Origin of the sequence: Cellulomonas sp. FA1 (genome assembly GCF_000986825.1) — a bacterium.
GTDB lineage: Bacteria > Actinomycetota > Actinomycetes > Actinomycetales > Cellulomonadaceae > Cellulomonas > Cellulomonas iranensis.
The window spans coordinates 3,853,097-3,910,767 of the sequence record NZ_LBMY01000001.1; the positions used below are offsets into that span (position 1 = coordinate 3,853,097).

At 75.9% G+C, this 57,671-nt stretch carries 51 protein-coding genes and 1 tRNA gene (2 of these 52 running past the window's edge); 29 read left to right on the forward strand and 23 right to left on the reverse strand.

Annotated features, from left to right (window positions below; translation table 11 throughout):
• On the forward strand, positions 1-392 hold the 3' portion of the coding sequence (locus tag GY42_RS17345) for an endo-1,4-beta-xylanase (RefSeq protein ID WP_082131637.1). The gene continues 1,732 nt to the left of window position 1, outside the view; only the last 392 of its 2,124 coding nucleotides appear in the window; its start codon lies beyond the left edge, outside the window; the stop codon is at positions 390-392.
• Positions 393-488: 96 nt separating this feature from the next.
• On the opposite strand, the gene GY42_RS17350 is transcribed toward GY42_RS17345, so the two are convergent.
• Positions 489-1,310, reverse strand: a complete 822-nt coding sequence (locus tag GY42_RS17350; RefSeq protein WP_046531200.1) for a putative protein N(5)-glutamine methyltransferase — start codon at positions 1,308-1,310, stop codon at positions 489-491.
• Between the two features lie 202 nt (positions 1,311-1,512).
• On the opposite strand from GY42_RS17350, the gene eno reads away from it, so the two are divergent.
• The 11 genes from eno (at position 1,513) to GY42_RS17405 (ending at position 12,183) form a co-directional block, all read left to right on the forward strand.
• The gene (eno, locus tag GY42_RS17355; RefSeq protein ID WP_046530262.1) at positions 1,513-2,793 is read left to right on the forward strand and encodes a phosphopyruvate hydratase; all 1,281 of its coding nucleotides are present in this window, start codon (positions 1,513-1,515) and stop codon (positions 2,791-2,793) included.
• A 466-nt stretch (positions 2,794-3,259) separates the two neighbouring features.
• Positions 3,260-3,751, forward strand: a complete 492-nt coding sequence (locus GY42_RS17360) for an FtsB family cell division protein (RefSeq protein WP_226236755.1) — start codon at positions 3,260-3,262, stop codon at positions 3,749-3,751.
• 132 nt (positions 3,752-3,883) lie between these two features.
• Positions 3,884-4,387 carry a DUF501 domain-containing protein gene (locus tag GY42_RS17365; protein ID WP_046531202.1) on the forward strand — a complete coding sequence of 168 codons (504 nt, stop codon included), beginning with the start codon at positions 3,884-3,886 and terminating at the stop codon, positions 4,385-4,387.
• Positions 4,388-4,446: 59 nt separating this feature from the next.
• A complete protein-coding gene (locus tag GY42_RS17370) occupies positions 4,447-5,400 on the forward strand; it encodes a Ppx/GppA phosphatase family protein (protein WP_046530263.1) in 954 nt (317 codons plus the stop codon).
• A 255-nt stretch (positions 5,401-5,655) separates the two neighbouring features.
• Positions 5,656-5,985 carry a PadR family transcriptional regulator gene (locus tag GY42_RS17375; RefSeq protein WP_046530264.1) on the forward strand — a complete coding sequence of 110 codons (330 nt, stop codon included), beginning with the start codon at positions 5,656-5,658 and terminating at the stop codon, positions 5,983-5,985.
• A complete protein-coding gene (locus GY42_RS17380; RefSeq protein WP_046530265.1) occupies positions 5,982-7,220 on the forward strand; it encodes a hypothetical protein in 1,239 nt (412 codons plus the stop codon). Before GY42_RS17375 ends, GY42_RS17380 begins: the two co-directional genes overlap by 4 nt.
• 91 nt (positions 7,221-7,311) lie before the next feature.
• Positions 7,312-8,766 carry a hemolysin family protein gene (locus tag GY42_RS17385; protein ID WP_046531203.1) on the forward strand — a complete coding sequence of 485 codons (1,455 nt, stop codon included), beginning with the start codon at positions 7,312-7,314 and terminating at the stop codon, positions 8,764-8,766.
• Between the two features lie 95 nt (positions 8,767-8,861).
• Positions 8,862-10,385, forward strand: coding sequence for an NAD(P)/FAD-dependent oxidoreductase (locus tag GY42_RS17390; protein ID WP_046530266.1), 1,524 nt, complete (start codon positions 8,862-8,864; stop codon positions 10,383-10,385).
• Positions 10,386-10,494: 109 nt separating this feature from the next.
• A tRNA-Leu gene (locus GY42_RS17395) sits at positions 10,495-10,568 on the forward strand.
• Between the two features lie 197 nt (positions 10,569-10,765).
• Positions 10,766-11,278, forward strand: a complete 513-nt coding sequence (locus GY42_RS17400) for an ArsR/SmtB family transcription factor (protein ID WP_046530267.1) — start codon at positions 10,766-10,768, stop codon at positions 11,276-11,278.
• Positions 11,275-12,183, forward strand: a complete 909-nt coding sequence (locus GY42_RS17405; protein WP_052748489.1) for a M23 family metallopeptidase — start codon at positions 11,275-11,277, stop codon at positions 12,181-12,183. The genes GY42_RS17400 and GY42_RS17405 overlap by 4 nt, the downstream gene beginning before the upstream one ends.
• Positions 12,184-12,293: 110 nt before the next feature.
• Here the strand turns inward: GY42_RS17405 and GY42_RS17410 are convergent, their stop codons facing one another.
• Positions 12,294-12,755: a PLD nuclease N-terminal domain-containing protein gene (locus tag GY42_RS17410; RefSeq protein ID WP_082131640.1), complete on the reverse strand. Its 462-nt coding sequence runs from the start codon at positions 12,753-12,755 to the stop codon at positions 12,294-12,296.
• 260 nt (positions 12,756-13,015) lie between these two features.
• The gene (locus tag GY42_RS17415; RefSeq protein ID WP_082131641.1) at positions 13,016-13,903 is read right to left on the reverse strand and encodes a siderophore-interacting protein; all 888 of its coding nucleotides are present in this window, start codon (positions 13,901-13,903) and stop codon (positions 13,016-13,018) included.
• Positions 13,904-14,103: 200 nt separating this feature from the next.
• Between GY42_RS17415 and GY42_RS17420 the strand changes: the two genes are divergently transcribed.
• Entirely contained in the window at positions 14,104-17,253 is a 3,150-nt protein-coding gene (locus tag GY42_RS17420) for an efflux RND transporter permease subunit (RefSeq protein ID WP_046530268.1), read from the forward strand.
• Positions 17,254-17,467: 214 nt separating this feature from the next.
• Here the strand turns inward: GY42_RS17420 and GY42_RS17425 are convergent, their stop codons facing one another.
• The 3 genes from GY42_RS17425 to GY42_RS17435 form a co-directional block, all read right to left on the reverse strand.
• Positions 17,468-18,280 (reverse strand): hypothetical protein, encoded by an 813-nt coding sequence (locus tag GY42_RS17425; RefSeq protein WP_152667370.1) that lies wholly within the window; start codon positions 18,278-18,280, stop codon positions 17,468-17,470.
• Between the two features lie 499 nt (positions 18,281-18,779).
• Positions 18,780-19,637, reverse strand: coding sequence for an ABC transporter permease (locus GY42_RS17430; RefSeq protein ID WP_046530270.1), 858 nt, complete (start codon positions 19,635-19,637; stop codon positions 18,780-18,782).
• Positions 19,634-20,599 (reverse strand): ABC transporter ATP-binding protein, encoded by a 966-nt coding sequence (locus GY42_RS17435; protein ID WP_046530271.1) that lies wholly within the window; start codon positions 20,597-20,599, stop codon positions 19,634-19,636. Before GY42_RS17435 ends, GY42_RS17430 begins: the two co-directional genes overlap by 4 nt.
• 248 nt (positions 20,600-20,847) lie before the next feature.
• Here GY42_RS17435 and GY42_RS17440 point away from each other — a divergent pair, with 248 nt between their 5' ends.
• Complete coding sequence (locus tag GY42_RS17440) at positions 20,848-21,678, forward strand: Bax inhibitor-1/YccA family protein (protein WP_046530272.1); 831 nt, start codon at positions 20,848-20,850, stop codon at positions 21,676-21,678.
• A gap of 109 nt (positions 21,679-21,787) precedes the next feature.
• Here GY42_RS17440 and GY42_RS17445 read toward each other — a convergent pair whose 3' ends face one another.
• On the reverse strand, positions 21,788-22,429 hold the full coding sequence (locus tag GY42_RS17445) for a zinc ribbon domain-containing protein (RefSeq protein ID WP_201775288.1): 642 nt from the start codon (positions 22,427-22,429) through the stop codon (positions 21,788-21,790).
• Between the two features lie 122 nt (positions 22,430-22,551).
• Between GY42_RS17445 and GY42_RS17450 the strand changes: the two genes are divergently transcribed.
• The 3 genes from GY42_RS17450 to GY42_RS17460 all read left to right on the forward strand — a co-directional run bounded on the left by GY42_RS17450 (position 22,552) and on the right by GY42_RS17460 (position 25,979).
• Positions 22,552-23,385 carry a hypothetical protein gene (locus tag GY42_RS17450; protein WP_046530273.1) on the forward strand — a complete coding sequence of 278 codons (834 nt, stop codon included), beginning with the start codon at positions 22,552-22,554 and terminating at the stop codon, positions 23,383-23,385.
• Between the two features lie 13 nt (positions 23,386-23,398).
• Positions 23,399-24,805 carry a cystathionine beta-synthase gene (locus GY42_RS17455; protein WP_046530274.1) on the forward strand — a complete coding sequence of 469 codons (1,407 nt, stop codon included), beginning with the start codon at positions 23,399-23,401 and terminating at the stop codon, positions 24,803-24,805.
• 175 nt (positions 24,806-24,980) lie between these two features.
• Entirely contained in the window at positions 24,981-25,979 is a 999-nt protein-coding gene (locus tag GY42_RS17460) for an acetylxylan esterase (RefSeq protein ID WP_046530275.1), read from the forward strand.
• A 22-nt stretch (positions 25,980-26,001) separates the two neighbouring features.
• Here GY42_RS17460 and GY42_RS17465 read toward each other — a convergent pair whose 3' ends face one another.
• Together GY42_RS17465 and GY42_RS17470 are read right to left on the reverse strand one after the other, a co-directional pair.
• Entirely contained in the window at positions 26,002-26,595 is a 594-nt protein-coding gene (locus tag GY42_RS17465) for a TetR-like C-terminal domain-containing protein (RefSeq protein WP_052748491.1), read from the reverse strand.
• Positions 26,592-27,452 carry an alpha/beta fold hydrolase gene (locus GY42_RS17470; RefSeq protein WP_046530276.1) on the reverse strand — a complete coding sequence of 287 codons (861 nt, stop codon included), beginning with the start codon at positions 27,450-27,452 and terminating at the stop codon, positions 26,592-26,594. The genes GY42_RS17465 and GY42_RS17470 overlap by 4 nt, the downstream gene beginning before the upstream one ends.
• Positions 27,453-27,574: 122 nt before the next feature.
• On the opposite strand from GY42_RS17470, the gene GY42_RS17475 reads away from it, so the two are divergent.
• Both GY42_RS17475 and GY42_RS17480 read left to right on the forward strand, forming a co-directional pair.
• Positions 27,575-27,979, forward strand: a complete 405-nt coding sequence (locus GY42_RS17475; protein WP_046530277.1) for an FKBP-type peptidyl-prolyl cis-trans isomerase — start codon at positions 27,575-27,577, stop codon at positions 27,977-27,979.
• A 148-nt stretch (positions 27,980-28,127) separates the two neighbouring features.
• Complete coding sequence (locus GY42_RS17480; RefSeq protein WP_046531209.1) at positions 28,128-29,063, forward strand: transglutaminase-like domain-containing protein; 936 nt, start codon at positions 28,128-28,130, stop codon at positions 29,061-29,063.
• A 10-nt stretch (positions 29,064-29,073) separates the two neighbouring features.
• On the opposite strand, the gene GY42_RS17485 is transcribed toward GY42_RS17480, so the two are convergent.
• From GY42_RS17485 to msrA, 7 genes are all read right to left on the reverse strand, one after another.
• Positions 29,074-29,949, reverse strand: coding sequence for an FAD:protein FMN transferase (locus GY42_RS17485; RefSeq protein WP_152667371.1), 876 nt, complete (start codon positions 29,947-29,949; stop codon positions 29,074-29,076).
• A gap of 5 nt (positions 29,950-29,954) precedes the next feature.
• Entirely contained in the window at positions 29,955-30,500 is a 546-nt protein-coding gene (locus tag GY42_RS17490) for an FMN-binding protein (protein WP_046530278.1), read from the reverse strand.
• A 6-nt stretch (positions 30,501-30,506) separates the two neighbouring features.
• Positions 30,507-31,853, reverse strand: a complete 1,347-nt coding sequence (locus GY42_RS17495) for a ferredoxin reductase family protein (protein ID WP_236686835.1) — start codon at positions 31,851-31,853, stop codon at positions 30,507-30,509.
• 253 nt (positions 31,854-32,106) lie between these two features.
• Entirely contained in the window at positions 32,107-33,369 is a 1,263-nt protein-coding gene (locus tag GY42_RS17500; protein ID WP_046530280.1) for an FAD-binding protein, read from the reverse strand.
• 36 nt (positions 33,370-33,405) lie between these two features.
• The gene (locus tag GY42_RS17505) at positions 33,406-34,281 is read right to left on the reverse strand and encodes a CPBP family intramembrane glutamic endopeptidase (protein WP_052748570.1); all 876 of its coding nucleotides are present in this window, start codon (positions 34,279-34,281) and stop codon (positions 33,406-33,408) included.
• 26 nt (positions 34,282-34,307) lie between these two features.
• Positions 34,308-35,879: an ATP-dependent DNA ligase gene (locus tag GY42_RS17510; RefSeq protein WP_046530281.1), complete on the reverse strand. Its 1,572-nt coding sequence runs from the start codon at positions 35,877-35,879 to the stop codon at positions 34,308-34,310.
• A gap of 375 nt (positions 35,880-36,254) precedes the next feature.
• A complete protein-coding gene (gene msrA, locus GY42_RS17515; protein WP_046530282.1) occupies positions 36,255-36,932 on the reverse strand; it encodes a peptide-methionine (S)-S-oxide reductase MsrA in 678 nt (225 codons plus the stop codon).
• A 127-nt stretch (positions 36,933-37,059) separates the two neighbouring features.
• Between msrA and GY42_RS17520 the strand changes: the two genes are divergently transcribed.
• Genes GY42_RS17520 through ilvA form a run of 3 tightly spaced genes read left to right on the forward strand, consistent with a single transcriptional unit; the run spans position 37,060 to position 40,840 of the window.
• Positions 37,060-38,295 (forward strand): cystathionine gamma-synthase, encoded by a 1,236-nt coding sequence (locus tag GY42_RS17520; protein ID WP_046530283.1) that lies wholly within the window; start codon positions 37,060-37,062, stop codon positions 38,293-38,295.
• On the forward strand, positions 38,292-39,632 hold the full coding sequence (locus GY42_RS17525; protein WP_082131642.1) for an AI-2E family transporter: 1,341 nt from the start codon (positions 38,292-38,294) through the stop codon (positions 39,630-39,632). The genes GY42_RS17520 and GY42_RS17525 overlap by 4 nt, the downstream gene beginning before the upstream one ends.
• Positions 39,629-40,840, forward strand: coding sequence for a threonine ammonia-lyase (gene ilvA, locus GY42_RS17530; protein ID WP_046530284.1), 1,212 nt, complete (start codon positions 39,629-39,631; stop codon positions 40,838-40,840). Before GY42_RS17525 ends, ilvA begins: the two co-directional genes overlap by 4 nt.
• Before the next feature lie 61 nt (positions 40,841-40,901).
• On the opposite strand, the gene greA is transcribed toward ilvA, so the two are convergent.
• Positions 40,902-41,387 carry a transcription elongation factor GreA gene (gene greA, locus GY42_RS17535; protein ID WP_046530285.1) on the reverse strand — a complete coding sequence of 162 codons (486 nt, stop codon included), beginning with the start codon at positions 41,385-41,387 and terminating at the stop codon, positions 40,902-40,904.
• Between the two features lie 216 nt (positions 41,388-41,603).
• A complete protein-coding gene (locus tag GY42_RS17540; RefSeq protein WP_046530286.1) occupies positions 41,604-42,008 on the reverse strand; it encodes a DUF4307 domain-containing protein in 405 nt (134 codons plus the stop codon).
• A gap of 129 nt (positions 42,009-42,137) precedes the next feature.
• Between GY42_RS17540 and mca the strand changes: the two genes are divergently transcribed.
• The 3 genes from mca to GY42_RS17555 are packed head-to-tail and all read left to right on the forward strand — an operon-like array spanning position 42,138 to position 44,190.
• Positions 42,138-43,025, forward strand: a complete 888-nt coding sequence (gene mca / locus GY42_RS17545; protein WP_046530287.1) for a mycothiol conjugate amidase Mca — start codon at positions 42,138-42,140, stop codon at positions 43,023-43,025.
• Positions 43,022-43,348: a hypothetical protein gene (locus tag GY42_RS17550; protein ID WP_052748493.1), complete on the forward strand. Its 327-nt coding sequence runs from the start codon at positions 43,022-43,024 to the stop codon at positions 43,346-43,348. The genes mca and GY42_RS17550 overlap by 4 nt, the downstream gene beginning before the upstream one ends.
• Positions 43,345-44,190: a carbon-nitrogen hydrolase family protein gene (locus GY42_RS17555; RefSeq protein WP_052748494.1), complete on the forward strand. Its 846-nt coding sequence runs from the start codon at positions 43,345-43,347 to the stop codon at positions 44,188-44,190. The genes GY42_RS17550 and GY42_RS17555 overlap by 4 nt, the downstream gene beginning before the upstream one ends.
• A 28-nt stretch (positions 44,191-44,218) precedes the next feature.
• Here the strand turns inward: GY42_RS17555 and trhA are convergent, their stop codons facing one another.
• Complete coding sequence (gene trhA / locus GY42_RS17560; protein ID WP_082131643.1) at positions 44,219-44,989, reverse strand: PAQR family membrane homeostasis protein TrhA; 771 nt, start codon at positions 44,987-44,989, stop codon at positions 44,219-44,221.
• Between the two features lie 148 nt (positions 44,990-45,137).
• Here trhA and GY42_RS17565 point away from each other — a divergent pair, with 148 nt between their 5' ends.
• The 4 genes from GY42_RS17565 (at position 45,138) to GY42_RS17580 (ending at position 50,056) form a co-directional block, all read left to right on the forward strand.
• Complete coding sequence (locus GY42_RS17565) at positions 45,138-45,899, forward strand: isoprenyl transferase (RefSeq protein ID WP_046530288.1); 762 nt, start codon at positions 45,138-45,140, stop codon at positions 45,897-45,899.
• 333 nt (positions 45,900-46,232) lie between these two features.
• Positions 46,233-47,621 (forward strand): PhoH family protein, encoded by a 1,389-nt coding sequence (locus GY42_RS17570; protein ID WP_046531216.1) that lies wholly within the window; start codon positions 46,233-46,235, stop codon positions 47,619-47,621.
• A 174-nt stretch (positions 47,622-47,795) separates the two neighbouring features.
• Positions 47,796-48,428 carry a PadR family transcriptional regulator gene (locus GY42_RS17575; protein ID WP_046530289.1) on the forward strand — a complete coding sequence of 211 codons (633 nt, stop codon included), beginning with the start codon at positions 47,796-47,798 and terminating at the stop codon, positions 48,426-48,428.
• A complete protein-coding gene (locus tag GY42_RS17580; RefSeq protein ID WP_046530290.1) occupies positions 48,425-50,056 on the forward strand; it encodes an MDR family MFS transporter in 1,632 nt (543 codons plus the stop codon). Before GY42_RS17575 ends, GY42_RS17580 begins: the two co-directional genes overlap by 4 nt.
• A gap of 43 nt (positions 50,057-50,099) precedes the next feature.
• Here the strand turns inward: GY42_RS17580 and GY42_RS17585 are convergent, their stop codons facing one another.
• The 4 genes in view from GY42_RS17585 to GY42_RS17600 are tightly spaced (at most 20 nt apart) and all read right to left on the reverse strand, a layout consistent with a single transcriptional unit that may run on beyond the window.
• Positions 50,100-50,816, reverse strand: coding sequence for an ABC transporter ATP-binding protein (locus tag GY42_RS17585; RefSeq protein ID WP_046530291.1), 717 nt, complete (start codon positions 50,814-50,816; stop codon positions 50,100-50,102).
• The gene (locus GY42_RS17590; protein WP_201775289.1) at positions 50,813-51,781 is read right to left on the reverse strand and encodes an ABC transporter ATP-binding protein; all 969 of its coding nucleotides are present in this window, start codon (positions 51,779-51,781) and stop codon (positions 50,813-50,815) included. Before GY42_RS17590 ends, GY42_RS17585 begins: the two co-directional genes overlap by 4 nt.
• 20 nt (positions 51,782-51,801) lie before the next feature.
• Complete coding sequence (locus GY42_RS17595; RefSeq protein ID WP_046530292.1) at positions 51,802-54,567, reverse strand: FtsX-like permease family protein; 2,766 nt, start codon at positions 54,565-54,567, stop codon at positions 51,802-51,804.
• On the reverse strand, positions 54,564-57,671 hold the 3' portion of the coding sequence (locus tag GY42_RS17600) for an ABC transporter permease (RefSeq protein WP_152667372.1). Its footprint extends 216 nt past the window's final position; only the last 3,108 of its 3,324 coding nucleotides appear in the window; the start codon falls outside the window, past its right edge — the gene reads right to left on this strand; the stop codon is at positions 54,564-54,566. Before GY42_RS17600 ends, GY42_RS17595 begins: the two co-directional genes overlap by 4 nt.

Sequence of the window (57,671 nt, forward strand, 5' to 3'; positions counted from 1 at the left end):
CGACGGTCACGCCCACCCCGACGGTCACGCCCACCCCGACGGTCACGCCCACACCCACGCCGACCTCCGGCCCGGCGACGTGCCGCGTGCAGTACACGACGCACGACTGGGGCACGGGCTTCACGGCGAACGTCCGCGTGACGAACACGGGCGCGACCGCGCTCACGTCCTGGGCGCTGACGTTCGCGCTCACCGGCGGGCAGCAGGTCACGCAGGGCTGGAGCGCGACGTGGGCGCAGCAGGGCACCGCGGTCACCGCGACCAACGCCGCGTGGAACGGCACGCTCGCGCCCGGCGGCTCGGTGGACGTCGGGTTCAACGGCAGCCACCCGGGCAGCAACCCGCGCCCGGCGTCGTTCGCGCTGAACGGCGCGACCTGCGCGGTCTCCTGACGTCCGCCCACCGGGACGCGGCCGCCGCGAGACCGGGCGGCGGGCACGCCAGGGTCGGCTGCCGCACGCCCGCCCCGGTCTCGTGGAGCGGCGGTCTCAGCCCGTGGGCGGCGGGCGGTGCGCGACGACGACGGTCCCGTCGACGTCGTCGTCGCGCAGCACCTCCACGGGCCATCCGGCCGGGCACGCGGCGCGCGTGAGCGTGACCTGCGCGCGGCTCGTCTCGACCAGCACGTGCCCGCCGGGTCGCACCCAGGCCGGTGCGGCGGCCAGCAGGCGACGCTGCACGTCGACGCCGTCCGGGCCGCCGTCGAGGGCGACGTGCGGCTCGTGCTCGCGCGCCTCGGGCGGCATGGTCGCGACCGCGTCGTGCGGCACGTAGGGCGCGTTGGCGACGAGCACGGCCACGCGCCCGCGCAGGTCGGCCGGCACCGGGTCGAGCAGGTCGCCGGTCCACGCGGCGCCGCGCCCGGCGAGGTTGCGGGCGGCCCACCCGACGGCCACGGGGTCGAGGTCCGCCGCGTGCAGCACCGCACCGGGGACGTCCCGCGCCACGACCGACGCCACCGGTGCGACGCCGCAGCACGCCTCGACGACCACCGGCGCCGGACCGGCCGCGCGCGCGAGCGCGACCGCCGTGCGGGCCAGCAGCTCGGTGCGGCGCCGCGGCACGAACACGCCCGGACCCACGTGCAGTCGCAGGCCGTCGAACGCGACCCACCCCAGCACGGTCTCGAGCGGCTCGCCCGCGACGCGGCGCGCGACCAGGCGCTCGAGGTCGTCGCCCGTGGCCGCCCCGGTCAGCAGCGCCGCCTCGTCCTCGGCGAACACGCAGCCCGCGGCCCGCAGCCGCAGCACGAGCGCGTCGGGTGCGCCGGCCGCGCCGGGCGCGTCGGGCGCGTGCGGCGGGACCGGCAGCGGCCCGCGCGGCGGGGTCGCGCCCTCGGCGGAGGTCACGTCGCATGCTCGCACGCGCGGCCGCCGCGGGGCGACCCTGCGCGGCACGGACGCGTCGTCGCAGGTCAGCGCGTCGCCGTCCAGCAGCCGAAGGTCCCTCCGTCACCGCTGACCAGCGGCACTAGGCTGGGTGCGCAAACCCACCGTCTGTCGAAGGAGCACCATGGCCAGCATCGAGGCCGTCGGCGCCCGCGAGATCCTGGACTCGCGCGGCAACCCCACTGTCGAGGTCGAGGTCGCCCTCGACGACGGCACCATCGCGCGTGCCGCCGTCCCGTCGGGTGCGTCCACCGGCGCGTTCGAGGCCGTCGAGCGCCGTGACGGCGACGACCCCCGCTACGGCGGCAAGGGCGTCCAGGGTGCCGTCAACGCCGTGATCGACGACATCGCCCCCGAGCTCATCGGCTTCGAGGCGAGCGAGCAGCGTCTGGTCGACGCCGCGCTCATCGAGCTCGACGGCACGCCCAACAAGGGCAAGCTCGGCGCCAACGCGATCCTGGGCGTCTCGCTCGCGGTCGCCAAGGCCGCGGCCGACTCGGCCGACCTGCCGCTGTTCCGCTACGTCGGCGGCCCCAACGCGCACGTCCTGCCCGTGCCGATGATGAACATCCTCAACGGTGGGTCGCACGCCGACTCCAACGTCGACATCCAGGAGTTCATGGTCGCCCCGATCGGCGCCACGACGTTCCGTGAGGCGCTGCGCACCGGCACCGAGGTCTACCACTCGCTCAAGTCCGTGCTGAAGAGCAAGGGCCTGTCGACGGGTCTCGGCGACGAGGGCGGCTTCGCGCCGAACCTCGAGTCGAACCGCGCCGCGCTCGACCTCATCCTCGTCGCGATCGAGAAGGCCGGCTTCGTGCCCGGCAAGGACGTCGCGCTCGCGCTCGACGTGGCCGCCACCGAGTTCTTCAAGGACGGCGCGTACCAGTTCGAGGGCGTCGCCAAGACGCCCGCCGAGATGATCGCGTTCTACGAGCAGCTCGTCGCGGACTACCCGCTGGTCTCCATCGAGGACCCGCTGTCCGAGGACGAGTGGGCCTCGTGGTCCGAGCTCGTCGGCAAGGTCGGCGACAAGGTGCAGATCGTCGGCGACGACCTGTTCGTCACCAACCCGGAGCGGCTGGCCAAGGGCATCCAGCTCAAGGCCGCGAACTCGCTGCTGGTCAAGCTCAACCAGATCGGCACGCTCACCGAGACCCTCGACGCGGTCGCCCTCGCGCAGCGCTCGGGCTTCACGACGATGACCTCGCACCGCTCGGGCGAGACCGAGGACACGACGATCGCCGACCTGTCGGTCGCGACGAACGCCGGCCAGATCAAGACCGGTGCGCCCGCCCGCGGCGAGCGCATCAACAAGTACAACCAGCTCCTGCGCATCGAGGAGGAGCTCGACGACGCCGGCATCTACGCCGGTGCGAGCGCCTTCCCGCGCTTCCAGGGCTGATCCAGCGCTGACGACGACGCCCGGCCCACCCTCGCGGTGGGTCGGGCGTCGTCGTGCGTGCGCCGGGTCCCGGTGCAGGACCTGCGGCGGGTGCGTGCGTGACGTGTGCCCGTCACCGGACACGGCCGCGCCACGTCCGGCCGATCCGTCGCGACCACGGCACAATCGGGCCCATGCCCACGTCGCGTCGTCCGCCCGCACCCGGCGCCGCGCGGCGCCCGGGCCGGGACGACGCCCCTCGGGCGCGACGCCGCGCGCGCCGCGACCCGCGGGTGCCCGCCCCGGGGGTGCGCCGTCGGCGCCGCGGGGCGCGCGCACGCCGCCGCCGCGGTCCGGCGCGGTCCCGAAGGTCGCCCCGTCGTCCTCGCGGCCCGGCGCGGGGCGGGGAGCCGCGGGCCGCTCGGGCCCGGGTCGCACGGGCACGCCGCCGCGCGGCACCGCGCGCGCCGGGACGACGAGGCTGCCCGTGCCGCGACTGTTCACGGTGCGGGCGATGGTGTTCTCGCTCGTGCTGCTCGTCGCGTTCGTGCTCGTGTACCCGACGCTCGGCACCTACCTGCAGACGCGCGCCGAGGTGCAGCAGCTGCGCAGCCAGCGCGACGCGTCCGCGGCCGAGAAGTCCGACCTCGAGGCGGAGCTGCGCCGCTGGGACGACCAGGCGTACGTGGTCGCGCAGGCGCGCGAGCGGCTGTCGTTCGTGATGCCGGGGGAGACGGCGTTCGTCGTCGTCGACCCCGAGACTGTGCCGGACGTGCCCGCGGCCGACGAGGGCCCCGTCCCGACGGCGGCCGACGGCGCGACGCGGCCCTGGTACGCGTCGGTGTGGGACTCGGTCGAGATCGCGGGCGGTCTCGACGTCGACGGCACCGACCCTGCCGCGACCCCCGAGGCGCCGGCGCCGGACGCGCCACCGGCCGACGCGCCGTCCGGCGACGCCCCGGCGGACCCCGCCGGCTGACGGCCCGCGCGGCTCGTGGGGGATGATGGACGTCTCGCACCGACCGACGAACGGACAGCCGTGCCCGCACGACCCGACCCGACCACGCACCGCGACGTGCCCGGCCCCTCGGCCCTCCCCGCGCCCGGACCCGTGGCGCCCGGCGCGACCGACCCGGTGAGCGAGCGCGACGTCGAGGTGCTCACCGAGCAGCTCGGGCGTGCGCCGCGCGGCGTCGTGGGCGTCGCCGCGCGCTGCGTGTGCGGCCGCCCGCTCGTGGTCCGCACGGCGCCCCGGCTCGACGACGGCACGCCGTTCCCCACGACGTACTACCTCACGTCGCCGCAGGCCGTGGCCGCGGTCAGCTCGGTCGAGGCGACGGGCGTGATGAAGGAGATGACGCAGCGGCTCGCGGAGGACGACGAGCTCGCGGCCGCGCACCGGCGCGCGCACGAGGCGTACCTCGCGGACCGCGAGGCGATCGCGCACGTCCCGGAGATCGCCGGGATCTCGGCCGGTGGCATGCCGCAGCGCGTCAAGTGCCTGCACGTGCTGGTGGCGCACGCGCTGGCCGCGGGGCCGGGCGTCAACCCGATCGGCGACGAGGCGCTCGCGATGGTCGCGGACCGCTGGCGCCCCGACCGCTGCACCTGCTGAGCGCGACCGTCGGGCGGTCCCGCGCGGAGCGTGTGGGTGCGCGGTGGCACGATGACCCGGTGACACGCGTGGCAGCCATCGACTGCGGGACCAACTCCATCCGTCTGCTCGTCGCGGACGTCGACCCGGGCGCCGGGACGCTCGTCGACCTGCACCGCAGCAACGAGGTCGTGCGGCTCGGGCAGGGCGTCGACCGCACGGGCGTGCTCGCGCCCGAGGCGCTCGCGCGGACGCTCGCGGCGGCGCGCGGGTACCAGGCGGTGTGCGAGGACCTGGGGGTCGAGGCCGTGCGGTTCGTCGCGACGTCGGCGACGCGCGACGCGCGCAACCGCGAGGAGTTCGTCGCGGGCGTGCGCGACGCGCTCGGCGTGGACCCCGAGGTGATCGCCGGCGACGAGGAGGCACGGCTGTCGTTCCGCGGTGCGACGGGTGTGCTCGCGAGCCGGTTCGACGGGCCGTTCCTCGTGGTCGACCTCGGTGGCGGCTCGACCGAGCTCGTGCTCGGCACCGACGCGCCCGAGGCCGCGCTGTCGATGGACGTGGGCTCGGTGCGGCTGACCGAGCGGCACCTGCACGACGACCCGCCGACCGCTGCGCAGGTCGCCGCGGCGGGCGCGGACGTGCGCGCCGCGCTCGACGCGGCCGCGGCGGTCGTGCCGTTGGGGCGCACGGTCACGCTCGTCGGCCTCGCGGGGTCGGTCACGACGCTCACGGCCCACGCGCTGCGGCTGGACCGGTACGACCGCGACCGCATCGACGGCGCCGTGCTGGGCGTCGACGACGTGCTCGCGGCGTGCGAGGACATGCTCGCGCGGACGCGTGACGAGCGGGCGGCGCTGCCGTACCTGCACCCGGGGCGCGTCGACGTCATCGGCGCGGGTGCGCTCGTGTGGCGCGACGTCGTGGCCCGCGTGCGCGACGAGGTCGCGGCGGCCGGGGGAGCGCTGACGCGGGTCGTGACGTCGGAGCACGACATCCTCGACGGGATCGCCTGGAGCGTCGCCGAGCGCTGAGGGGCCGCGCACCGGGTGCGCCGGGCCGGGGCCCCGTGCGCGTGGCCCGGCGCCACGGGCGGCCGCCGCGGGGGGCTTCTCGGCGTGGGCGCGACGCGGCCGTTCGCGTGAGTGTGTGGCGTGTCGTGGACAGTAGTGCGTACTGCGCACTACTGTGCGACGTGCGGGCTCTGGAGGGGCGTCCGCACCACGTGCCGCCCGCCGGCCCCGGCTCCCGGGGCCGGCGGCGCGGACCGTCCGAGCGCAGGAGGGTGCATGGACACGACACAGCTGCTCAAGGGGGTGCTGGACCTCGCCGTGCTCGCGGTCGTCGCCGACGAGGACGGGTACGGCTACGACGTCGTGCGCCGGCTGCGCGCGGCGGGCATCGAGGAGGTCGGCGACGCGTCCGTGTACGGCACGCTCCGCCGCCTGTACTCGTCGGGCGCGCTGACGTCCTACGTGGTGCCGAGCGACGAGGGGCCGCACCGCAAGTACTACGGGATCAACGCGCAGGGCCGCGCCCTGCTGGCCGCGCAGCGCAAGGACTGGCAGGAGTTCGCCGGCACGATGGGGCGCCTGCTCGAGACCGAGGGGGCAGCATGACCGTCATCGACGACGCCGTGGCGCAGGACGTGCGGACGTACGCCGCGCAGGTGCGCGCCGCGCTGGCGGACCTGGGCACCGACCAGGTCGACGACCTCACCGACGGCCTCGAGGCCAACCTGGCCGACGCGCTGGCCGACGAGCGGCGCCGGCACGGGGGCGGGTCGCTCGTCGACGAGTTCGGTCCGCCGGCTGCGTACGCCGACGAGCTCCGGACCGCCGCCGGCCTCGCGCCCACGGCGCCGTCCGAGCCGCGAGGGCTGCGGTCCGCGCTCGGGGCGCCCGGTCGGGCCGCCGCGCAGCGCGCGCGGCACGTGCTCGGACGGCTGCGCGCGACCCGCTGGTTCCCGCCGGTCGAGGACCTGCTCGTCGCGCTGCGCCCCGCGTGGTGGGTGCTGCGCGGCTGGGCCCTCGCGCACCTCCTGCTGCAGATGACCGGCTCCGAGGCGGGCTCGTTCTGGCTGCCCTCGACCTTCGCCGGGTGGGTGCTGCTGGCGCTCGCCGTCGCCGCGAGCGCGCAGTGGGGCCGGGGCCGTTGGCGCACCGGACCCCGGTGGCACCGTGCGCTGCTCGCCCTCAGCACGTTCCTCGCGCTCGCCGCGCTCGTCCTGCTGCTCACGCTGCCCGACCAGCAGCGCTGGCAGCAGCAGATGCTCGACGACGCCTGGGGGAGCTCGGCGACCGCCGTCGACCCGCTCGACGGGGTCGTGGTCGAGGGCGAGTACGCCCACAACCTGTTCGTGTACGACGCCGACGGGCAGCCCGTGGACGGTGCGCAGATCGTCGATCAGCGCGGCCGCCCCGTCCTCGTGGACTCCGGCCCCGACGGCGGGCCGGGAGAGCAGACGGACTGGCCCGACGGCGCGGACGAGCCCGTGCACCACGTCGGGGCCGCCGGCCCCGGCGGTCAGACGCGGTGGAACGTGTACCCGCTGCGCAGCATGCCGGCGAGCGGCTGGCGGTACGACGGGGACACGGGGCGGGAGGTCGTCGTCGCCCCCGAGCTGGCGCGCGCACCGGCCTGGCCGTTCGCGAACGCCGGCGGCGTCCGCCTGTGGGGCGCACCGGACGCGTCGGACGAGCAGGCCGCACCCGCCCCGGCACCCTCGGGCGCACCCGACGTCGACGCGGCGACGCCCGGGGGCGCCCCCGAGGCCCAGGCGCCGCCCGCCGACCCTGCCGACCCCGCCGCCGACGCGGCGGACGGCGACGCGGCACCGCCGGTCGCGCCCTGACGTGCGTCGTCCCGCCCGCCGTCGTGCGGGCGGGACGACGCGCGCGGCCCTATCGTGAGCGTGTCCCCGCCGCCGACCTCGGATGCGCCCCGTGACCGCTGACACCTGGGCCGACATCGGCCTCGTCCTGCTGTTCATCCTCGTCGGCGGCGTGTTCGCCGGCACCGAGCTCGCGCTGGTGTCGCTGCGCGAGTCGCAGCTCGGCCAGCTCGAGAAGCAGGGCGCCCGTGGCGTGCGCGTCGCGGCGGTCGCGCGGAACCCCAACCGGTTCCTCGCCGCGGTGCAGATCGGCGTGACGGTCGCGGGGTTCTTCTCGGCCGCGTTCGGGGCGTCGTCGCTCGCGCCGGCCGTCGCGCCGGTCCTCGTGTCGCTGGGGCTGCCGCGGGGAACGGCCGAGGGCGTCGCGCTGATCGCCCTCACGCTCGTCATCGCGTACCTGTCGCTCGTGCTGGGCGAGCTGGTGCCCAAGCGCATCGCGATGCAGCAGGCCGCGCGCGTGTCGCTGTGGGTGGGTCCGCCGCTCGACCGGTTCGCGGTGCTCATGACGCCGGTGATCTGGCTGCTGTCGAAGTCCACCAACGGGGTGGTCCGGCTGCTCGGCTTCGACCCGGCCGCGACCAGCGACCAGATCACCGACGAGGAGCTGCGCGACCTCGTGCGCTCGCACCCCGACCTGCCGGAGGACGAGCGGCGCCTCATCGACGACGTGTTCGACGTCGGCGACCGCTCGCTCGTCGAGGTGATGCGCCCGCGCGCCGACGTGACGTTCCTCGCCGCCGACGCGCCGATCGCCGAGGCCGCGCGGCTCGTCGGGACGCTGCCCTACTCGCGGTACCCCGTGACCGGCGAGGACTTCGACGACATCGTCGGGTTCGTGCACGTGCGCGACCTGCTCGCGCCCGTCGCGCGTGCCGTGCGCGAGGCCGAGGAGGACCCCGACACGCACGGGCGCGAGGGCGTGGTCGAGGCGATCGTCGAGGTCGCCGGCACGACGGTGGGCGACGTGACGCGGCCGATCGTGTCGCTGCCGGGCACCAACGCGGTCCTGCCGACGCTGTCGACGATGCGTCGCACGGGTGCGCACATCGCGGTCGTCGTGGACGAGTACGGCGGCACCGACGGCATCGTGACGCTCGAGGACCTGCTGGAGGAGCTGGTCGGCGACATCGTCGACGAGTACGACCCCGTGCCGGTGCGCGTGACGGGCGCCGCGGAGGTCGACGCGGGGCTGACGCTCGAGGAGTTCGCGGACCGCACGGGCGTCGCGCTGCCCGAGGGGCCGTACGAGACGGTCGCGGGGTACCTGCTGGCGCGGTTCGGCCGCATACCGGCCGCCGGCGACGCGGTCGAGGTCGCGCCCGAGGGCGAGGGTGGCGACGCGGCGGACGACGCGCCGCCGGTGCTGCTGCGCGTGCGGGTGGTCGACCGGCGCCGCATCACGCGCGTGCGCGTCGAGCGCGGTGCGGCGCCCGTCACCGAGGGCGGGACGGGCGGGGCGGGCGCCGCCGTCGACGACGGCGCCAGCGACCGGCGACCCGGGACCTGAGGCCCATCGCGACGGGCCGCGCGCGTGCTCGGTGTGCGCGGTATCACCGGCCCCGGAGGGCGCGTGGGAGCGCGTGCACGTCTACCGTATGAGGCATGCCTCAGTCGCCCACCGCGTCCGTCGACGCCGCCCGCCCGTCCGGCGAGGTCATGCCGGCGCCCGCCGGCAAGCCCCGCAAGGTGCCGCGCGTCCTGGTCCTCGGCGGCGGCACGGTGGGCCTGTACTCGGCCCGTCGCCTGCGCCGTCGTCTCGGCAAGCGCGAGGCGGCCATCGTCGTCGTCGACCCGCGCCCGTACATGACGTACGCGCCGTTCCTGCCGGAGGCGGCTGCCGGGTCCATCGACCCCCGCAACGTCGTCGCCCCCCACCGTCGCGCGCTCAAGGGCGTCGACGTGCTGCAGGGTCACGTCACGCACATCGAGCACGCGAACCGCCGCGTGCAGATCACGCCCATCGAGGGCGAGCCGTACTGGGTGACGTACGACCACCTGGTCGTCGGCCTCGGCTCGGTCGCGCGCACGCTGCCGATCCCCGGCCTCGCCGAGGTCGCGATCGGCTTCAAGAACGTCGAGGAGGCCATCGCGGTCCGCAACCACGTGCTGGGCCGCATCGACGTCGCGGCGTCCACGTGGGACCCGGAGCTGCGGCGGCGCATGCTGACCTTCGTGTTCGTCGGCGGCGGCTTCGCGGGCGTCGAGGCGCTCGGCGAGGTCGAGGACATGGCCCGCTACGCGGTGCGCAAGTACAAGCAGATCGAGCAGGACGAGCTGCGCTTCGTGCTCGTCGAGGGCAGCCCGCGCATCCTCCCCGAGGTGAGCGAGGAGCTGGGCGGCTACACGCTCGAGCAGCTCCGCAAGCGCGACATCGAGATCTTCCTGTCGACGTTCCTGTCGTCCTGCGTCGACGGGCACATCGTGCTGTCGAACGGCACCGAGTTCGACGCCGAGACGGTCGTGTGGACGGCGGGCGTCAAGGCCAACCCGGTGCTGCAGGAGTCGGACCTGCCGCTGGACAAGATGGGCCGCGTCATCTGCAACGCCGAGCTGCAGGTGACCACCGAGGACGGCACGGTCGTGGCCGACGCGTGGTCGGCGGGCGACTGCGCCGCGGTGCCCGACCTGTACAACCCCGGCAAGTTCTGCCCGCCCAACGCGCAGCACGCGCTGCGGCAGGGCAACCACATCGGCGACAACCTCGCCGTCGTGCTCCGCTCGGGCCGCCCGACGCCGTACAAGCACAAGAACGTCGGCGCGGTCGCGTCGCTCGGCATGTACAAGGGTGTCGCGCAGATGTTCGGCCGCATCAAGGTCCGCGGCTTCCTGGCGTGGGTCCTGCACCGCACGTACCACGTGTTCGCGATGCCGACGTTCAACCGCAAGCTGCGGATCGCCGCGGGCTGGACCGGGTCGGTGCTGCTGCGCCGCGAGGTCGTCGCGCTGGGGTCGCTGCACGACCCGCGCGCCGAGTTCCGCGCCGCGTCGGTGCCGCCGAAGCCCAAGGTCGAGCAGAGCGCGCAGGGCACGGCCCCGACCGACGGCGCCACCGCGGCGCCCTCGTTGCCGCCGTCCAAGGCCGAGAAGGGCTCCCCGGCGGAGAAGGGCGACGCGCACGCGTCCTGACGCCCGCCCGCCGCCGACGCCCCCGCGACCCGCCGTGGTCGCGGGGGCGTCGTGCGTCCCGGGTCCCGTGCCGCACGTGGGGCCCGCGCGCTGGCAGGATGACGGGCGCGCCCCCGTAGCCCAACCGGCAGAGGCAACCGGCTTAAACCCGGTCCAGTCCGGGTTCGAACCCCGGCGGGGGCACCCGACGCCCGAGGCTCGAGCCGCGCGGGGCCCGCGAGGTGACGCACCTCGAAGTGCCTTGTGCACGCCCCCTCGAACGCACGCATCATGGCGTTACGCACTGCTCCGCCGGGGCCGCCGTCCGTGACCACCTGGCGCGGCGGCCACCCCGGCCCTGGAGAAATTTCGAAATTCCGTGATTCCAGTAGTCTGGGGGCATGGACGACCTGCCCGCGCGCGTGGCCGCGCTCGAGGAGCGCGTCGCCGCGCTCGAAACCGCGCCCACGACGACCACCCCGCCCCTCGACATCGATGCCGTCGACCGGTTCTGGGCGCTCACGGGCCTCACGGCCCGCGTCGACCGCCCCGCGTCGAGCGGCGCGGTCATGATGGTCGGCGACGTCCGCACGCCCGCGGGCGACGAGGCCCGGTGGCAGTACGCGCTGACCACCGACGACCTGCTCGCCGCCGACTGGTCCGACCTCGCGCCCGTGCTCGCGGCGCTCGGGCACCCCGTGCGGCTCGCGCTGCTGCGCGCGGTCCTCGACGGCGCCCGCACCGCGCGCGAGCTCGCCGACGCGGTCGACGTGGGCTCGACCGGTCAGGTGTACCACCACCTGCGCCAGCTCCAGGCGGCCGGCTGGCTGCGCGCGGCGGCCGGCGGCGAGCACGTCGTGCCCGCCGAGCGGCTCGTCCCGCTGCTCACGACGCTGCTGGCGGCGGTCCGGTGAGCGCCGCACCGCCGACCGGGGCCGGGTCGCGTCCCGAGCCCCGCTCCGAGTCCCGCCCTGCGCCGCTCGACGGGCCTCGACGCGCCGTCGCGGGGCTCATGCCCGTGTGGTTCTGGGGCGTCCTCGCCTGGATCGTCGTCGGCCGCGTGCTCGACCCGCACCCGGTGGTGTGGTTCGCGGGCGCCGCGGTCCTCGTGGGTCTGTTGTTCGTCCGGCCGCCACGCGTCGAGCGCGACCCCGTCGAGGTCGCGTCACCGCTGCGGGGCCGCTGGACCGTCGTCAACAGCCCGGCCGACCAGGTGCCGAGCCACGGCATCCGGGCCTACGGCCAGACGTACGCGATCGACGTGCTGCTGCCCAGCCCGCCGGGGACGCCCGCGACCGTCCCGTGGCGCGGTGGCTTCCCCCGGCCCGCGACGTTCCCCTCGTTCGGCCGTCCCGTGCACGCGGTCGCCGACGGCACGGTCGTGCGCGTGGTCGACGGCCGGCGCGACCACCGGGGCCGCACGTCCTGGCCCGCGCTCGCGTACCTCATGACCGTCGAGGCGACGCGCGACCTCGGCGGCCCCTCGGCCGTCGTCGGCAACCACGTGGTGCTCGACCACGGCGACGGCGTGTTCTCGCTGGTCGCGCACCTGCGACGCGGCAGCGCGCGCGTGCGGCCCGGGCAGCGCGTCGCGGCCGGGGACGTGCTGGGCGAGGTCGGCAACTCCGGCAACTCGAGCGAGCCGCACCTGCACGTGCAGCTCATGGACCGCCCCCAGCCGCTGCGCGCGGCCGGCATCCCGTTCCGGTGGCGCGACGCGCGCGTGCTGCCCGACGTCACCGACCCGTCCCGCGCGACGACCGTCCGCACCGAGATCACGCCCGGCCTGCCGGCCGCGGGGCAGGCCGTCGAGATGTGAGGTGCGCCGATCCCGGGGCGGTGACGGGCGGAGGCGACGCGGCTGCGAGGTGACGCGGGTCGGGGGTGACCCGGATCGGACGCGACCCGGCTCGGCCCGGAGGGTCAAGATCAGGCGCGACCTGGCCCGGCGCCGTCGTCGCGGGCCGCTCCGTGCGGGCCGGGCGAGCCCTGCTCACCGCCGGCCGTCTCGGACGCGCCGGCCGCGCCCTGCTCGCGGGCGCGCAGCTGCGCCTCCCAGTCGCGCAGCATCTGCTCGTGCAGCTCGTCCGACCGTCGCTCCTCGGCGCGCCGCCGCTCCTCCGCGGCCGCGTCGTCGCCGTACCGGCGGGGGCGCTCGTGCTCCGGGAAGCCGGCGGTCGCCGTCGACGGCCACGGCACGTGCGTGCGCGGGGTGAGCGGCCGTCCCGCGACGAGCCAGGCCACGCCCCCGGCGATCGGCAGCACGACGATGAGGACGACCCACCAGCCCTTCGACAGGTTGCGCACGCGGTCGGGGTCGGACTGGAGGCAGTCGATCAGGCAGTACACGAGCAGGGCGACCTGGACGATCACGGGCAGGGCGCGCAGCATCGAGGCCTCCTGGCAGGTGTCACGGGAAGCAGCACCGTAGCGCCTCGGTGGGGGCGGCGTCCGGCGTACGGCGGCTCGGCTGCGCTGCTCGACCGGTGCCCGGCACCGCGAGTGCGGTACTCGTGCGTCGAGTGCGGTGCACACGTGTGCCGCACTCGGGGAACGTGTGCCGCGCTCGCGGTCCGGTCCGGTCCGGTCCCGACGGGCGGTGGGTGTACCGCGCTCGGCGGTCCGTTCCCGGTCCGGGTGGGGCGGGTGTCTCAGGCGAGTCCCGCGGCCGCCTCCGCGGCCTCGATCTGCGCGTTCCACGCGCGCTTGCCCGCGCGCCAGCCCTCGTCGTCGGCACCGAGGCGCCAGTAGCCGGAGATCGACAGGTCCTCGCGCGCGACGCCGCGCTCGGTGCGCAGGTAGGCGCGCAGGTCCTTGACCGCGCCCGCCTCGCCGTGCACGAACGCGCCGACCCGGCCGGCGGGCCAGGCCCAGGCCCGGACGGCGGCCGGCAGCGTCGAGCCCGCGGGGGCGTCGCCGTGGTGCAGCCACGTGACGGTGACGCCCGCGGGCGCGTCGAGGGCGATCTCGTCGGCGGGGCCGTGCACCTCGACGAACGCGGTGCCGACCGCGTCGCGCGGCAGCCGCTCGAGGCCGACGGCCACGGCCGGCAGCGCGCTCGCGTCGCCGACCAGCAGGTGCGCGTCGACGCCGGGCCGGGGGTCCCACGCGCCGCCGGGGCCGTGGACCAGCACGCGGTCGCCCGGGGCGGCCGCGGCCGCCCAGGGCCCGGCGAGGCCCTCGTCGCCGTGCACGACGAGGTCGACGGTCAGCTCGTGCGCGGCGGCGTCCCACGCGCGGACCGTGTACGCGCGCTGCCGGGGCTGGACGCCCGCGGGCAGCAGCGCACGCAGCCCCGCGAGGTCGACCCGGCCGTCCGGGGCGAGCGGGCAGTCGTCGAGCACGCCCGCGGGCACGAAGCCGAGCTTGACGTAGGAGTCCGCGCACGTCGGCGCCGTCAGCGGGCGCAGCGACGGCCCGCCGAGCACGACGCGCACGAGGTGCGGCGTGAGCCGTTCCGTCCGCACCACCTCGCCCAGGACGGGCGCGGGGCGCCCGGTGGGGGCGACGGGCAGGGCGGCCGGGCCGGGGGTGCTCATGAGGCGAGCCTAACCTCGGGCGTCGCCCGCACCTGGCGGCCGGCGTCGGGTGTGAGGCGGACCACGTCACCGCGTCAGGAACCCCTTGCCCGGGGCGGCCGTTGCCCAGACTGGTGCCGACGTCCCTGCACCGCCGTACCCTCGACGTGCCCGCGCCGTCGACGTCCCCGCCGGCCCGCCGGCGAGCCTCCGGAGGAACCGTGTCCCGCCTCGCCCGGCTGTCCCTGGCCAACCGCTCCGTCGTCGCGCTGGTCACCGTGGCCATCGCGGTGTTCGGCTGGTTCAGCCTCGGCTCCCTCAAGCAGGAGCTCATCCCGTCCCTGCAGATCCCGACGGCCGTGGTCGTCGCGGTCGACCCGGGCTCGTCGCCGGAGCTCGTCGAGCAGCAGCTCACCGAGCCGATCGAGCAGGCGCTGTCGTCCGTCGACGACGTCGAGTCGGTGACCTCGACGTCCGCGACGTCGGTGTCGACGACGACCGTGCAGCTCACCTACGGCGTCGACGTCGACGCCCGCGCGCAGGAGATCCAGCGCGCGGTCGACCGCATCCGCTCGTCGCTGCCCGACGGCGTCGAGCCGACCGTGCTCACCGGGTCGATCGACGACCTCCCGGTCGTGCAGCTCGCGGTCGCCGGCACGCCCGACGACGTGCGCGAGGGCGAGGACCCGCAGGCCGCGCTCGCGCGCGTCGTGCAGGACGTCGTCGCGCCGCGGCTCGAGCAGGTCGCGGGCGTGCGCGACGTCGCCGTGACGGGCGTCGCCGAGCAGGCCGTGACGATCACGCTCGACCTGCCCGCGCTCACCGCGGCGGGACTGTCGCCCACGGCCGTGCAGACCGTGCTGCAGGACAACGGGGTCGTGCTGCCCACCGGCACGGTGGACGACGGCGACCGCACGCTCTCGGTGCAGGCGGGCTCGGAGATCACGTCGGTCGACGACCTGCGCGCGCTGCCGCTGCTCGGCGCCGCCGGGCCGGTGACCCTGGGCGACGTCGCGGACGTCGTGGTCGCGCCGGTGCCCGCCACGAGCTTCTCGCGCCTCGACGGCGAGCCCGCGCTCGCGGTCGCGCTCACCAAGACCCCGGCGGGCAACACGGTCGACGTGTCGCACGGCGCGCAGCAGGCCGTCGACGACCTGCGCGCGCAGCTCGGCGACGGCGTCGACGTCGCGGTCGTGTTCGACCAGGCGCCGTTCATCGAGGAGTCCATCGAGGGCCTGGCCACCGAGGGCGGGCTCGGGCTGCTGTTCGCGGTCGTCGTGATCCTGCTGTTCCTCGCGTCGCTGCGCTCGACCCTGGTGTCGGCGGTGTCGATCCCGCTGTCGCTGCTCGTGACGTTCATCGGGCTGCGCCTGACCGGCTACTCGCTCAACATCCTCACGCTCGGCGCGATGACCATCGCGATCGGTCGCGTGGTCGACGACTCGATCGTCGTCATCGAGAACATCAAGCGGCACCTGTCGTACGGCGAGCCGAAGCGCGACGCGATCGTCACGGCCGTGCGCGAGGTCGCCGCGGCGATCACCGCGTCCACGGTCGCGACGATCGCAGTGTTCCTGCCGATCGGCCTGGTCGGCGGCATGGTCGGCGAGCTGTTCCGGCCCTTCGCGTTCACCACGGCCATCGCCCTGGCGGCGTCGCTGCTCGTGTCGCTGACGATCGTGCCGGTGCTCGCGTACTGGTTCGTGCGCGCCGACGCGGCCGACCCCGCGCAGGCCGAGCGCGTGCGCGCCGAGGCCGAGGCCAAGGAGCGCCGCTCGTGGATGCAGCGCGGCTACCTCGCGACGCTGCGCGGCGCGCTCACGCACCCCGTCGTGACGATCGTCGCCGCGCTCGTCGTGTTCGGCGGCACGGTCGGGCTCGCGTCCCGGCTCGAGACGAACTTCCTGGGCGACGCCGGGCAGGACACCCTCACGGTCACGCAGACGTTCCCGCCGGCGACGTCGCTCGAGGCGCAGGACGCCGCGGCGCGCGTCGTCGAGGACGCGCTGGCCGACGTCGACGGCGTCGAGACCGTGCAGACCACGGTCGGCTCGTCGGGCGGGATCGAGGCCGCGTTCTCGGGCGGCGGTGCGCTGCGCGCGACGTTCGCGCTGACCCTCGCGGCGGACTCCGACAACGCCGGGGTCACCGACGACGTGCGCGCGGCCGTCGCCGACCTGCCCGCCGGCACCGCCGGTGACGTCGTCGTGGCCGGCGCCGACGCGGCGTTCGGGTCCTCGACCGTCGACGTGGTCGTGCAGTCCGACGACCCCGACGAGCTCGCGGCGCTCGCGGACCGCGTGCGGGACGTCGTGGCCGGCGTCGAGGGCACCACCGACGTGACGAACGACCTCGCGGCCGACCAGCCGACCGTGCAGGTCGCGGTCGACCGCGCGGCGGCCGCCGCGGCCGGGCTCACGGAGACCCAGGTGGTCGGCACCGTCGCGGGGCTCATGTCGCCGCAGCCCGTCGGCACGGTCGACCTGGGTGCGGGCCCGCTCGACGTCACGGTCGTGACCCTGCCCGCGCCGGCGAGCGTCGCCGAGCTCGAGCAGCTCGTGCTGCCCACACCCACGGGGGTCGTGCCGCTGACCGCCGTGGCGAGCGTCGCGCAGGTCGAGGTGCCCGTGTCCACGACGCGGATCGACGGCGAGCGCGCCGCGACGGTCTCGGCGACCCCGGCGGACCAGGACCTCGGTGCGCTCACGCAGCGCCTGCGCACCGCGCTCGAGGACGTCGACGTGCCCGCGGGCGCGAGCGTCGAGGTCGCGGGCGTCGCCGCCGACCAGGAGGACGCGTTCTCCGACCTCGGGCTGGCGCTGCTGATCGCGATCGCGATCGTCTACGTCGTCATGGTCGCGACGTTCCGGTCGCTCCTGCAGCCGGTGATCCTCATGGTGTCGGTGCCGTTCGCGGCGACGGGTGCGCTCGTGGGGCTGCTCGTCACGGGCACGCCGCTGGGCGTGCCCGCGCTGATCGGCGTGCTCATGCTCATCGGCGTCGTCGTCACCAACGCGATCGTGCTGGTCGACCTCGTCAACCAGTACCGCGAGCGAGGGCGTGACCTCGACGAGGCCGTGACCGAGGGCGCCCGCAAGCGTCTGCGGCCCATCGTCATGACCGCGGCGGCGACGATCTTCGCGCTCGTGCCGATGGCGCTCGGCCTGACCGGCGGTGGCGTGTTCATCTCGCGGCCGCTCGCGATCGTCGTCATCGGCGGCCTGTTCACCTCGACCCTGCTGACGCTCGTGCTCGTGCCGGTGCTCTACACGCTCGTCGAGCGCGCGCGGCTGCGGGCGGGTGCGCGCCGGGCGGCGCGTCGCGAGGCGCGGGCCGGGGCCGAGGGCACGCACGGCGCGCACGCGGCCTGACGGAGAGGCGCTCCGGCCCCGGACGTGCGAACGTCCGGACCCGCGAACGCCCGGACGCACGAACTCGGCGCACCACTGTCCCACTCGAGGACGGTGGTGCGCCGAGTTGGTATGTGATGACGGCGTGGTCAGTTGCCACCAGGTGCGGCGGGAGGTTGCTCGTCCGGAGGTGTCTCCGAGCGTGCCGCGAATGGCGCCCGACGAGGCAGCGACGTCAGCAGAGGCTGGAGCTGACTGACTTGACCCAGCTCTGGTTGGGCGGGTACCAGCGCAGCTCGTAGCAGGAGCCCGTGTAGTACGACGCAGTATGGGACGGGATGCTCTGGAAGAGCTTCACGAGTGCTCCAGGGCTGACATACTTGCACATGAAGTCGACAATGGTCTTCGCCCCAGGAATTGCGGCGACTCGCTTGCCGTAAACCGCACAGGCAACTCCGGCGCCGCCTGCCAGGGCGGCCTGCGCTGCCGAGGCGAAGGCGACGATCTCGTGCCGCTGCATGTAGAAGTAGACGCCGTTGCCGACTGTCACGCGCGGGTCGGCGACGATCGGATAGGTCGCGTCGGGGTCCGTGTCGACGAACTGGGTGAGCTCGTTACCGTCGACGGCGTAGCGCGTCGTCACGGTCTCGCCCTTGGCGTCGACGGCCCAGGGGGCTGCCACCTGAGCGGTGACGGTAGCGGCGCCTTCGTCGTCGACGAGCAGGACGTCGACCCCCCCGTCCTCCCGGAGCGCGAGCGTGGTGGCCTCCGCGAAGGCGTACGTGAAGTTGTGCGTCGCGTCGGTGCTCGGGATCACGGTCTGGACCTGCGTGGCCCCGTCCTCCGTGACCATGACCACGGCACTCGCATCCTCACCTGCGGATGCGTACGCGACGGCTCCGTTCGGGGATACGGCGCCGCGCCTCAGGTCGAGCTCGGCCGGCAGCGTGAACGTGACGGGCTGTTGGCGCGTGCCTGCTGCGACGATCTGCAGAGCCTCGCCGCTGTCGAGTGGCATCGTCACGCTCATCGCCTCGGTGGTCGCCACGGCGGAGTCTCCGTCGAGCGATGCTCGGGCGAGTTCTGCCCCGGTCGCAGTCATGGACGGCGCGTCCGTCGGGGCGCTCCCCGCGGTGGCGTGAGCGGTCGCCGGTGCGGCGATCAGCGCCGTCGAGACCAATGACACCATCAGCGCCCGGGTCGTCGTCCGTGACGGTCGTGTGTGTGTTCGCATTGTCATTTCCCCTGCGCTGCCGTCGGTAGAGTCACCCGTCGTTGGGTTCCCTGTCGTCGATGACATGGGTGGGCAGCTCGGTGAACGCTAGGCGACCTTCAGGTAAAAGTCGAGCCCGCCATGAAGGTGGTTGTGTCTGATGCGTTCTCGTCGGTCCGCGACGTGAGATCTGGAATGTGTGCGCGGATCTCTGTTCGAGGGCTCGTCGAGCGCGGCGTCGCCGGGTGCGCGGCAGCGAACAGGCAACAGAACGGCGCACCACCGTCCCCCTCCAGGACGATGGTGCGCCGCGTCACCTGCCGCGGACGCCCCCTCAGGCGTCGCGCGTGCGCAGCCGCACGGCGGCCGTGGTCCCGAGCACCACGACCCACGCGAGCAGCACGGCGTAACCCGCCCACGGTCCGAGGTGCACGGCGAGGGAGGAGGCCTGGTTGTTGGCCTCGATGAGCTGCTCCGGCATCGCGACACGCTGGCCCGCTGCGGCGGGCAGGAAGGGGCGGACCCACTCCAGCGGCTTCCACGACAGCAGTAGCAGCACGTTCTCGATGACGAGCACGAAGCCGATGACGATCGCGATGGTCGCGGCGGTGTTGCGCAGCAGGGCTCCGATGACGAAGCCGAGCAGGCTGAGGGTCGCGACGTAGAGCGGGACACCGAGCACGGCGCGCAGCATCTCGGGGTCGGACCAGTCGGGCTGCGCCGACGCCTTGACGGCGCTCGCGACGAGCAGGGCGAGGGCCGTGCCCAGGGCCGCGGTCACGAACGTCACGACGAACACCACGAGGGCCTTGGCCCACAGCACGGGCAGCCGCGCGGGGACAGCCGTGAGCGTGGATCGGATCTGCCCGGTGCCGTACTCGCCGGTGACGGCGAGCGCCGCCAGCACCACGAGCGTCAGCGAGCCGAACATCTGCCCGGGCGTGAGCACCGCGGCGACGATGACGGCCGATCCCGGCGTCGTGTCCAACGTCGTGACCATGAAGTCGGCGGACAGCGCGACGGGCCACGCGAACAGCGGCATCACGACGAGCATGACCGCGATGACCCAGTAGGTGGACCGGACGCTCCACAGCTTGATCCACTCCGAGCGGACGACGCCGAAGAAGGACACACGGGCCGCCGACGCGCGGGTGCGGGTCGGGGCGGCGGGGGAGGTGGCGGTGGCGCTCATCGCGGGGTCTCCGTGGTCGCGGGGCCGGCGGGGGCGACGGCCGGGGCGGGGGCGCCCTCGACGCCCGAGCGGTACTCGACCGCGTCGGACGTGAGCGCCATGTAGGCCTGCTCGAGCGAGCCGCTGACGGGCGTCAGCTCGTGCAGCACGTAGCGCGACGCGGCCGCGAGCTCGCCGATCTCGGCAGCGGACGGGCCGTGCACCTCGATGAGGCCGGGCTCGATCGCGTCGACCGTGGCCTGCGGTCCGGACAGCGCGGCGGCCAGCTCGGACGCGTGCGGGCTGCGCACGCGCACGGTCGTCGTCGTGGCCCGCGAGACGATCTCGCTCACGGGACCGGCCGCGACGATCCTGCCGCGCCCGATCACGAGCAGGTCGTCGGCGGTGACCGCGACCTCGCTCATGAGGTGCGACGACAGGAAGATCGTGCGGCCCTCGGACGCGAGGTGCTTGGCCAGGCCGCGCACCCACGCGACGCCCTCGGGGTCGAGGCCGTTGACGGGCTCGTCGAGGATGAGGGTGTGCGGGTCGCCGATCAGCGCGGCGGCGATGCCGAGGCGCTGGCCCATGCCGAGCGAGAAGCCCTTGACGCGCTTCTTCGCGACGGCTGCCAGGCCCGCGAGCTCGATGACCTCGTCGACGCGCTTGTTGCCGATGCCGTGCGTCGCGGCGAGCGCGCGCAGGTGCTGGCGTGCCGAGCGGCCCGGGTGCACCGCCTTCGCCTCGAGCAGCGCGCCGACCTCGGTCAGCGGTGCGGCCGAGCGCGCGAACGGCTTGCCCTGCACCGTGACGGTGCCGGCCGTCGGCTTGTCCAGGCCGACGATCATGCGCATCGTCGTCGACTTGCCCGCGCCGTTGGGCCCGAGGAAGCCGGTCACGCGGCCGGGCCTCACCTGGAAGCTGATGCCGTCGACCGCGGTCTTGCTGCCGTACCTCTTGGTCAGTCCGTGCGCCTCGATCATCACGTCCCCTGGGTTCGCGTTGTGCTCACGGCGACGACGCTATGCCCGCGGGGGGCCGTGGCGGCACCGTCCGGCGACCGATCTGCGCCCCGGCGCCTCATCCGCGAGAACGAGTCCGGACGTCGCAGGTCGCAGGATCCGCGCGCTGCGCGTCCTTCCCCCGCCCGGTGGGGAACGCGCGGGACCGCGGCTACGTTGAGATCCACGTCGACAGAACTTCCCCGGCCGGCCACGACCAGGAGAGCCGCATGACCAACCCCGTCTTCAGCAACAGTCCCGTGTTCGGGGACCCGCGCCAGCAGCGCGGCCGCCAGCAGGGCGGCGTCCAGCAGGCGCCCGCGTGGGGCACGCCCGGCGCGCAGGCCGCCGACGCCGTCACGCTCGAGCAGATGTACGACGCGCCCACCGCGACCCCGCGCGACACGGGCCGCCTCACGTACGACGACGTCATCGTCAAGACCGGCGGGCTGCTCGCGCTGCTCGTCGTGGTCGGTGCCGCGACGTGGAACCTCGCACCCGGTCTGTGGATCGTCGGCGCGCTCGCGGGCCTCGTGCTCGGGCTCGTCAACGCGTTCAAGAAGAGCCCGAGCCCGGTGCTCATCACGCTGTACACGGTCGCGCAGGGCATGTTCCTGGGCGGCATCAGCGCCGTCTACGAGACCCGGTACGACGGGATCGTCGGGCAGGCCGTGCTCGCGACGCTGTCGGTGTTCGCGGTGTCGCTGTTCCTGTTCCGCTCGGGCAAGGTGCGCGTCACGCCCAAGTTCCAGCGCGCGGTGCTCATCGGCATCGCGGGGTACCTCGTGTACTCGCTGCTCAACCTCGGGCTCATGCTCTTCGGCGTGGGTGACGGCATGTACGGCCCGCTGCGCTCGGGTCTGCTCGGCGTCGGCATCGGGCTGCTGGCCGTCGGCCTCGCGGCCGCGAGCCTGATCATGGACTTCGACGCGATCAAGCGTGGCGTCGACCAGGGCGCCCCGGCCAAGATGGCGTGGTCGGCCGCGTTCGGCCTCATCGTCACGCTCGTCTGGCTCTACCTCGAGCTGCTGCGCCTGCTGGCGATCCTGCGCGGCGACTGACGCGCCGGCCGCACGCGTACGACGACGCCCCGCCGACCTCCGGGTCGGCGGGGCGTCGTCACGTCGTGGGCACGTCCGTGCGTGCCTCTCCAGGCGCGTCAGGGGTGCGTCAGGGGCCCGAGGGCGTCCCGCACTCGCTGCAGAACTTCGCCGTCACGGGGTTGGCCGCGGAGCACGACGTGCACGTGCGCTCGGCCGCGAGGGACCCGCCGCACTCCTGGCAGAACTTGCCGCCGCCCGACTGCGCACCGCACGACGGGCAGCGCGCGACCGACGGCGTGCGCAGGTCGATGCCGGCCGTGAGGTCGGTCTGCCCGAGCCGCTCGGAGATCTGCGCGCGACGCGCCTCGGCCTGCAGCTGCGCGAGCTGCTCGGCCAGCACGGGCGAGCAGCGCACGCACTGCCCGATCTCGTCGTTCCAGCACACGTCGCCGCACACCCAGTCGCCGCAGCCGCGGCACTGGTGGAAACGGTCCGCGATCTGCCCGACGGCCTGCCGCATCGCACGGTCCTTGGCGGCGGAGTTGGTGCCGCGGTCGAGCAGCTGGTCGGCCGCGCTGCTGAGCTGCGAGAAGCGCCCGCCGAGCAGGTTGCCCAGGCCGCGGGCCAGGCTCTGACCCGTCTCGCGCAGGTCGCGCTGGAACGCCGAGCGGTACCCGTTGCCGCAGCGCTCGCAGCGGAATTCGAACTGGTACCCGTCGGCGTTGGACAGGTCCCGCACGTTGTCGGTGAACGGCACTGCCTCGGTCACGTTCGCTCCTCGTCGGCGGTGGACCCGCCCACCCGTTCCTTGACGCGCCTACCGCGCTCGGCGAGATTAACCGACGGATCGTCACGTCCCCGCCAGGTCACCCGCACGGAGGAACCTTCCGCATGCGCCCGTCCCGCACGTCCCCCGTGCTCGCCCTCCTGCTGCTGCTCACCGCGTGCGCGAGCGGTGCGCCGGGGGTGTCGCCGAGCACCTCCACGCCCGCCGCCGGCGGCCCCGGGGCCTCGTCCGCGGCGTCCGCCGAGCCGCCGGCCGGGCCCGTCGTCCCCGCGTCGTGCGCCGCGATCACGCTGGAGACGGGGGCGCGCATCGCGAGCACCGACCTCGCGGCCTGCCTCACGGACTTCGTCCGCGCCGCCGGCAGCGGCCGCTTCGAGATCCATCAGGCCGACCATGTGGCCGACCAGCGCTGGGCGCTCGTCGACGGCGGGCTGTACGCGATCGGGACGCGCGACGGCGCGCCCACCGTCGCCGTCACGCCCGACACCGGGTGGCTGTCGACCGACGGCGCGTGGGTGCAGGCCGACCCGGGCGGGTCGACCGAGCAGATGCTCGCGGCCGACGGCGTCGACATGTACCGCGCCACGAGCTCGCCCGAGATGACGTACGCGATGATCACGGCGGCCCCCGGGTTCACCGTGGGAGAGCGCACCGAGGTCGAGCTCGCCGACGGCACGACGACGACGCTGTGGCCCGTCCGCGCCGACGCCCCGTTCCAGCCGGTCGCCGCGATCCCCGCGACCACCACCGAGCTCGTCGTCTGGACCGACGTCGCCGGCCCGACCGTCCGCATGGACGTCACGGGCGACGCCGTGGGCGGGGGCGGGGAGGCGTACTCGGGCACGGCGACGACGTTCTTCTCGCAGTGGGGCCAGGGCGTGGACCTCGCCGAGGTCGAGGAGCTGGTCGGCGCCCCGCTGCCGCTGCCGGGACGATGAGAGGATCGAGCGTGTGAAGTACGCCCAGCACATCTCCGAGCTCGTCGGCGGCACCCCGCTCGTGCGGCTCTCGTCCGTGACCACCGGCCTGACCGCCACGATCCTGGCGAAGGTCGAGTACCTGAACCCCGGCGGGTCGGTGAAGGACCGCATCGCGCTGCGCATGATCGAGGCCGCCGAGGCCTCGGGCGAGCTGCAGCCCGGCGGCACGATCGTCGAGCCGACGTCCGGCAACACGGGCGTCGGCCTCGCGCTCGTCGCGCAGCGCAAGGGGTACCGCTGCGTGTTCGTCTGCCCCGACAAGGTCAGCCAGGACAAGCGCGACGTGCTGCGCGCGTACGGCGCCGAGGTCGTCGTGACCCCGACGGCCGTGCCGCCCGACCACCCGGACTCGTACTACTCGGTGTCGGACCGCATCGCTGCGCAGACGCCGGGCGCGTGGAAGCCGAACCAGTACGCCAACCCGAACGGGCCGGCGAGCCACTACGCGAGCACGGGCCCCGAGATCTGGGCCGACACCGAGGGGCGGATCACGCACCTCGTCGCGGGCGTCGGCACGGGCGGCACCATCACGGGCACCGGCCGCTACCTGCACGACGCGTCGGCGGACCGCGCGGAGGCCGACGGCGGGCGCGTCGTCGTGGTCGGCGCCGACCCCGCCGGCTCGGTGTACTCGGGCGGCGACGGGCGGCCCTACCTCGTCGAGGGCGTGGGCGAGGACTTCTGGCCGGCCGCGTACGACCCGTCGGTGCCGGACGAGATCGTCGCGGTGTCGGACGCCGACTCGTTCGCGATGACGCGCCGCCTGGCGCGCGAGGAGGGTCTGCTGGTCGGCGGCTCGTGCGGCATGGCCGTCGAGGCGACGCTGCGGCACGCGCGGGCCCTGCAGGAGCGCGACCCGCAGGCCGCGGCCCGCGCGGTGTACGTCGTGATCCTCCCCGACAGCGGCCGCGGGTACATGTCGAAGATCTTCAACGACTCGTGGATGCGCTCGTACGGCTTCCTCGCGGGCGGCGAGGGCGCGACGGTCGCGGACGTGCTGCGCACCAAGGGCGGCGACCTGCCCGCGCTCGTGCACACGCACCCCACCGAGACGGTGCGCGACGCGATCGAGATCCTGCGCGAGTACGGCGTCTCGCAGATGCCCGTGGTCGGCGCCGAGCCGCCCGTGATGATCGGCGAGGTCGCGGGCGCGGTGAGCGAGCGTGAGCTGCTCGACGCGGTGTTCTCGGGCGCCGCGTCGCTCGCGGACCGCGTCGACGCGCACATGTCCGCGCCGCTGCCGCTCATCGGCTCGGGCGAGCCGGTCGACGCCGCGCGTGCCGCGCTCGAGAAGGCCGACGCGCTCATGGTCGTCGACGACGGCCGGCCCGTGGGCGTGCTCACGCGCCACGACCTGCTGGGGTTCCTCGCGCGCTGACCGGCGGCGCACGTCGGTACCCCGCCGACCTGCGCGGACGGTGCGTCGCGCGGGTGGCGCACCGTCCGCGGCAGCGCGCCGTGGCGCGGCGGGGAAGCGCTTGCGACCGCGCTAGCATCGCTGCGCCGGTCCCGGGTGCCCCCTTCCCGGGCCACTGCCCGGAGGTGCACCCGCGATGGCGCTGTACGACCTGCCCCTGCCCGAGCTCGAGCGCTACCTGCCCGAGCTCGACGAGCCCGCCGACCTCGACGAGTTCTGGGCGACGACGCTCGCGGAGACGCGCGCGTTCGACCTGGACGTGCGTCGCGAGCCGTACGACGCGGGGCTCGCGCTGGTCGACGTCGAGGACGTGACGTTCGCCGGGTTCGGCGGCCACCCCGTCAAGGCGTGGGTGACGCGCCCCGCGGGTTCGGCCACGGACGGGTCGTCGCTGCCCGCGGTCGTCGAGTTCATCGGCTACGGCGGCGGTCGCGGGCGCCCGCACGAGCGGCTCGCGTGGGCCGCGGCGGGCTACGTGCACCTGCTCATGGACACGCGCGGCCAGGGGTCGCGCTGGGGGAGCGGCGGCGACACCCCCGACCCCGTGGGCGCGGGCCCGCAGGTGCCCGGGTTCATGACGCGCGGGATCCTCGACCCGGCGGACCACTACTACCGGCGCGTGTTCACCGACGGCGTGCGCGCGGTCGAGGCCGCGCGGTCGCTGCCGGGCGTCGACCCCGAGCGCGTGGTCGTCACGGGCGGGTCGCAGGGCGGCGGCATCACGCTCGCGGTCGCCGGGCTCACGGAGGGCCTCGCGGGCGTCATGCCCGACGTGCCGTTCCTGTGCCACGTGCCGCGCGCGATCGCGCTGGTCGACACCGACCCGTACCACGAGGTCGTCACGTACCTCGCGGTGCACCGCGACCACAAGGACGCCGCGATGCGCACGCTGTCGTACCTCGACGGCGTGCACCTGGGCCGTCGTGCGACCGCGCCGACGCTGTTCTCGGTCGCGCTGCGCGACCCGATCTGCCCGCCGTCGACCGTGTTCGCGGCGTACAACCACTACGGCACGCTCGCGCCCGAGCGCCCCGCGCAGGCGATCGAGGTCTACGAGTTCAACGAGCACGAGGGCGGGCAGGGCTTCCAGGTCGACGCGCAGCTGCGCTGGCTGCGGGACGTGCTGGCCCGCTGACGCCCGCGCGCGGCGGGCGGGCTCAGGTACCGTCCGCCGCGCGGCGCAGCCCCGCGACCAGCCCGTCGACGAGGTACGCGAAGCTCGTCCCGACGTCCTCGGTCATGCCGAAGCCGCCCTCGAGCTCGAGCACGACGAACCCGTGCACGCCCGCGCGCACGGCCCGCACGGCGTCGACGCGCCGCTCGGGCGGCACGCCCAGGTCCGCGACGAGGGCCGCGAGGCGGTCGACCGCGCGCAGGCTCGCGGCGTGCACCTCGCCCGCGTCCGCGTGCGACAGCCAGCCGCCCTGCACGGCCTGGTAGCGGCCGGGGCGTCGGCGCGCCCAGGTGCGGATGGCGTGCGCGACGGCCCGCAGGCGCGCGTCGGGGTCGTCGGTGGTGGCGGCGGCCGCCGCGACGACGTCGTCGAGCTCGGTCACCGCCCGCAGCGCGACCTCGCGCCGCAGCCCCGGCAGGCCGTCGACGTGCTTGTAGAGGCTGGGCACCGCGACGCCCGCGCGCGCCGCGACCGCCGCGAGCGACAGCGCCTGCCACGCCTCGGGCCCGCCGGCGTCGACGACCGCGAGGGCGTGCTCGGTGACGGCGGCCCGGTCGAGCCCGGCGCGCGGGCTCACGCGTCGCCGCCCGTCGCCGGGGCCCCGCTCGTGCGCGGCAGGCCCGCGACGAGGTCGACGAGCGCGGGCGCGACGAGGTCGGCGCGCTGGTGCTGCGGGTAGTGGCCCGCCTCGGGCACGAGCAGCCCGGCGACCGCGTCGTGCGGCACGGTCGCGAGCGTCGCGGCGTGCGTGGCCGCGGGGTCCGGCGTCTCGGGGTCGAGGGCGCCGGTGACGACGAGGACGGGGACGCGCACCTGGTCGAGCAGCGTGCGGTGCCCGCCCGCCGTCAGCGCGAGGGCGAGCCGGCGCAGCTGCCCGAGCGCGCCGGGCGTGCGCAGCGCGCGCCGCAGGTCCGTGAGGTGCGCGTCGGTCCAGGTGGCGCGGCGGCCCTTCAGCAGGCTGCCGTAGAACCACGCCCACGCCGCGGCTCCCCACGGGCGCGCCAGCAGCAGGCGGACCTGCGCCGTGACGGCGCGGCCCGCGGGCGCGTCGTTCGCGGCGTACGCGAGCAGCGCGACGCCCCGGACCCGCGCCGGCTCGAGGGCGGCGACGCGTGCGACCGACCCGGCGGCGAAGGACGACCCGACGAGCACGGCGGGGTGGTCGGCGTCGACGCCCAGCGCGTCGAGCAGCGCCGACACGTCCTGCGCGGTGGGCTCGACGCCGTGACGGGTGAACGCGTGCGTGCCGTCGCCGTGGCCGCGCACGTCGGTGACGACGACGCGGTGACCGGCGGTCACGAGCGGGTCGACCAGGTCGCGGTAGGAGGACCGCAGGTCGCCCATGCCGGGCACGAGGACGACGGTCGTGCCGCCGTCGGGGCCGTGGACCTCGTAGGAGACGGTGCCCTCGGGCACGGTGAGGAGGTGCGTCATGCGGTAAAGCTAATGCCATTAGCCAGCGGTGTCCATCCGCCGAGGGCGAACGGCGCCGCGCACCCCCACCGTGCGCAGGGCAGGATGGGCGGGCACTGTCACCCACCGAAGGAGAAGTCGACATGGCCGCAGCGCTGCCCGAGGTCTCGGGCGCTCCCGGCACCAAGCCCACGCTCACGTTCCCGGACGCGCAGCCGTCGGGTGAGCTCGAGGTCGTGGTGCTCAGCCGCGGCGACGGCGCGCTCGTCGAGGCGGGTCAGGACATCGAGGTGCACTACCTCGGCCAGTCGTGGCAGGGCGGTGTCTTCGACAACTCGTTCGACCGCGGGTCGTCCATCAGCTTCCCGATCGGCGTCGGCGCCGTCATCGCCGGCTGGGACGAGGGCCTCGTCGGCCAGCAGGTCGGCTCGCGCGTGCTGCTCTCGATCCCGTCGCACCTCGCGTACGGCGACCGCGGCGTGCCGCAGGCCGGCATCAAGGGCGGCGACACGCTCGTCTTCGTCGTCGACATCGTCGGCGTCAGCTGACGCGACGTCACCATCGCGCGGCCGGCCCCCACGGGTGCCGGCCGCGCGTGCGTCCGGGCCCGGCCGCGCGCGACGGCACGTCGCGCGTCCGCGTCTCCCGCCGTGGACGCGCCGTGGCCCCGTGCGGCGCGCGCGGCAGGATGCCGCCGTGAGCAGCACCACGAGCCTCGACGTCGACCCCGCCTGGTGGGCCGCGCACTCGCCGTACAGCGACCCCCGCGAGCACGCCGCCGTCCTCGCGGACCTCGGCACCCGCCCCGAGGACCTGCACGCCGCGGCCACCGGCCTCATCGGCCACTACCGCGCGGCCGCGTACACGCTCGACCCCGCGCGCCTGCCCACGATCGACCTGCGCTGGCTCGACCGCATCCTGGCCGCCGGCCTCGCGGCCTCGTCCACGCCGCTCGCGGGCCGACCGCACGCCGACCGCATCGCCGGCTGCTGCCGCGACCACACGCTCCTCGTCGTCGGCGCGCTCCGCGCGCACGGCGTCCCGGCGCGCTCGCGCGTCGGGTTCGCGCGCTACCTCGACCCCGCGCTCGCCCTCGACCACGTCGTCGTCGAGCGGTGGGACGGCGCGCGCTGGGTGCGCAGCGACCCCGAGCTCGACGCCGCGTTCGGGGCCGCACCGCTCGCCGGCGAGCCGTTCGACCCGTTCGACATGCCGACCGGCCCGCACAGCCCGTTCCCCACCGCCGCCGAGCTGTGGGTCGCCCACCGCGAGCACGGCCTCGACCTCGACGCGTACGGCGTGCGGGGCGTGCCCGCGCTGCGCGGCCGCGGCCTGGTCCGCGCGTACCTCACGCTCGAGCTCGCGCACCGGCGGCGCGACGAGCTCCTGCTCTGGGACGTGTGGGGCCCAGCACCCGGCGACGTGCCCGAGGCCGAGCTCGACGCGCTCGCCGACGAGATCGCCGACCTGCTGGTGCGGGCCGACGCGGGCGACGTCGACGCCGAGCGCGAGGCGGCCCGCCGCTACGCCACCGACCCGCGCCTGCACCCCGGCGACCGGGTGCGCACGACGTCGCCCCTCGGACGGTCCGGGTGGACCGACCTGCGCACGCGCACCACCGACTGGGACTGACCCGGCACGCTCAGGGCGTCGCCCAGCGGTGCACGGCGCCGTCGGCCGTGACGAGGACGCCCCGCGTCCCCGGCAGCGCCGCGAGCCGTGCCGGTGCGTCGCCCGGGCCGAGCACCATCGCGGTGGTCGCCCACACGTCGGCGGTCACGACGTCCGCGGCCACGACCGTCGCCGACCGGACGCCCCACACCGGGCCGCCGGTGCGCGGGTCGACGACGTGCCCGCCGTGCGCCGCCGTGCCCGACGTCGCGACGCCGCCGTCCAGCAGGTCGACGTGCGCGAGCAGCCGCCCCCGGTCGGCCGGGTCCTCGACGCCCACGCGCCACGGCAGCCCCGACGCCGAGCGCACGCCGACGTCGCCGCCCGCACCCACCGCGACGTCCGCGTCGAGCACGCCCAGCAGCCCGAGCACGTGGTCGACCGACCAGCCCTTCGACAGGCCCGTCGGGTCGAACCCGTCACGCCAGCCCCACGCGTCGAACGCGCCGTCGGTCGCGTCGCGTGCCGCGAGGCAGCGGGCGTGCACCGCGCGCAGGGCGTCCGGTGCGTCGGCGAGCGCGAGCTCGCCGCGGCGCAGCCGGTTCAGCGCCGATCCCGCGCGGAACGGGCTCAGCTCGGCGTCGAGCGCGGCCACGCGCGCGAACGCGCGCTCGACCGCCGCGGCGGTGCGCGGGTCGTGCGCCGCGTCGCCGCGCACGTGCACGCTCCACGGCATGCCCATGTGGTGCTCGACCCACGCGCGCACCGGCAGCGCCGCCGCCGCGCGCGCGAGGGCGTCGGCGGTGCGGGCCGCAGGGCCGTCCGACGGGTCCGGCGGGTCCGCCGGCAGGTCGGTCGGGCGCGCGGCGGCCGCGACGGCGGCGGCGTCCGGGCGGGCGCCCGCCACGGTGTTCACGGTCGTGCCTGGTCGAGCGCGGCCTGCAGCGACTGCGCGTACGCCTCGCTCGTGAACGTCGCGTGCGACACCATCGCGATCGACGCGCTGCCCGCGGTCGTCGCCTCGTCGTCGAGGGTCGGCAGCGCGGCCGACGAGACCTGCCGCGAGTGCCCGTCCTGCGAGTCCTGCGAGCCCGACGCGGCCGTGACCCGGCCGCCGCTCACCGTGACGGTCACGCTCACGGTGCCGTAGCGCATCGACGTCGACGCCGTGTACCGGCCGTCGGTCAGCCCGGTGCCGGCCGACGACCCGCCGGACGAGGTGCCGGACGACCCGCCGGACGAGCCGGACGACCCGGACGGCGACGCGCTCGCCGACCCCGCACGGTCGGACCCGGCGGGGGACCCCGCCGACGGGGCTCCGCCGGTCGTCCCGGTCGTGGTGGTCCCCGCGGCCGTGACGTCGGTCGTGCCGACCGGGCGGTCGAGGCTCGTGGGGTACTGCAGGAGCAGCACGACGCCCGAGACGGTCGTGAGGATGCTCAGGAGGATGCGGCGCATGGCGACCTACCAGACGTAGCTCTCGACGTGGATGGCGGAGCGGGCGACGCCCGCGGTGCGCAGGTCGGCGACGAGCGCGGCGGTCCAGGCGGGCGGCCCGCACACGACGACGTCGTGGTCGAGCAGGTCCGGGACGAGCTGGAGCAGCGCGGCGGGGCCCGCGTGGTGGCCCAGGTTGGCCGGCAGCCACGGCGTGCCGGTGCGCGAGCGCGGCCCCGGCAGGTCGAGGAACCGCACGCCCGCGTGCCGCACGAGCGCGTCGACGTCGTCCCGCAGCGGCAGGTCGGCGTCGTCGCGGTGCCGCAGCACGAGCGTGTCGACGCCGGGGTGCGCCGCGCCGTGCTCGAGCAGCCCGACCACCGGCGCGACGCCCGCGCCGGCGGCGAACGCCGCGAGCCTCGCGTGCCGGCGGCTGCTCGGGGTCACGCGCCCGAACGGCCCCTCGACGAGCACGCGCGTGCCGGGCCGGGCCGCGGCGACCCGGGCGCCGTCGTCGCCCGTCACGTCCATGGTCACGCGCAGCCCGTCGGTCCACGGCACGGCCGACAGGCTCAGCGGGTGCGCGCGCGTCCACCCGGCGCCGGTGCGGAAACGCCACACGAAGAACTGCCCGGCCTCGGCGCGCAGCCGGTGCAGGTCGCGGCCGCGCACCACGACCGAGACCAGCCCGGGCGCGTCGGGCAGCACGGCCGCGACGCGCAGGTCGTGCCGCAGCGACAGCGCGAGCGGCCGGACGAGGCGGAACACGACGACCGAGACGAAGGTGACGCCGTACAGCGCCCACCAGTACGTCGCGGCCCACGGGTGCAGCAAGAAGCTCGTGCCGGTCCACAGCTGGTGCGGCAGCGCGAGGCCCACGCCGAGGTACGCGTACAGGTGCAGCAGGTGCCAGGACTCGTAGCGCAGGCGGCGGCGCGCGGCGCGCACCGACAGCCCCACGACGGCGACGAGCAGCGCGGTGCCCGCGGCCGCCAGCAGCATGCCGGGCAGCGTCAGCACCAGCTGCACGAGCTCGCCGACCACGCCGCTCCCGTCGGACGCCGCGTACCCCACGGTCACGAGCACGAGGTGCGCGACGAGCATCCAGAACGACGTGAAGCCCGCCCACCGGTGCCACGCGCTCAGCCGGTCCTGCCCGACCGCGCGCTCGACCCACGGCACGCGCGCCATGCCGAGCACCTGGACCAGCAGCAGCGCGGACGCCCACAGCCCCAGCAGCCGCCCCGCGGACGTCGCGAGCGCGGCCGTGGTGGACACGTCGAGGCCGTCCGAGGTGGCCCACAGCAGCGTGACGAGCGCGAGGTGCCCGCCGACGAGCGCCGCGACCGCGTCGCGCCACCACGCACGCCGCACGGGCGGCAGCAGCGCGCGGGCGTGCGACCGCCGTGGTGCGGCGGGGGTGCGCCGGCGGCGGCGGACGGGCCGAGGTGCCCGGCGGGGCCGAGCCTGCCGGCCGGCTCGGCGGTGCGGGCGCCGTCCGGCGGGTGGCGGTCGGTGCGTCGGTGCGGGTGGCGCTCATGGTGTGCTCCCTGGGTTTCCCGGTGAGCTCGAGCCTGAGCGGCCCGCCCGCGAAGCCGCTGAGGCGGCCCTGTGCGGTGCCTGTGCGTCAGTGCAGGCCCACGCGCCGCAGGTAGTCGTTCGCGAAGACGCCCGCGGGGTCGCGGCGCTCGATCAGCGCGCGGGCGTCGTCCCACCGCGGGTAGAGGTCCTGCCAGGTCCGCCCGGCGCCCGGGCCGGCGAAGAGCTTGCCCCAGTGCGGGCGCGCGTCGAACGGCGCGAGCGCGGCCTCGATCACGGGCAGCACGGCCTCGACCTCGGCGCGGCGCGGCTGCCAGGTGAAGTGCAGGCCCACGCGGTCGCCGCCGTGCGCGGTCGACAGCCACAGGTCGTCGCCCGCGATCGAGCGGATCTCGCTGATCATCAGCAGCGGCGACACCTGGTCGCTCAGCCCGCGCAGCGCCTCGATCGCGGCGACGGCGTGCGTGCGCGGCACGAGCCACTCGGACTGCAGCTCGGCACCCGCGCTGGGCGTGAACTCGAGCCGGAAGTGCGGCAGGCGCTCGTGCCAGGGGCCGGGCACGCCGCCCTGCTGCGTGCAGGCCGCGGGGTCCTGGCCGGGCACGGGGTGCACGGGGCCCTCGGCGGGGCGCGCGCCCGCGAGCACGGCGTCGTCCCCGCGGGTCCCGGCGTCGACCCGGTGCTTGCGCCACACCTGGCCGACGGCGTCGCCGGTCCAGTCGGTGAACAGGCTCACGGAGTACGCCGAGCCCATGATCGCGTCGAACCGCCCGAGCGCGGCGTCCCACGGCAGGTCGAGCCACACCTCCTGCGCGACGTCGTACGTCGGCTGGATCGCGAGCGTCACGCGCGTGACGACGCCCAGCGCGCCGAGGCCCACCACGGACGCCGCGAGCTCGGGGTCGTCGGGGCCCAGGACGCGCACCTCGCCGCCCGCGCCGACGACCTCCAGGCCACGGACCACCGCCGACAGGTTGGGCGACGCGTCGCCCGAGCCGTGCGTGGCCGTCGCGACCGTGCCGGCCACCGCGATGTGCGGCAGCGAGGCCATGGTGTGCAGGGCCCAGCCCGCGGCGTGCAGGTCGCGCGCGAGCTCGCCGTACCGCACGCCCGCGCCGACGGTCACGGTGCGGGCGTGCGGGTCGACGACGGTCGGGACCTCGAGCCGGTCGAGCGCGACGAGCGTGCCGGGGGAGTCGGCGAGGTCGTGGAACGAGTGCCGCGAGCCGATCGCGCGCACGTGCTGCGCGCCGGCGACGAGCTCGGCGACCTCGGTGACGCTCGTGGGGTGCACGAGCGGTCCGCCGCGGAACGTGTGGCTGCCGGCCCAGGTGGTGAGCGCGTCGGTCATGGGGGTCCTGCCTCTCGGGTGGTGCGGCGCGACGGTTCAGCGCGCGGGTGCGGTGACGAAGACGTCGAACAGCTCGGGGGTGTGGGCGTGGACGAGCACCATGAAGACGACGGCGTCGAACAGCAGGTGCACGACCAGCACGTAGGTGAGGGACTTGGTGAGGTTGAACGTGAAGCCCTGGATGAGCGCGAACGGGATCGTCAGGAGCGGGCCCCACTCGCGGTAGCCGAGCTCCCACAGGAACGACACGAAGACGAGCGCCTGCAGCACGTTCGCGGTCCACAGGCCGAAGTGCCGGCGCAGCAGCGCGAAGACGATGCAGATGAAGAACAGCTCGTCCCACGTGCCGACGGCGTTGACGCCGACGAACAGGCGCGCGACCTCGTGCCCCTCCACGACCGTGGGCCAGTTCCGGTAGGCGCCCGAGTCGAGGAAGTAGAACGGCAGCACGAGGTACCCGGCGCCCACGACGAACAGCAGGTACGCCCACTGCGTGCGCGTCCACCGCCGCCCGGTGCCCCACGGGAACCGGACGACGTCGTCGCCGTTGACGTGCCGCGACAGCACGTACGGGACCACGACGGCCAGCGACAGCGCGATCGTGAACCGCACCATGCCGAGGTCGGACAGGTCGGCGCCGAGCGGGATGGTCGACACGATGACCATGCCGGTCGCGACCACGAGCAGGTCGCGGCCCAGCACGCGGTCGACCGCCCACGCGAGCAGCACGCCCACGACGAGCGGGGCGTACGCGAGCGGCCGCACGTGCAGCGCGAACATGAGGACGGCCGAGCCGCACACGAGCGCGGCGGCGAGCACGCGCCACGCGTGGCGGTGCCCCGCGCGCGTCGTCGTGCGCTCCTCCGTGATCTCCGTCGACCCCACGGACCCACCATGCCAAACGTTTGCCATGCGGTCGATCACCTTCCGGTGGTCGGTCACGGCGCGGCGAGCGCGCGCACCGTGTCGATCGTGTCCGCCTCGGCGGCGGGCTTGTCCTCGCGGTACCGCAGGACCCGCGCGAACCGCAGCGCGAGCCCGCCCGGGTAGCGCGTCGAGCGCTGCAGCCCGTCGAACGCGACCTCGACGACCTGCTCGGGCCGCAGCGTCACGGTCCAGCCGTCGTCGGCGACCTCGAGCTCGCGGAACCGCGCGGTCTGCCACGCGAGCGTCTCGTCGGTCATGCCCTTGAACGTCTTGCCGAGCATGACGAACCCGCCCGTCGCGGGGTCGCGCGCTCCCAGGTGGATGTTCGACAGCAGGCCGGACCGCCGGCCCGACCCGCGCTCGACGGCCAGCACCACGAGGTCGAGCGTGTGCCGCGGCTTGACCTTGACCCACGCGGCCCCGCGGCGTCCCGCCTCGTACGGGGCGTCGGACGCCTTGACGACCACGCCCTCCTGCCCGGCGGCGACGACGGACCGGAAGTGCTCGGCCGCCACGGCCGGGTCGCTCGTGACCACCCGCTGCACGACGTGCGGCGCCGCGACCCGGTCGAGCACGGCCAGCCGCTCGCGCAGCGGCGCGTCGAGCAGGTCGCGGCCGTCGACGTGCAGCACGTCGAAGAAGAACGGCGTGAGCGTCGTCGCGCCCGCGAGGTCGGCGTCGCGCGTGGCGCTGCGCGCGGCCGTCTCCTGGAACGGGCGCGGGCGGCCGTCGGCGTCGAGCGCGAGCGCCTCGCCGTCCAGCACGAGCGTGCGCGCGGGCAGCGCGCGGACGGCCGCGACGAGCTCGGGCACGCGCGCCGTCACGTCGTCGAGGCTCCGCGTGTACACGCGCACGTCGTCGCCGTCGCGGTGCACCTGGACCCGGATGCCGTCGAGCTTGGTGTCGACGACCACCTCGGCCGCCGGCCCGTCCGCGGTCCCCGCCCGCTCGAGGAGCTGCGCGACCGCCGTCGGCACGTCGGGCGCGGACTGCGCGAGCATCGGCCGCACCGGCCGCCCCACGGCGAGCGTGAACCCTGCGAGGGCGGTCCGGGCGTCCTCGGGGGCGGGCGCGGCGAGCGCGGCGGCGGCGACCGCCTCGGTCTCGCCCGCGAGCATCGCGGCGCGCCGCACGACGTCGGCGGGGACGCCCGCGGCCTCGGCGACCGCGTCGAGCAGCAGCGCGTCCAGCGCGCCCTGGCGCAGCTCACCGCTGACGAGCCCCCGCAGCAGGTGCTGCTCGCGCTCGGTCGCGGCGCCGAACAGCGCGCGGGCGGCGTCGGTACGGGCCGTGGCGGACCCGGGGCCGGACATCTCCGCCATCGTCGCGAACGCGGCGTCGACCTCCGCGACCGTCAGCGTCGGCGCATCCGCCGGCCCGGGCATCCCGGCCAGCGACCGCCAGCCCAGGCCCGTGCGCCGCTGCCGCAGCTCGCCCGCGAGGTAGCGCGCCACGACCGCGACGTCGTGCGGCCCGTCGGCCGCCGCGCGCCGCAGCACGTCGACCAGCACCGCGCGCTTGGCGAGCCGCGACCGCGTCGCGGCCACGCGGGCGGACGCGTCGGCGACGTCGTCGAGCAGCATGCGCCCATCCTCGCCCGCGCCACCCACACCCGCCCGACGGGTGAGCGTCCGCTCACCGGGTCGTGAGAGTGCGATCCAGCACCGTCTGGCCGAGGGGCCGGCACTCCCCGCCGGATCTCGCGGCGAAGGTGCCGTGTCCGCATCGCCCACTCACGAGGTGGTGAGAGTGCGATCCAGCACCGTCTGGCCGAGGGGCGGGCACTCCCCGCCGGATCTCGCGGCGAAGGTGCCGTGACCGGATCGCGCTCTCGCGGGTGGGTGGGGCGACCGGATCGCACTCTCGCGGGTGGGTGGGTGACCGGATTGCACTCTCGCGGGTGGGTGGGGCGACTGGATCGCCCTCTCACGGGGTGGTGAGAGGGCGATCCAGGTCCGTCAGGCCGAGGGGACCGGGCAGGCGACGCCGGTGGAGTGCACCGGGCAGTAGCCCGCCGGGTTCTTCTTCAGGTACTGCTGGTGGTAGTCCTCGGCGTAGTAGAACGTGCCGGCCTCCTCGACCGGGCGGATCTCCGTGGTCACGTCCCCGTAGCCGCGGGCCTTGAGCACCGGTGCGAACGCGTCGCGCGTCTCCTGCGCGGCCGCGCCCTGCTCCGGCGTCGTGAAGAACACCGCGGAGCGGTACTGCGTGCCCAGGTCGTTGCCCTGGCGGAAGCCCTGGGTGGGGTCGTGCTCCTCCCAGAAGTGCCGCAGCAGGTCGACGTCGGACAGCACGGCCGGGTCGTACGCGACCATCACCGTCTCGGTGTGGCCCGTGCGGCCCGTGCACGTCTCCTCGTACGTCGGGTAGGGCGTGAACCCGCCCATGTAGCCGACGGCCGTGGTGACGACGCCGGGCAGCTGCCACGCCTCCTTCTCGGCGCCCCAGAAGCACCCCGAGGCCAGGTACAGCACGCGCGTGCCGTCGGGCCAGGGGCCCTGCAGCGGCGTGCCCAGCACCGCGTGCGTCGACGGGACCGCGTAGGGGTACCCGTCCCGTCCCTTGAGGGCGTGCTCCGCGTCCACCATCGTGGTGCGCAGCGACGAGCCCAGCAGCGTCTCGAACAGCGAGGCCATGACCGTCTCCTTGTCGTCGGGTCCACGACGTGCAACAGGCGCGCCGCGGCCCGTGTTCCGCGTGCCGTGCGCCACCACCCGCGTGTGCGCCTGCGCTGCCGCGCGCGCCACCGCCTAGCCTGGGGGCGTGACCCACGACCCGCTCGCGCAGCCCCACGACTGGTCCGCCGCCGGCTTCTCGACCCGTGCCATCCACGCAGGTCAGGACCCGGACCCCCGCACGGGGGCGGTGGTGACGCCGATCCACCAGGTCTCGACGTACAAGCAGGACGGCGTCGGCGGCCTGCGCGACGGCTACGAGTACTCCCGCTCGGCCAACCCGACGCGCGACGCGCTGCAGGAGGCGCTCGCCGCCGTCGAGGGCGGCGCCGCGGGGTTCGCGTTCGCGTCGGGCCTCGCGGCCGAGGACGCGCTGCTGCGCTCGGTGCTGCGCCCCGGCGACCACGTCGTGGTGCCCGACGACGCGTACGGCGGCACGTACCGCCTGATCGCGCGCGTCCTGGGCCCGTGGGGGATCGAGCACACGCCCGTCGACCTGTCCGACCCCGACGCGGTGCTCGCGGCGATCCAGCCGGGCCGCACCAAGGCGATCTGGGTCGAGACGCCCACCAACCCGCTGCTGGGCATCGCCGACGTCGCGGCGATCGCGACGCACGCGCAGTCGCACGGCGCGGTGCTGATCGTCGACAACACGTTCGCGACGCCGTACCTGCAGCAGCCGCTCGCGCTGGGCGCCGACGCGGTCGTGCACTCGACCACGAAGTACGTCGGCGGGCACTCCGACGTCGTCGGCGGCGCCGTGGTCGTCGCGGACGGCGCGCAGCTGCCCGCGGGCATGACCGGGCCGACGGGCACGACGTCGCTGCGCGACGCGGTCGGCTTCCTGCAGAACGCGTCGGGCGCGGTCGCGGGCCCGTTCGACGCGTGGCTCACGCTGCGCGGCCTCAAGACCCTCGCGGTGCGCATGGACCGCCACGTGGCCAACGCCGAGGCCGTCGCGCGGTTCCTCGTCGAGCACCCCGGCGTCACCGAGGTGCTGTGGCCCGGCCTGCCCGAGCACCCCGGCCACGAGGTCGCGGCCCGGCAGATGCGCGGGTTCGGCGGCATGGTCGCCTTCCGCACCGGCTCGGCCGACTCCGCGGTCGCGGTGTGCGCCGCGACGCGGGTGTTCACGCTCGCCGAGTCGCTCGGCGGCGTCGAGTCGCTGATCGAGCACCCCGGGCGCATGACGCACGGCTCCGTCGCGGGCACCGCGCTCGAGGTCCCCGACGACCTCGTGCGGCTGTCCGTCGGCATCGAGGACGTCGAGGACCTGCTCGCCGACCTCGGCCAGGCGCTCGCGGCCGCCGGGCTCGGTCGATGAGCACGCCCGGCCGGCGCGACGACGTCACGACGGCCGCCCCGGCGGCCGACGGCGCACCCGGCGCGGCGCAGGAGGGTGCGCCCGCCGAGCCGCTGCCCGCGCCCGGCACCGCCGCGACCCCGCGCCCGGGGCCCGTGCCGCCCGCCGTGCAGGCGGCCGCCGCGTGGTCCTGGCGCCTCATCGTCATCCTCGCGGCCGTCGCGCTCGCCGTGTGGGGTCTGGCGGTCCTCAAGGTCATCGTCGTGCCCGTGGCGATCGCGCTGCTCCTCACGGTGCTGCTCTCGCCGCTGGTGCGCGCGCTGCAGCGGTGGCTGCGGCTGCCGCGCGCCGCGGCGTCGGGGATCGCGGTCGTGCTGCTCCTCGGGCTCGTCGCGGGGCTGCTGACGCTCGCGGGGCAGTCGATCGTCAACGGCGTCACCGAGCTGTGGGACCAGGCCAGCGACGGCGTCACCAAGCTCGTCGACTGGCTGTCGGAGGGGCCGCTGCACCTCGGCACGGCCGACATCGACAAGTGGATCACGCAGCTGCAGGACGCCGCCGCGTCGAGCGCCGACCAGATCGCCTCGGGCGCGCTGTCGGTGGGCGTCACGGTCGGGCACGTCGCGGCCGGCACGCTCATCGCGCTGTTCTGCACGCTGTTCTTCCTCATCGACGGGCGCGGCATCTGGGCGTGGCTCGTGGGGCTGCTGCCGCGGGGCTCGCGCGAGCGCGTCCACCAGGCCGGCCGGCGCGGCTGGGTCACCCTCGGCGCCTACACGCGCACGCAGATCCTCGTCGCGGGCGTCGACGCGATCGGCATCGGCGCCGGTGCGGCGATCCTGCAGCTGCCGCTCGCGATGCCGCTGGCCGTCCTCGTGTTCTTCGGCTCCTTCATCCCCTTCGTGGGCGCGATCGTCACGGGCGCCATCGCGGTGCTCGTCGCGCTCGTCACGCAGGGCTGGGTGTCGGCGCTGATCATGCTCGGCATCGTGCTGCTCGTGCAGCAGCTCGAGGGGCACGTGCTGCAGCCGTTCCTCATGGGGCACGCGGTGTCGCTGCACCCGGTCGCGGTGCTCCTCGTCGTCACGTCCGGCTCGCTGGTCGCCGGGATCGTCGGTGCGCTGTTCGCGGTGCCGATCGCGGCGGTCATCAACACGGTCGTGCTGTACCTGCACGGGCACGACAAGTTCCCGCAGCTCGGCACGCACGACCACGTGCCCATCCGCGCCAAGGGCCACCCCGTGGTGGACCGCGCGATCGCGGCCGCCGCCGAGGCGGAGTCCGAGGCCGACGCGGCCCGCCACGAGCACGGCCCCGCGCGCGGCACCACGGCGGGCGACCCGCCGGTCGGCCCGTGATCGGGCCGGCCGACGTCCGCGCCGCGGCCGCGCTGCTCGAGGGCGTCGCCGAGCGCACGCCCGTGCAGCGCAGCCGTGCGCTGTCCGAGCTGGCGGGCGCCGACGTGTGGCTCAAGTGCGAGAACCTGCAGCGCGCCGGGTCGTTCAAGATCCGCGGCGCCTACACGCGCATGGCGCGGCTGACGGCCGACGAGAAGGCGCGCGGCGTCGTCGCCGCCAGCGCGGGCAACCACGCGCAGGGCGTCGCGCTCGCGGCGCGCCTGCTGGGCATCGACGCGGTGATCTTCATGCCCGTCGACGCCGCGCTGCCCAAGCTCGCGGCGACCCGCGGCTACGGCGCACGCGTCGAGCTCGCCGGCACGTCGGTCGACGAGGCGCTCGTGCACGCGCGCGAGCACGCCGCGCGGACCGGGTCCGTGCTCATCCACCCGTTCGACCACCCCGACGTCGACGCCGGGCAGGGCACGGTCGCGCTCGAGATCCTCGAGCAGGTGCCGGACGTCGGCACGGTCGTCGTGCCCGTGGGCGGCGGCGGCCTGGCCGCCGGCATCGCCGCCGCGCTCGACGAGCGTCCCGACGTGCGCGTGATCGGCGTGCAGGCGGCCCGCGCGGCCGCCTACCCGGTGTCGCTCGCGGCGGGCCGCCCGGTGCCGGCGACCGAGCTGCGGACCATGGCCGACGGCATCGCGGTCGGCACCCCCGGCGACGTGCCGTTCGAGGTGCTCGCGAGCCACCAGGTGCCCGTGCGGACCGTGTCCGAGGAGGACCTGTCGCGCGCGCTGCTGCTCGTCGCGGAACGCGCCAAGCTCGTCGTCGAGCCGTCCGGCGCCGCGGCCGTCGCCGCGCTCATGGCCGACCCGCGCGGCGTCGCGGGCGACGACGGGCGGCCGGTGGTGTGCGTGCTGTCGGGCGGCAACATCGACCCGCTCGTGCTGCTGCGCGTCGTGCGGCACGGCCTCGCGTCCGCCGGGCGCTACCTGCACCTGCACGTCGTCGTCGAGGACACGCCTGGTGCCCTCGCGGACCTGCTGCACGAGGTCGCCGCGACGGGCGGCAACGTCATGCACGTGTCGCACCTGCGCACGGGCGGCGACCTCGCGTTCAGCGACGTCGCGATCGACCTGCAGATCGAGACCAAGGGCGCCGAGCACTGCGCGACCGTGCTGGCCACGCTGCGCGCCGCGGGCTACCGCATCGGCGACGCCTGAACGCACGCGGGGGACGCCACCGGCTCTCCGGTGCGTCCCCCGCGTGACGGGTCGTGCGCGGTCAGCCGACGAACGGGCTCGCCGCGGTGATCTCGACCGGGATCTGACGGCCGTTCGGCGCCTCGTAGGACGTCGAGTCGCCGACCTTGTGCCCCTGGATGGCGGCGCCCAGCGGCGACGTGGGGGAGAAGACGTCGATCTCCGCGGTGCCCGCGATCTCGCGCGAGCCCAGCAGGAACGTCATCTCGTCGCCCGCGACGACCGCGGTCACGACCATGCCGGGCTCGACGACGCCGTCGTCCGGCGGCGTGCCGATCTGCACGTTGCGCAGCTTGGCCTGCAGCTCGCGGATGCGCGCCTCCTGCTTGGCCTGCTCCTCGCGCGCGGCGTGGTAGCCGCCGTTCTCCTTGAGGTCGCCCTCGTCCCGGGCCGCCGCGATGCGGTCCGCGATCTCCTTGCGACCCACCGACTCGAGGTGCGTGAGCTCCTCCTTGAGGCGGTCGTAGGCCTCCTGCGTCAGCCACGTGGCAGCAGTCGTGTCCGTCACGATCGCTCCTTCCTTGACTCCGGTGGCCGCCTCGTCGGCGGCGTGTGGGCCCCACGTGCCGGCACGCGTCGAGGCCGTGCGGTGCCGGGAGGGAGGGGGTGGTGCCGTCCCGCCGCGGTGTGACGTCGACCTGTGCGTGACGCCGGACCGGGGGCGGCGTAAACGCCTAGCCTACCAAGCGCACCGTGACGCGCTGACCCGGACGGGGGACCGGTGTCACCCGTCGAGGCGGCACCCGTCGACGACGCCGGTCACGGCGAGCTCGACGGTCGGCACCGTGACGGTGACGCGCCGCGTGCGGTGGTCGGCCGGCGGCACGGGCACGTCGAGCACGCCCACCTGCGCGTACGACGACGACAGCGCCTGCACGCGGCACGTCGCCGACCGTCCGACGTCGGTCGTAACGTCGAACGTCACCTCGGTGCGCGTCGGCCCGTCGACGCGGTAGCCCACGTCCTGCCACTGCACGGGGTCGCGCAGCACGCCGCCGCCGACCCAGCCGATCACGAGCATCGCGACCACGACGAGCGCCGCGAGCCCGAGGCGCTGCAGGCGGCGCGCGCCGTCGGTGGGTTCCGGTCCGTAGCGCCCGGCGGGCGGGCGGGGGGCCGGTGCGACCACGGTGGGGCCTCCTGGTGCGGTGTCGGTGAGCGGTCTCGGGTGCCCTGCTCGAGGGCGCGCGGACGCGGTGCGCGGCGCGTGAGGGATCATTGTCTCTCGTCCCACGACCTGCCACGGGAGGATCCTCAGGTGAGCACGGACCGGCTACGGCTGATGGCGGTGCACGCGCACCCGGACGACGAGTCCAGCAAGGGTGCCGCGACCACGGCCCGCTACGCGGCGGAGGGCGTCGACGTGCTCGTCGTGACCTGCACCGGCGGCGAGCGCGGGGACGTGCTCAACCCGCACTACGGTCCCGCACCCGTGGGCCTCGAGGAGATGCGCGCGGTGCGCCGCGAGGAGATGGCCGCCGCAGCGGCGGCGCTCGGCGTGCGGCAGCACTGGCTGGGCTTCGTCGACTCGGGCCTGCCCGAGGGCGACCCGCTGCCCCCCGTGCCGGAGGGCTCGTTCTCGCTCGTGCCGCTCGAGGAGGCCGCCGCGCCGCTCGTCGAGCTGGTCCGCGAGTTCCGGCCGCACGTCATCACGACGTACGATCCCACGGGCGGCTACCCCCACCCGGACCACATCATGTGCCACCGCGTGGGCGTCGAGGCGTTCGCCGCCGCGGGCGACCCCGAGCGCTACCGCGACCGCGGCGAGCCGTGGACCCCGCTGAAGCTGTACTACAACCACGGCTTCTCGCTCGCGCGCATGCGGGCCGTGCACGACGCGATCGTCGCGGCGGGCGGCGAGTCGCCGTTCAGCGACTGGATCGACTCGCGGCAGGCGCGCGAGGTGCCCGAGCGCGAGGTCACGACGCGCGTCGAGTGCGCCGACTACTTCCCGCAGCGCGACGCCGCCCTGCGGGCGCACGCGACGCAGATCGACCCCGAGGGCTGGTTCTTCGCGGTGCCGCGCGAGGTCGAGCTCGCGACGTGGCGCGACGAGGAGTACGAGCTCGCGGAGTCCCGCGTGCCGACGACGCTGCCCGAGGACGACCTGTTCGCGGGGATCCGCGGGACGGAGCACGCACGATGAGCGCGCTGCTGGGCGCGGCCCTGCTCACGGGCGTGGTGTGGGCCGAGCGGCTGCCGGGGCCGACGTACGAGAGCCCGCAGGAGGGGTCGCCCGGGTTCGCGGGGTTCGTCGCGACGTTCCTGCTGGCGGTCGCGATCATCGCCCTCGCGGTCTCGTTCACGCGGCGCATGCGACGCGCGACGCACCGCGAGCGCGAGCGGGTCGCCGCCGAGACCGCGGCGGCCGGCCCGACCGACGCGACCGCGCCCGTCGCCGACGCCCCGGCCGACGCGGCTGCGCCGCAGGACGCGGGGGCCGACGACGCGGCGGACGACCGCCCGTGACCGACCGTCCCGCGCCGCCGCAGCGCCCGGCCGTGCGCGTCACGGTCGCGCAGCTGCAGGTCGGCACGGACCGCGAGGCGAACCTCGTGGCGGCGCGCGACGCGCTGCGCACGGCGGCGCGCGTGCGCGCGGACGTCGCGGTGCTGCCCGAGTACGCGTCGGCGTACGACCCGCGCGGCGTGGGCGTCGACCTCGCGGAGCCGCTCGACGGGCCGTTCGTGACGATGCTGCGCACCGAGGCGCGCCGCGGCGGGTGCGCCGTGCTCGCGGGCACGACGCTGCCGGGCGGCGAGCCCGGGCCCGACGGCCGGCCGCGCGCGGTCAACGCCGTCGTGGGTGTGGACGCGACCGGCGAGGTCGTGGGGGTCTACCGCAAGGTGCACCTGTACGACGCGTTCGGGCACCGGGAGTCGGAGCGGCTCGCGCCGGGGCCGGTGGACGCGGCGCCGCTCGTGCTCGACGTCGCGGGCCTGCGGCTGGGTGTGCTCACCTGCTACGACCTGCGGTTCCCGGAGTCGGCGCGGCGCCTGGTCGACGCGGGCGCCGACGTGCTCGTGGTGCCCGCCGCGTGGGTCGCGGGCGACCTCAAGGCCATGCAGTGGCGCACGCTCGCGGTCGCGCGCGCGATCGAGAGCACGGCGGCCGTGGTCGCGGTCGGCCAGGCCGGCCGGGGCGTGGTCGGACGGTCGCTCGTCGTCGGGCCGGACGGCGTGGTGGGCCTCGAGCTCGACGAGACGCCGCAGGTGCGCACGGTCGACGTCGACGCGGCCGGGATCGCGGCCGTGCGCGAGCGCGTGCCGTCGTTGGCGCACCGGCGCTACGCGGTGGTGCCGCGCGGCTGAGCCGTCCGCCGGGCGGGGGCGCGGGTCGTCAGGCGGCGTGGGCCGTCGCGATCGCGACGGCCACGAAGTGGCACGTGTACCCCACGACCGTGAGCGCGTGGAAGATCTCGTGGAACCCGAACCACCGCGGGCTCGGGTTCGGGCGCTTGAGCCCGTAGACCACGGCGCCGACGGTGTACGCGAGGCCGCCGCCCGCGATGAGCCACACGACCGCCGGGCCGCCCGACGTCCAGAACTGCGGCATGAAGCCGACGGCCACCCAGCCGAGCGCGAGGTAGATCGGCACGTACACCCACCGGGGCGCACCCAGCCAGAACACGCGCGCGAGCAGCCCGACGAGCGCGCCGGACCACACGACGAGCAGCAGCGTGCGCGCGGTCGGCGGCGGCAGCAGCAGCACCGCGAGCGGCGTGTACGTGCCGGCGATGATGAGGAAGATGTTCGTGTGGTCGAGCCGGCGCAGCACGCCCGCGACGCGCGGCGACCACGTGCCGCGGTGGTAAAGGGCGCTGGTCCCGAACAGCATGACCGCCGAGAGCCCGAACACGACGTTGGCCCAGCGGGCGGCCGCGGTGGGCGAGAGCACGACGAGCACGATCGACGCGACGAGCGCGAGCGGCGCGACGCCCGCGTGGATCCAGCCGCGCAGCCGCGGCTTGACCGCGTCGACGACCTGCTCGACCGCGTCGCCGACGGCGTCGGCCGCGCGGGACACGGGGTGGTCGCTGCGGCGGGGCTCGTCGGGGGTGTCGCGTCCGGGGCGCGCGGGGTGCGCGTCGTGGGCCGGGGGAGTGCTCATGCGTCGGGTGCCGCCTTCGTCGCTCGAGACCTACGTGACCGTAGGTTACGCGTCCGTAGGTAGCGGTGTCGACGTGACCCGTGCCCTCGCGAGGTCCTCCGGCGAGTACCGTGGGCGCCGTCGAACGACCGCCACGAGGAGGCTACGCGTGCGCCTGCCGCACCCGCTCTACGGCCTGTACGAGCGACGCCTCGCGGCGTCCCTGCACCCCGACCGGGTGCCGCGGCACATCGGCGTGATCCTCGACGGCAACCGCCGCTGGGCGCGCGACAGCGGCCTGTCGTCCGCCACCGGGCACCGGCGCGGCGCCGACAAGATCAGCGACGTCCTGCAGTGGAGCGAGGACGTGGGCGTCGAGGTCGTGACGCTGTGGATGCTGTCGACCGACAACCTCGCGCGCGACCCCGAGGAGCTCGAGCACCTGCTGCGCGTCATCGAGGACGTCGTCGGCGAGCTCGCGGCGGAGCGGCGCTGGCGCGTGCAGGCCGTCGGCGCGCTCGACATGCTGCCCGACCGCACCGCGTCGGCGCTCAAGGCCGCGCAGGACGCCACGGCCGACGTGCAGGGCCTGCACGTCAACGTCGCCGTCGGCTACGGCGGGCGCCGCGAGATCGCCGACGCCGTGCGCTCGTTCCTGCGCGTGCACGCCGAGGCCGGTGCGAGCCTCGACGAGCTCGCCGAGGCGTTCGACGTCGAGCACATCGCCCAGCACCTCTACACCAAGGGCCAGCCCGACCCCGACCTCGTGATCCGCACGTCGGGCGAGCAGCGGCTCGGCGGGTTCCTCATGTGGCAGTCGGCGCACTCGGAGTTCTACTTCTGCGACGCCTACTGGCCCGACTTCCGGCGTGTCGACTTCCTGCGCGCCGTGCGCGCCTACAGCCAGCGGCAGCGGCGACTCGGGCGCTGACCTGCGCGATCGCCCACGTGCCCGCAGTCGGGCCGTGGGACGTCACGTGAACAGCGCGTGACATCTGCCGCGACGCGCGTGGATGTGCGCGACGGCGGGTGTGACCGGGGTTACGTTCGCGACCGAGGACGACGCCCGTCGTCCCCGGGAGGCCAGCCCATGGAGCGACCGCTCCGAGACGGAGGGCCGGACCCGGCCCTCGGCCGGCCGACCCGTCCCGCCGCCGTCCGACGACCCGCGGGTGCCCCGGCGCCCCGAGCCGGCGGGCGGCACCCGCACCGGCGCTGACGCGCCCGAGGGGAGCCTGCCGTGGACCGCACCTCGCAGCACGACCTGGGCACCGCACCCGCGACCACCGCCCCGGGGTCGCCCGGGGCCCCCGGCTCCCCGTCCGAACGCCTCACGTACGTGCTCGACACCTCCGTCCTGCTGTCCGACCCGCGTGCGCTCCTGCGGTTCGCCGAGCACGACGTCGTCCTGCCGGTCGTCGTCGTGACCGAGCTCGAGGCCAAGCGCCACCACGCCGAGCTGGGGTACTTCGCACGCAGCGCGCTGCGCCTGCTCGACGACCTGCGCGTCGAGCACGGCCGGCTGGACGCGCCCGTGCCCGTCACCGACGTGGGCGGCACGCTGCGCGTCGAGCTCCACCACGTCGACCCGCAGGTGCTGCCGTCGGGGTTCCGGCTCGGCGACAACGACACCCGGATCCTCGCGGTCGCGGCCAACCTGGCCGCCGAGGGGCGGCGCGTGGTCGTGGTCTCCAAGGACCTGCCGATGCGCGTCAAGGCGTCCGCGGTCGGCCTGGACGCCGAGGAGTACCGCGCCGAGCTCGCGGTCGACTCGGGCTGGACCGGCATGGACGCGCTCGACCTCACCGAGCAGCAGATGGCCGACCTGTGGGAGCACGAGTCGCTCGCGCTCGCGGACGTCGCGCCGCCGGCGGCGGGGTCGACGCTCACGGGCAGCCCGACCGACCTGCGCTGCCACACGGGCCTGGTGCTGCACAGCCCGCGCGGGTCGGCGCTCGGGCGCGTCACGGCCGACAAGCACGTACAGCTGGTCCGCGGCGACCGGGACGTGTTCGGGCTGCACGGGCGCTCGGCCGAGCAGCGCGTCGCGATCGACCTGCTGCTCGACGAGGAGATCGGCATCGTGTCGCTCGGCGGGCGCGCGGGCACGGGCAAGTCGGCGCTCGCGCTGTGCGCGGGCCTCGAGGCCGTGCTCGAGCGGCGCCAGCACCGCAAGGTCATGGTCTTCCGCCCGCTCTACGCGGTGGGCGGGCAGGACCTGGGCTACCTGCCGGGGGACTCGGCCGAGAAGATGAGCCCGTGGGCGCAGGCCGTGTTCGACACGCTCGGCGCCGTGGTCGGCAAGGAGGTCGTCGAGGAGATCGTCGACCGCGACCTGCTCGAGGTGCTGCCGCTCACGCACATCCGCGGGCGCTCGCTGCACGACGCGTTCGTGATCGTCGACGAGGCGCAGTCGCTCGAGCGCAACGTGCTGCTCACGGTGCTGTCGCGCATCGGGCAGTCGTCGCGCGTGGTCCTCACGCACGACGTCGCGCAGCGCGACAACCTGCGCGTGGGGCGGCACGACGGCGTCGCGGCGGTCATCGAGGCGCTCAAGGGGCACCCGCTGTTCGCGCACGTGACGCTCACGCGCTCCGAGCGCTCGCCGGTCGCGGCGCTGGTCACCGAGCTGTTCGAGGGCATCGACGCCTGACGTCGTCCGGCCCGCCCGCGAGGGGCGTCGACCCGTCGGGGTCGGCGCCCCTCGTGCGTGCGCGACGTCACCCGGTGATCGGCTCGACGCGCTGTTGTTCCAGGCGTAATGTTCCGGCCGGAACAAGGACCGAGGTCCCACGTCCCGACCGTGCACCCCGACCGGAGGACAGACATGTCGCGCACGCCGACCGCCGTCACGGTGGTCGTCCTCGCGCTGCTCGCCGAGCAGCCCCGGCACCCGTACGACGTCTTCCAGACGCTCGTCGAGCGCGGCGACGACCGCCTCGTGCGCGTCAACCCCGGCGCCGTCTACCACGCGGTCGACCGGCTCGAGCGCGACGGCCTCGTCGAGGCCGTCGGCACCGAGCGCGCCGGCAACCGCCCCGAGCGCACCACGTACCGCGCGACGCCCGCCGGCCACGCCGCGCTCGCCCCGGCGATCACCGCCCACCTGGCCGACGAGCGCCCCGCGCTCCCGGACTTCCCCGTCGGCCTGGCGCACGCGTGGCGCCTGCCCGTCGACGACGTCGCCGCCGCCCTCCAGGCGCGGCGCGACCGCGAGGCCGCGCGCCTCGCGGAGCTGCGCGCCCGCATCGACGCCGTCCGCGGCGAGGGCCTGCCGCGCCGCTTCGTGCTCGACGGCGAGCGCGAGCTCGTCCTGCTCACGGCGGAGATCGCCTGGCTGGACGACGTCCTGCGCGAGCTCGCCGACGACACCCTCGAGTGGGGCGGGCCCCCGCCCCCCGACTTCCTCGCCGCGCGCGCACGTCGCCTCGCGGCCACCGACACCCGGAGCACCCCGTGACCCAGCCCCTCGTCGACCTGCGCGGCCGCAGCCCCTGGAGCGTGCTGCCGCCCCTGTGCCTCGGCTTCTTCATGATCATGGTCGACACGACCATCGTGAACATCGCCGTCCCCACCCTCCAGGACGCGTTCGGCGCGAGCCTCGTCACCGTCGGGTGGGTCAACAGCGCCTACCTGCTGACGTTCGCCGTCCTCCTGCTCGTCACCGGGCGGCTCGGCGACCGGTTCGGCCCGCGTCCCGTGTTCGTCACCGGACTCGTGATCTTCACGCTCGCGTCGCTCGCGTGCGGCCTGTCCGGCTCGGTCGGGTGGCTCATCGCCGCGCGCGCCGTGCAGGGCGTCGGCGGTGCGCTCATGACGCCGCAGACCATGGCCATGATCACGCGCGTCTTCCCGCCCCAGCAGCGCGGGGCCGCGATGGGCGTGTGGGGCTCGGTCGCGGGCGTCGCGACCATCACCGGCCCGGTGCTCGGCGGCCTGCTCGTCGAGACCGTCGGCTGGGAGTGGATCTTCTACGTCAACGTCCCCGTCGGCGCGGTCGCGCTGTGGCTGTCGTTCCGCCAGCTGCCCGTGCTGCCGACCCACGCGCGCTCGCTCGACGGCGTCGGCGTCGTGCTGTCGGTCGTCGGGCTGACGCTCCTGGTCTTCGGGCTGCAGGAGGGCGAGGCGTACGACTGGGGCACGATCGTCGGCCCCGTGACCGTGTGGGGCGTCGTCGGCGCGGGCGTCCTCGTGTCGGGCGCGTTCCTGCTGTGGCAGCGCCACCGCGGCGACGACGCGCTCCTGCCGCTGCGGCTGTTCGTGCACCGCAACTTCTCGCTCGCGAACGTCGCCGGCGCCGCCGTGACGTTCGCGATGACGGGCATCTTCTTCCCGTTCACGCTGTACCTGCAGCAGGTGCTCGGCCTCTCGCCGCTGCACGCCGCGCTCGTCGGCCTCCCCGGGTCGCTGCTGTCGGGCGTCATCGCACCGTTCGCGGGCCGGCTGTCGGACCGCGTGCCCGGCAAGTGGGTCGCGTTCAGCGGCTTCGCGACGCTCGCGGTCGCGATCGGGGTCCTCGCGACGCAGGTGCAGCCGGGCGTCGCCGTGTGGCGCCTCGTGCTGCCGATGGTGCTGTTCGGCGTCGGCACGGGCCTGGTGTTCTCGCCGCTCGCGAGCCTCGCGACCTCGGGCCTCGACCAACGCACCGCGGGCGCGGGCGCGGGCGCGTTCAACACGACGCGCCAGGTCGGCGGCGTCATCGGCTCGGCCGTCGTCGTCGCGACCCTCACGTCGCGCCTCGCCGCGACCATGCCGGCCGCCGCGCAGGACGCCGCCGCGGGCCTGCCCGAGCAGGTGCGCGGGCCGTTCGTCGAGGGGTTCCGGCAGGCCGCGTCGGCCGGGCTCGGCGCCGGCGGCGGGTTCGACGTGCCCGCGGGCGTGCCCGCCGACGTCGCCGAGCAGCTGCGCGCCGCCGCGCGCACCGCCGTCGACGCCGGGTTCGCGTCGGCCGCCGCGCAGACCCTCGCCGTCACGGTCGGCGTGCTCGTGCTCGGGGCGCTGTGCGCGCTCGCGATGCGCGCGCACCGGCCCGGCACCCCGGCGGACGCCGGACCCGCCGCGCCCGCCGAGCAGGTCGCCGCGCCCTGACGCCCGCCGGTCGGGCGGGGCCCCGCGGGTGCCCGCCCGACCGTCAGCCCTCGAGCAGGCGCCCGTCCGCGAGCCGGATCGTGCGGTCCGCCAGGGCCACCATGACGGGGTCGTGCGTCGAGACGATCGCGGTCATGCCCTCGGCCTCGACGACCGCCCGCAGCAGCGCCATCACCTGCCGGCCGGTCTCGGAGTCGAGCTGACCCGTCGGCTCGTCGGCCACCAGCAGCCGCGGCGACGTCGCGAGCGCGCGCGCGATCGCGACGCGCTGCTGCTGCCCGCCCGACATCTGCCCGGGGCGCTGCCGCGCGTGGTCGCCGAGACCGACCAGGTCGAGCAGCAGCGCGACGCGCGCCTCGCGCTCGGGGACGGGTGTGCGGCGCATCCGCAACGGCACGCCCACGTTCTCGGCCGCCGTGAGCACGGGCACGAGCCCGAACGTCTGGAAGACGAACGACACGACGTCGCGGCGCAGCCGGACCAGCCCGCGCTCGTCGAGCGCCGACACCTCGTGCCCCGCCACCACGACGCGCCCCTCGTCGGGGCGGTCCAGCCCGCCGATCGCGTTGAGCAGGGTCGTCTTGCCCGACCCGGAGCGGCCCACGAGCGCCACGAGCTCGCCCGGCTGCACCTCCAGGGACACGTCGCGCAACGCGTGCACGGCCGTGCGGCCGCTGCCGTAGGTGCGGGCGACGTGCTCGACGAGCACCATCGGCCCGCCGGTCGTCGCGTCGCGCGGCGTCGTCGCCGTCGTGGTCATCGGGCGTCCTCCCCGTCGGTGCGCGCGTGCTCGGGGTGCACCGCGATGTGCGACTGCTCGAGCGTGAGCCGCACGCGGCCCACGAGGTCCAGCGCCTCGCGGTACTCGCGCGGCAGCTGCACGCGGCCCGCGCGGTCGAGCACCGCGAGCTCCTCGGCCACGGTGTGCTCGGTGCCGTCGTCGCGCGTCGTGGTGCGGCGCAGCACCTCCGAGCTCGTGCGACCGTCGCGGATCGCGACCGTGCGCTGCACGTGGTCGCTCACGCCCGGGTCGTGCGTGACGACCACGACGGTCGTGCCCAGGTCGCGGTTGACGTCGCGCAGCGCCGCGAGCACGTCGGCCGACGTGGCCGTGTCGAGCTCACCCGTGGGCTCGTCGGCCAGCAGCACCTGCGGCGAGTTCGCGAGCGCCGTCGCGATCGCGACGCGCTGCTGCTCGCCGCCCGACATCTGCCCGGGACGCCGGTCGGCGCAGTACCCGACGCCCAGCACGTCGAGCAGCTCCGCGGCGTCGACCCGCCGTGCCCGCCGCGGCCGCCCGGCCAGCGCCATCGGCAGCGCGACGTTCTCGGCCGCCGTCAGGTACGGCACGAGGTTGCGCGCCGTCTGCTGCCACACGAACCCGACCGTCGAGCGCCGATAGGCCACGCGCTGGCGCGCGGTCATCGCCATGAGGTCCCACTCGCCGACGCGCACCTGCCCGGCGGTCGGCACGTCCAGCCCCGAGAGCACCGCCAGCAGCGTCGACTTGCCCGACCCCGACGCGCCGACCACCGCGACCAGCTCGCCCGTGCGCACCAGCAGGTCCAGACCCTGCAGGGCCTGCACCTCGACGCCCTCGGACTGGTAGATCCGCACGAGCGACTCGCACACGATCAGCGCCCCCGTGCCGAACGCCTCGGGACGCGCACGGGCGCGTTCCTCGAGCGTGGCCAGGCTCGTCGCCGTCCCCGCTGCCTCGGTCACGTCCGTGTCCTCTCGTCGGTTCACCGCTCGCCCACCCGCAGCACCTCGCCCAGGCGCTCGCGGCGCCGCAGGCCCTCCTCGATCCCCACCGCGACCAGCGTGGCCGCCGTCAGGACCGCCGCCGCGACCAGCACGGGCCACGCCACCACGGCCACTGTCGCACCCGCGGCCGACCCCGTCAGCCAGGCCAGCCCGAGCGCGTCCGCGACCAGGTGCGGCACGACGAGCCCGATGACCGACCCGCCGACCAGACCGCCGAGCACGAGCGGCGCGAGCTCGCCGAGCGTCGCCCAGCGGGCCGTGCGCGCGTCGAGGCCCAGCGTGCGCAGCGTCGACAGCGTGCGGCCGCGTTCCTGCGACGTCGCGACCACCACGAGCACGAGCGCGAGGACCGCCAGCACGGCGAGCGCCCCGACGGACGCGAGCTGCAGAGCGGTCAGCGCCCGCGTCAGGGTCTCGCCCGACCACGTGCGCCACCACCCCTGCGCGGTCGTGGCCGCGAGCCCGGAGTACACCGGCTCGGCGAGGTCGAGGGCGGCGATCGCCGACTCCGTGCCCGGTCCCGACACCCACGCCCGGTCCGCGGCGGGCACGTCGGTCAGCGCGGCCACCACCGAGCGGTCCACGACGACGAGCCCGTCGTCGCCGTCGGACACGTCGCGCAGCACGTCGCGCGCGTCGACCGGGGGCACGCCGGCGTCCGGCGCGAGGGCGGTCGTCCCGCGCACGTCGAGCTCGACGGAGCCGACGAGCACCGACAGCCGGACGCCGTCGGGGTCGAGGCGCGCGAGCAGGCCGGGGGAGACGAGCGCGGGCACGCGCGCGTCCGTGGCGTCGCCCAGCCCCGCGAGCCCGGCGTCGACGGGCAGGCCGCGCGCCGTCCGGACGGCCGCGAGGTCGGCCGCGTCGACGAGCAGCACGGTCGCCTCGAGCCGCGAGCCCTCGCCGTACGCGCGCTTGGTGGTCTGCGACCCCGTGGCGACGGCGGTGACGCCCGGGGCGGTGCGCAGCGCGTCGAGCGCCGCCTGCCCCTCGGCGCGGTCGAGGCGCCCGTCGAGGCGTCCGTCCGCGCCGACGAGCACGTCGGCGGTCGTGCGCTGCCCGTCGTCGACCGACTGCACGAGCACGCCCGACAGCACCAGGAGCGCGACCGTGACGGTGACCGTGAGCAGCGGCACGAACGCGGTCGCGCCGCCGTGCGCGCGCGCGACGGCGAGCGGGGCGGCGAGCCCGCGCGAGCGCGACGCCAGGCGGCCCGCGGCGCGGACCAGCGCGGGCGCGACCCGCACGACGACGAGCGCCGCGCACGCCGCGAGCAGCACGGGCGCGGCGGCCAGCAGCGGGTCGGCGTCACCGCCGCCGGACGGCACGAGGCCACGGCCCCGGACGGACACGAGCGCGGCGGCGGCGACCGCGAGCGTCGTCAGCTCGGCGACGAGCCGGCGCGCCTGCCCGACCGCGCGCAGGCGTGCGCGCTCGCGGCGGTCCGCCGGGACGCGACGCCCGTTCCACGCCTGGGCGGCGACGCGACCCGCGAGCACGACGGGTGCCGTGACCGCCACGGCCGCGATGCCGAGGGCCACCGTCACGGTGCCGGTCGCGCCCGGCAGCCACCAGGTGACGGCCGCGAACGCCAGCGCGGACGCCACGAGCGTGACCGGCACGGACTCGAGCGCCGCCCGGTACGCCACCGACGCGACGGACGCGCCGCGGGCGCGCTCGGCGGCGAGCGTCGGCCGGCGTCGCGTCGCGAGCAGCCCGCCCGCGAGCACGAGGCACGACGCCGCGGTGGCGGCGATGCCCACGACCACGAGCGCGGCCTGCGCGCGCACCGCCGTCAGGCGCGCGTCGAACGCGTCGAGCACGGCGGGCAGGTTCGTGGCGACCGGCTGCCCGCGCACCCCGAGCGCGACGAGCGCGGCGCTCACCCCGTGCGCCTGCGCGACGCTCAGGCCGTCGGTGCGCAGGAAGGACGTCCCGACCGCGGTCAGCGCACGGTTGGCGCCCACGACCTGGACGTCCTCGCGCAGCTCGAACGGCACGTACAGCGCGACGCGCAGGTCGCCGAGCGCGTTCGGCGGCGTCGGCACGGGTGCGACGACGTCGGGGACGAGCGACCAGTGCCGCGCGGCCGGGTCCGCCACCTCGTACAGCCCCGTGACGCGCGCGATCCGGCCGCTGCTCTCGGTGTCGAGCCGCAGCGTGACGGGCCCGTCCGTGACGTCCACGCCGAGCGCGCGCGCCGCCGGCACCGACAGCCCGGCCTCGACGACGCGGGGCCGGTCCGGCGCGTCCGTCTGCCACTGCTCGTCCGCGGGCACCGCCGACGGCTCGCGGCCCTCGACCCAGCGCACCGTCGGGCGGGACTCCTCGACCCCGTCGAGCATGACGAGGCTCGCGATGACGTCGCCGGACGGGGACCCGACGACGAAGGGCCGCGTCGAGACGACCGTCGTCGGCGGGGCGAGCGTCGGGTGCTCCGACCAGACCTGCTCGACGTGGCCGCGGACGAAGTCGATCGCCTCCGCGGGCTGCTGGCCGACGAGCTGCGTCACGACGGCGGCGGCGTCGGTGCCGGCACGGTCGACCGTGCCCTGCAACGCCTCGTCGGCGGTCCGGGCGACCAGCCGCGGCAGCGCGAGCGCGACCAGCAGCGCGCCGAGCAGCAGCAGCGCGGTGCCCAGCAGCAGCCCGGCGTCGCGTCGTGCGCGGCGGCGGACGACGAGCGGCCCGACGGCGACGACGGCACGCGCGCGCGTCCGGGTGCGGGCGAGCAGGTCGGTCATCGGTCGTCCCCCAGTCGCAGGAGCGCGCCGGACGCGCGGCGCACGCCCGTCGCGACGAGCAGCGCGACCGCGACGCCCGCGGTCGTGACGAGCGCGCCGACGACCGCGCCCTGCACCGGCCACGGCCAGACCAGCAGCGGCCGGGGGACCGGGGCCAGGCCGTCCGGCGACACGGTGAGCAGCGGACCGAGCAGCGCCGCGAGCCCGTAGCCGATGAGCAGCCCGGCGCCCGCGCCGAGCACGACGAGCGTGAGGTTCTCCGCGAGGACGCCGCGCACGGCCGCGCCGCGCGAGAGCCCGAGGGCCTGCAGGCGGGCCAGCTCGAGACGCCGCGACCGCACCGTCGCGGTCGCGGCCGCGCCCATGCCGACGAGGACGAGCAGCCCGGCGGTGCCCACGACCAGGGTCAGCGCGGCGGGCACGGCCGCGCGCAGCGGACCCTCGAGCGCGTGCACGCGCGCGGCTCCGCGCGTGACGACCGTGGCGTCGACCTCCTGGCGCAGCGCCGCCGCGGCGGCCTCCACGTCGGGGCCCGTCCCCGTGCCCCACCACGCGTCGACCAGCGGGTCGCGCATGCCGGACTCGGTCGCGGCGCGCTGGAGCGCCTCGCGGTCGACCATCACCGCCGCACCGCGCGGTGCACCGGGCAGGTAGGGCACGACGGCCTCGACGCGCAGCTGGACGGGCGGCGAGCCGACCCGCAGCGGCAGCACGTCGCCCGGCTGCACGTCGCCCTGCCGGGCCGCGTCCGCCGTGAGCACGGCCGGCACGACGCCCTGCGTCGGCCACGCCGTCGCCGTCAGGCGCACGGGACCCTGCGTCGCGTCGGTGAGGCCGAGCCGGGCGTCGAGGTGCAGCGCGTCGCCGCCCTGGGCGGCGCCGGACGGCGCGTTCGCCTCCTGGCCGGTCCGGGCCGTCAGCAGGGTGCCGCCGATCGTGGCCACCGAGCCCGCGCGCCCCGCGGGGGCCAGGGGCAGGGCGGTCTGCGTGCCCGTGTCGTCGTCGTGGGCGAGGGCGCCGCTCACCGACAGGCCGAGGTCGCCCGTCGTGCCGGCCGCGGACCCCGGGGTCATCTCGGGTGGCAGGTCCTCGAGGGTCATGAGCGCCTGCACCGCGACGAGCCGTCGCGGCTCGACGCCCGGCGGCACCGTGACCTCGAGCGGCGTGGGCGTGTCCAGCCGCACGTCGCCGCCGCCGAGGCCGTCCCGGGCCGACGCCCACGTGCGCACGCCGCGGGCGTCCTCGACCGCGACGGCGAGCGTCGTCGTGCCGGGCGCCGACGGGACCGTGCCGGCGACGGCGTCCAGGCTCAGCCGGTCGGTCCCCTCGGGCAGCGGCACGCCGACGAGCGTGCCCGCGTCGAGCGGTTCGCGGACGCCGCGCTCGGGCAGCGTCGCGAGCAGCTCCGACCAGGGGGTGGCGGTCCGGCCCCGCAGGTCCTGCGGCGCCGCGGTGTCGACCCCGAGGAGCTGCACGGTCGTCAGCGCCCCGGACGACCCGTCCGTGTAGCCGAGGCGCACCGACCGGTCCACGACGGGTCGCACGTCGACGCGCGGCGCCGCCGCGAGCGCGTCGGTCACGGCCCGCGACGAGTCACCGGGCTCGCCGCCGAGCCCCGTCACGCGCAGGTCGGCGCCGGTCGCGAGGTCGACCTGCTCGAGCTGCGACAGCCGCCACGTCGCCTGGAACGACTGCCCGAAGGTCGCCGTCGCCACGGCGAGCACGATCACGAGGCACGTGCCGGCCGCCGCCTCGGGGCGGCGCGCGACCTGCCAGGCCGCCATCGGGCCGACGAACGAGCGCGTGCGCCGCGCGAGCGCGTCACCCAGGCGCCCCAGCGGACCGACCAGGCGCAGCGCGATCACGGCCGCCCCGAGCGTGACGACCGCGGGCCCGGCGACCAGCACGGGGTCGAGGCGCGCACCGCCGCCGCCGGTGACGAGCGGTGCGCCGTAGGTGACGAGCTGCGCGAGCGCCAGGCCCGCGAGCACGACGAGCGCGACGTCGGCGCCCGCGCGGGCCAGGCTCGCGTGCGGTGCGCGCGACGTGGACCCCGCGGTGTGCCACGCGGGCACGACGAGGGCGACGGCCAGCGCGACCGCCACGACGCCCGTGGCGAGCAGCACGGGTCCGGGCGGGGCGTCGGGGACCACGTAGCCCGCGCGCGCCAGCGGCCCGGACGCGGTGAGCCGCCCGAGCGCGAGCAGCGCGGCCCACGGCGCGACCAGCCAGGTGAGAGCCGCGACGACCGCGGCCTCGAGCACCGCGAGCGAGCGCAGCTGCCGCGCGGACCCGCCGCGCGCGGCCAGGAGCTCGCCCTCGCTCGCCCGGCGCTCGGCGAGGAGCCGTGCCGAGAGCAGCATGACGGTCGTGGCGAGCACGGTCAGCAGGAGCCCGACGACGAGCACGCCGATGCGCGTCACCGCGAGCTCGCGCCACGCGGCGTCGACGGTCGTCGCGACGGGCGCGCTGACGGTGCCGGAGGTGCCCGCGCCCAGCCCCTGCGCGAGGGCGACCTGGGCGTCGTCCAGCGCGGTCCGCAGGTGCGCGACCGCGCCGCGCGGCGCGCCGCCGAGCCGCGGCGTCAGCACGACGTGCGCGGTCTCGACCTGGTTCTCGCCCGCGAGCGCGTCGGGCGCGACCAGGAACGGGCCCCACGCGTCCGTCGTCGACACGCCCAACGCCCCCGGTGCGGGGTACGCGGGGTCGTGCCCGGCGCCGCCGAGCGGGTCGCGGCTCCAGGTGCGGGGCGGGCCGACGAGCTCGTGCGTGCCCACGACGACCCACGCGACGTCGTCCCTGCCCCGCCGCGCGGAGACGACCGAGCCGACGTCCCACCCGTGCGCGGCCGCGGCCACCTCGGGGACGTTGACCTCGACGCGGCCCTGGTCGTCCGTGGCCCGCTCGGGCCACGTGCCGCGCACGAGCCGCGCGGTGTCGTCCGTCCGTGGGTACGACGCGAGGTAGGCGACCGCGGACAGGCCCGTGCGCTCGGGCTCCACCAACCGGTGCGGCACGCCCTCGAGCCACTCGGTGCGGGTGGCGGGCACGTCGCCGACGACCTCGTCGAGCACGCGGTCGGCGGTCGCGACGGCCGGCGCGGC

Coding starts and splice junctions, on each gene's coding strand:
- GY42_RS17510 (WP_046530281.1), bottom strand. CDS start 35,879: ATGCTGCTCGACGACGTCGCCGACGCGTCCGCCCGCGTGGCCGCGACG.
- GY42_RS17550 (WP_052748493.1), top strand. CDS start 43,022: ATGAGCGCGCTGCTGGGCGCGGCCCTGCTCACGGGCGTGGTGTGGGCC.
- GY42_RS17575 (WP_046530289.1), top strand. CDS start 47,796: ATGTCGCGCACGCCGACCGCCGTCACGGTGGTCGTCCTCGCGCTGCTC.
- GY42_RS17440 (WP_046530272.1), top strand. CDS start 20,848: ATGACCAACCCCGTCTTCAGCAACAGTCCCGTGTTCGGGGACCCGCGC.
- GY42_RS17390 (WP_046530266.1), top strand. CDS start 8,862: ATGCCTCAGTCGCCCACCGCGTCCGTCGACGCCGCCCGCCCGTCCGGC.
- GY42_RS17500 (WP_046530280.1), bottom strand. CDS start 33,369: ATGACCGACGCGCTCACCACCTGGGCCGGCAGCCACACGTTCCGCGGC.
- GY42_RS17585 (WP_046530291.1), bottom strand. CDS start 50,816: ATGACCACGACGGCGACGACGCCGCGCGACGCGACGACCGGCGGGCCG.
- GY42_RS17460 (WP_046530275.1), top strand. CDS start 24,981: ATGGCGCTGTACGACCTGCCCCTGCCCGAGCTCGAGCGCTACCTGCCC.
- GY42_RS17415 (WP_082131641.1), bottom strand. CDS start 13,903: ATGAGCACCCCCGGCCCGGCCGCCCTGCCCGTCGCCCCCACCGGGCGC.
- GY42_RS17470 (WP_046530276.1), bottom strand. CDS start 27,452: ATGACGCACCTCCTCACCGTGCCCGAGGGCACCGTCTCCTACGAGGTC.
- msrA (WP_046530282.1), bottom strand. CDS start 36,932: ATGGCCTCGCTGTTCGAGACGCTGCTGGGCTCGTCGCTGCGCACCACG.
- GY42_RS17400 (WP_046530267.1), top strand. CDS start 10,766: ATGGACGACCTGCCCGCGCGCGTGGCCGCGCTCGAGGAGCGCGTCGCC.
- trhA (WP_082131643.1), bottom strand. CDS start 44,989: ATGAGCACTCCCCCGGCCCACGACGCGCACCCCGCGCGCCCCGGACGC.
- eno (WP_046530262.1), top strand. CDS start 1,513: ATGGCCAGCATCGAGGCCGTCGGCGCCCGCGAGATCCTGGACTCGCGC.
- GY42_RS17505 (WP_052748570.1), bottom strand. CDS start 34,281: ATGGCAAACGTTTGGCATGGTGGGTCCGTGGGGTCGACGGAGATCACG.
- GY42_RS17450 (WP_046530273.1), top strand. CDS start 22,552: ATGCGCCCGTCCCGCACGTCCCCCGTGCTCGCCCTCCTGCTGCTGCTC.
- GY42_RS17410 (WP_082131640.1), bottom strand. CDS start 12,755: ATGCTGCGCGCCCTGCCCGTGATCGTCCAGGTCGCCCTGCTCGTGTAC.
- GY42_RS17375 (WP_046530264.1), top strand. CDS start 5,656: ATGGACACGACACAGCTGCTCAAGGGGGTGCTGGACCTCGCCGTGCTC.
- GY42_RS17435 (WP_046530271.1), bottom strand. CDS start 20,599: ATGATCGAGGCGCACGGACTGACCAAGAGGTACGGCAGCAAGACCGCG.
- GY42_RS17525 (WP_082131642.1), top strand. CDS start 38,292: ATGAGCACGCCCGGCCGGCGCGACGACGTCACGACGGCCGCCCCGGCG.
- GY42_RS17380 (WP_046530265.1), top strand. CDS start 5,982: ATGACCGTCATCGACGACGCCGTGGCGCAGGACGTGCGGACGTACGCC.
- GY42_RS17430 (WP_046530270.1), bottom strand. CDS start 19,637: ATGAGCGCCACCGCCACCTCCCCCGCCGCCCCGACCCGCACCCGCGCG.
- GY42_RS17490 (WP_046530278.1), bottom strand. CDS start 30,500: ATGCGCCGCATCCTCCTGAGCATCCTCACGACCGTCTCGGGCGTCGTG.
- GY42_RS17595 (WP_046530292.1), bottom strand. CDS start 54,567: ATGACCGACCTGCTCGCCCGCACCCGGACGCGCGCGCGTGCCGTCGTC.
- GY42_RS17475 (WP_046530277.1), top strand. CDS start 27,575: ATGGCCGCAGCGCTGCCCGAGGTCTCGGGCGCTCCCGGCACCAAGCCC.